At 70.2% G+C, this 57488-nt stretch carries 49 protein-coding genes, 4 tRNA genes and 4 pseudogenes (1 of these 57 only partly in view); 24 read left to right on the top strand and 33 right to left on the bottom strand.

Going from position 1 to position 57488, the window contains the following annotated elements:
• Together aspS and VTA80_RS20110 are read right to left on the bottom strand one after the other, a co-directional pair.
• Nucleotides 1–780: the start of an aspartate--tRNA ligase gene (gene aspS, locus VTA80_RS20115; RefSeq protein WP_407342838.1), read on the bottom strand. 1020 nt of this gene lie to the left of the window's left edge; the window shows 780 of its 1800 coding nt (coding positions 1–780); it begins with the start codon at nucleotides 778–780; the stop codon falls past the left edge of the window.
• 136 nt (nucleotides 781–916) lie between these two features.
• On the bottom strand, nucleotides 917–2755 hold the full coding sequence (locus tag VTA80_RS20110; RefSeq protein ID WP_407342837.1) for an FAD-dependent oxidoreductase: 1839 nt from the start codon (nucleotides 2753–2755) through the stop codon (nucleotides 917–919).
• Between the two features lie 50 nt (nucleotides 2756–2805).
• Here VTA80_RS20110 and VTA80_RS20105 point away from each other — a divergent pair, with 50 nt between their 5' ends.
• Nucleotides 2806–3363: a GNAT family N-acetyltransferase gene (locus tag VTA80_RS20105; RefSeq protein WP_407342836.1), complete on the top strand. Its 558-nt coding sequence runs from the start codon at nucleotides 2806–2808 to the stop codon at nucleotides 3361–3363.
• A 31-nt stretch (nucleotides 3364–3394) separates the two neighbouring features.
• On the opposite strand, the gene hisS is transcribed toward VTA80_RS20105, so the two are convergent.
• Together hisS and VTA80_RS20095 are read right to left on the bottom strand one after the other, a co-directional pair.
• Complete coding sequence (hisS, locus tag VTA80_RS20100; protein WP_407342835.1) at nucleotides 3395–4789, bottom strand: histidine--tRNA ligase; 1395 nt, start codon at nucleotides 4787–4789, stop codon at nucleotides 3395–3397.
• Between the two features lie 6 nt (nucleotides 4790–4795).
• Complete coding sequence (locus VTA80_RS20095) at nucleotides 4796–5605, bottom strand: MBL fold metallo-hydrolase (protein WP_407342834.1); 810 nt, start codon at nucleotides 5603–5605, stop codon at nucleotides 4796–4798.
• A 162-nt stretch (nucleotides 5606–5767) separates the two neighbouring features.
• Between VTA80_RS20095 and VTA80_RS20090 the strand changes: the two genes are divergently transcribed.
• From VTA80_RS20090 to VTA80_RS20080, 3 genes are all read left to right on the top strand, one after another.
• Nucleotides 5768–6505: a peptidylprolyl isomerase gene (locus VTA80_RS20090; protein ID WP_407342833.1), complete on the top strand. Its 738-nt coding sequence runs from the start codon at nucleotides 5768–5770 to the stop codon at nucleotides 6503–6505.
• Complete coding sequence (locus VTA80_RS20085) at nucleotides 6502–8277, top strand: DUF349 domain-containing protein (protein ID WP_407342832.1); 1776 nt, start codon at nucleotides 6502–6504, stop codon at nucleotides 8275–8277. The genes VTA80_RS20090 and VTA80_RS20085 overlap by 4 nt, the downstream gene beginning before the upstream one ends.
• Before the next feature lie 184 nt (nucleotides 8278–8461).
• On the top strand, nucleotides 8462–9097 hold the full coding sequence (locus tag VTA80_RS20080; RefSeq protein ID WP_407342831.1) for a hypothetical protein: 636 nt from the start codon (nucleotides 8462–8464) through the stop codon (nucleotides 9095–9097).
• Here the strand turns inward: VTA80_RS20080 and VTA80_RS20075 are convergent.
• From VTA80_RS20075 to VTA80_RS19980, 20 genes and pseudogenes are all read right to left on the bottom strand, one after another.
• Complete coding sequence (locus VTA80_RS20075) at nucleotides 9034–11382, bottom strand: RelA/SpoT family protein (RefSeq protein WP_407342830.1); 2349 nt, start codon at nucleotides 11380–11382, stop codon at nucleotides 9034–9036. The two genes, VTA80_RS20080 and VTA80_RS20075, sit on opposite strands and share 64 nt — an antisense overlap.
• 109 nt (nucleotides 11383–11491) lie before the next feature.
• Nucleotides 11492–12073, bottom strand: coding sequence for an adenine phosphoribosyltransferase (locus VTA80_RS20070; RefSeq protein WP_407345826.1), 582 nt, complete (start codon nucleotides 12071–12073; stop codon nucleotides 11492–11494).
• Between the two features lie 2 nt (nucleotides 12074–12075).
• Complete coding sequence (secF, locus tag VTA80_RS20065) at nucleotides 12076–12954, bottom strand: protein translocase subunit SecF (RefSeq protein ID WP_407342829.1); 879 nt, start codon at nucleotides 12952–12954, stop codon at nucleotides 12076–12078.
• The gene (locus tag VTA80_RS20060; protein ID WP_407342828.1) at nucleotides 12873–13181 is read right to left on the bottom strand and encodes a hypothetical protein; all 309 of its coding nucleotides are present in this window, start codon (nucleotides 13179–13181) and stop codon (nucleotides 12873–12875) included. Before VTA80_RS20060 ends, secF begins: the two co-directional genes overlap by 82 nt.
• The gene (secD, locus tag VTA80_RS20055) at nucleotides 13181–15040 is read right to left on the bottom strand and encodes a protein translocase subunit SecD (RefSeq protein ID WP_407342827.1); all 1860 of its coding nucleotides are present in this window, start codon (nucleotides 15038–15040) and stop codon (nucleotides 13181–13183) included. Before secD ends, VTA80_RS20060 begins: the two co-directional genes overlap by 1 nt.
• A 102-nt stretch (nucleotides 15041–15142) precedes the next feature.
• Nucleotides 15143–15667, bottom strand: coding sequence for a preprotein translocase subunit YajC (gene yajC / locus VTA80_RS20050; protein WP_407342826.1), 525 nt, complete (start codon nucleotides 15665–15667; stop codon nucleotides 15143–15145).
• Nucleotides 15668–15847: 180 nt separating this feature from the next.
• Nucleotides 15848–16870, bottom strand: a complete 1023-nt coding sequence (ruvB, locus tag VTA80_RS20045; protein ID WP_407345824.1) for a Holliday junction branch migration DNA helicase RuvB — start codon at nucleotides 16868–16870, stop codon at nucleotides 15848–15850.
• A 58-nt stretch (nucleotides 16871–16928) separates the two neighbouring features.
• On the bottom strand, nucleotides 16929–17558 hold the full coding sequence (ruvA, locus tag VTA80_RS20040) for a Holliday junction branch migration protein RuvA (protein WP_407342825.1): 630 nt from the start codon (nucleotides 17556–17558) through the stop codon (nucleotides 16929–16931).
• A 139-nt stretch (nucleotides 17559–17697) separates the two neighbouring features.
• Complete coding sequence (gene ruvC, locus VTA80_RS20035; protein ID WP_407345823.1) at nucleotides 17698–18270, bottom strand: crossover junction endodeoxyribonuclease RuvC; 573 nt, start codon at nucleotides 18268–18270, stop codon at nucleotides 17698–17700.
• Between the two features lie 27 nt (nucleotides 18271–18297).
• Entirely contained in the window at nucleotides 18298–19053 is a 756-nt protein-coding gene (locus VTA80_RS20030) for a YebC/PmpR family DNA-binding transcriptional regulator (RefSeq protein ID WP_407342824.1), read from the bottom strand.
• Between the two features lie 51 nt (nucleotides 19054–19104).
• Nucleotides 19105–19727, bottom strand: a pseudogene (gene pdxT, locus VTA80_RS20025) (pyridoxal 5'-phosphate synthase glutaminase subunit PdxT).
• 23 nt (nucleotides 19728–19750) lie between these two features.
• Nucleotides 19751–20332 (bottom strand): NUDIX hydrolase, encoded by a 582-nt coding sequence (locus VTA80_RS20020; protein ID WP_407342823.1) that lies wholly within the window; start codon nucleotides 20330–20332, stop codon nucleotides 19751–19753.
• Nucleotides 20329–21261: a pyridoxal 5'-phosphate synthase lyase subunit PdxS gene (gene pdxS / locus VTA80_RS20015; protein ID WP_407342822.1), complete on the bottom strand. Its 933-nt coding sequence runs from the start codon at nucleotides 21259–21261 to the stop codon at nucleotides 20329–20331. The genes VTA80_RS20020 and pdxS overlap by 4 nt, the downstream gene beginning before the upstream one ends.
• A 78-nt stretch (nucleotides 21262–21339) precedes the next feature.
• Nucleotides 21340–22053, bottom strand: a complete 714-nt coding sequence (locus tag VTA80_RS20010; protein ID WP_407342821.1) for a hypothetical protein — start codon at nucleotides 22051–22053, stop codon at nucleotides 21340–21342.
• Nucleotides 22050–23315, bottom strand: a complete 1266-nt coding sequence (locus VTA80_RS20005) for a glycosyltransferase family 4 protein (protein WP_407342820.1) — start codon at nucleotides 23313–23315, stop codon at nucleotides 22050–22052. Before VTA80_RS20005 ends, VTA80_RS20010 begins: the two co-directional genes overlap by 4 nt.
• Nucleotides 23315–24286 carry a phosphatidylinositol mannoside acyltransferase gene (locus VTA80_RS20000; RefSeq protein WP_407342819.1) on the bottom strand — a complete coding sequence of 324 codons (972 nt, stop codon included), beginning with the start codon at nucleotides 24284–24286 and terminating at the stop codon, nucleotides 23315–23317. The genes VTA80_RS20005 and VTA80_RS20000 overlap by 1 nt, the downstream gene beginning before the upstream one ends.
• On the bottom strand, nucleotides 24283–24891 hold the full coding sequence (gene pgsA / locus VTA80_RS19995) for a phosphatidylinositol phosphate synthase (RefSeq protein ID WP_407342818.1): 609 nt from the start codon (nucleotides 24889–24891) through the stop codon (nucleotides 24283–24285). The genes VTA80_RS20000 and pgsA overlap by 4 nt, the downstream gene beginning before the upstream one ends.
• Nucleotides 24892–24893: 2 nt before the next feature.
• Complete coding sequence (locus VTA80_RS19990) at nucleotides 24894–25502, bottom strand: HIT family protein (protein ID WP_407342817.1); 609 nt, start codon at nucleotides 25500–25502, stop codon at nucleotides 24894–24896.
• A gap of 8 nt (nucleotides 25503–25510) precedes the next feature.
• A pseudogene (gene thrS / locus VTA80_RS19985) lies at nucleotides 25511–27525 on the bottom strand (threonine--tRNA ligase).
• A gap of 230 nt (nucleotides 27526–27755) precedes the next feature.
• Nucleotides 27756–27830: transfer RNA gene (locus tag VTA80_RS19980), tRNA-Val, on the bottom strand.
• A 182-nt stretch (nucleotides 27831–28012) separates the two neighbouring features.
• Between VTA80_RS19980 and VTA80_RS19975 the strand changes: the two genes are divergently transcribed.
• Nucleotides 28013–28441 (top strand): SsgA family sporulation/cell division regulator, encoded by a 429-nt coding sequence (locus tag VTA80_RS19975; RefSeq protein WP_407342816.1) that lies wholly within the window; start codon nucleotides 28013–28015, stop codon nucleotides 28439–28441.
• A gap of 38 nt (nucleotides 28442–28479) precedes the next feature.
• Here VTA80_RS19975 and VTA80_RS19970 read toward each other — a convergent pair whose 3' ends face one another.
• Nucleotides 28480–29349: an aminotransferase class IV gene (locus tag VTA80_RS19970; RefSeq protein WP_407342815.1), complete on the bottom strand. Its 870-nt coding sequence runs from the start codon at nucleotides 29347–29349 to the stop codon at nucleotides 28480–28482.
• 5 nt (nucleotides 29350–29354) lie between these two features.
• Nucleotides 29355–30554: a chorismate-binding protein gene (locus tag VTA80_RS19965; protein ID WP_407342814.1), complete on the bottom strand. Its 1200-nt coding sequence runs from the start codon at nucleotides 30552–30554 to the stop codon at nucleotides 29355–29357.
• Nucleotides 30555–30703: 149 nt separating this feature from the next.
• Between VTA80_RS19965 and VTA80_RS19960 the strand changes: the two genes are divergently transcribed.
• The 3 genes from VTA80_RS19960 to VTA80_RS19950 all read left to right on the top strand — a co-directional run bounded on the left by VTA80_RS19960 (nucleotide 30704) and on the right by VTA80_RS19950 (nucleotide 31005).
• A tRNA-Gly gene (locus VTA80_RS19960) sits at nucleotides 30704–30775 on the top strand.
• 56 nt (nucleotides 30776–30831) lie between these two features.
• Nucleotides 30832–30902, top strand: a tRNA-Cys gene (locus VTA80_RS19955).
• 28 nt (nucleotides 30903–30930) lie between these two features.
• A tRNA-Val gene (locus VTA80_RS19950) sits at nucleotides 30931–31005 on the top strand.
• A gap of 14 nt (nucleotides 31006–31019) precedes the next feature.
• On the opposite strand, the gene VTA80_RS19945 is transcribed toward VTA80_RS19950, so the two are convergent.
• On the bottom strand, nucleotides 31020–31310 hold the full coding sequence (locus VTA80_RS19945; protein ID WP_407342813.1) for a hypothetical protein: 291 nt from the start codon (nucleotides 31308–31310) through the stop codon (nucleotides 31020–31022).
• Between VTA80_RS19945 and VTA80_RS19940 the strand changes: the two genes are divergently transcribed.
• Nucleotides 31309–31629 (top strand): hypothetical protein, encoded by a 321-nt coding sequence (locus tag VTA80_RS19940; RefSeq protein WP_407342812.1) that lies wholly within the window; start codon nucleotides 31309–31311, stop codon nucleotides 31627–31629. The genes VTA80_RS19945 and VTA80_RS19940 overlap by 2 nt on opposite strands.
• A gap of 176 nt (nucleotides 31630–31805) precedes the next feature.
• Here VTA80_RS19940 and VTA80_RS19935 read toward each other — a convergent pair whose 3' ends face one another.
• Nucleotides 31806–34013, bottom strand: a complete 2208-nt coding sequence (locus VTA80_RS19935; RefSeq protein ID WP_407342811.1) for a putative bifunctional diguanylate cyclase/phosphodiesterase — start codon at nucleotides 34011–34013, stop codon at nucleotides 31806–31808.
• Between the two features lie 466 nt (nucleotides 34014–34479).
• Nucleotides 34480–35817, bottom strand: a complete 1338-nt coding sequence (locus VTA80_RS19930; RefSeq protein ID WP_407342810.1) for a S8 family serine peptidase — start codon at nucleotides 35815–35817, stop codon at nucleotides 34480–34482.
• 261 nt (nucleotides 35818–36078) lie between these two features.
• Between VTA80_RS19930 and VTA80_RS19925 the strand changes: the two genes are divergently transcribed.
• Nucleotides 36079–37197 (top strand): diguanylate cyclase domain-containing protein, encoded by a 1119-nt coding sequence (locus VTA80_RS19925; RefSeq protein WP_407342809.1) that lies wholly within the window; start codon nucleotides 36079–36081, stop codon nucleotides 37195–37197.
• Between the two features lie 147 nt (nucleotides 37198–37344).
• On the opposite strand, the pseudogene VTA80_RS19920 reads toward VTA80_RS19925, so the two are convergent.
• Nucleotides 37345–38595: pseudogene (locus VTA80_RS19920) on the bottom strand (EAL domain-containing protein); the annotation flags it as partial.
• Nucleotides 38596–38898: 303 nt separating this feature from the next.
• On the opposite strand from VTA80_RS19920, the gene kaiC reads away from it, so the two are divergent.
• The 8 genes and pseudogenes from kaiC to VTA80_RS19880 all read left to right on the top strand — a co-directional run.
• Nucleotides 38899–40647 carry a circadian clock protein KaiC gene (gene kaiC / locus VTA80_RS19915; RefSeq protein ID WP_407342808.1) on the top strand — a complete coding sequence of 583 codons (1749 nt, stop codon included), beginning with the start codon at nucleotides 38899–38901 and terminating at the stop codon, nucleotides 40645–40647.
• 2 nt (nucleotides 40648–40649) lie between these two features.
• Nucleotides 40650–40961 (top strand): circadian clock KaiB family protein, encoded by a 312-nt coding sequence (locus VTA80_RS19910; RefSeq protein WP_407342807.1) that lies wholly within the window; start codon nucleotides 40650–40652, stop codon nucleotides 40959–40961.
• Nucleotides 40958–42451, top strand: a complete 1494-nt coding sequence (locus VTA80_RS19905) for a PAS domain S-box protein (RefSeq protein WP_407342806.1) — start codon at nucleotides 40958–40960, stop codon at nucleotides 42449–42451. Before VTA80_RS19910 ends, VTA80_RS19905 begins: the two co-directional genes overlap by 4 nt.
• Before the next feature lie 405 nt (nucleotides 42452–42856).
• Entirely contained in the window at nucleotides 42857–43225 is a 369-nt protein-coding gene (locus VTA80_RS19900) for a hypothetical protein (RefSeq protein ID WP_407342805.1), read from the top strand.
• Between the two features lie 92 nt (nucleotides 43226–43317).
• Nucleotides 43318–44922, top strand: coding sequence for a DDE-type integrase/transposase/recombinase (locus VTA80_RS19895; RefSeq protein ID WP_407342804.1), 1605 nt, complete (start codon nucleotides 43318–43320; stop codon nucleotides 44920–44922).
• Complete coding sequence (locus VTA80_RS19890) at nucleotides 44919–45734, top strand: ExeA family protein (RefSeq protein ID WP_407342803.1); 816 nt, start codon at nucleotides 44919–44921, stop codon at nucleotides 45732–45734. Before VTA80_RS19895 ends, VTA80_RS19890 begins: the two co-directional genes overlap by 4 nt.
• A gap of 141 nt (nucleotides 45735–45875) precedes the next feature.
• Complete coding sequence (locus VTA80_RS19885) at nucleotides 45876–47264, top strand: diguanylate cyclase domain-containing protein (RefSeq protein ID WP_407342802.1); 1389 nt, start codon at nucleotides 45876–45878, stop codon at nucleotides 47262–47264.
• Between the two features lie 467 nt (nucleotides 47265–47731).
• A pseudogene (locus tag VTA80_RS19880) lies at nucleotides 47732–47956 on the top strand (amino acid permease); the annotation flags it as partial.
• 46 nt (nucleotides 47957–48002) lie between these two features.
• Here VTA80_RS19880 and VTA80_RS19875 read toward each other — a convergent pair.
• Nucleotides 48003–48218, bottom strand: a complete 216-nt coding sequence (locus tag VTA80_RS19875) for a lipopolysaccharide assembly protein LapA domain-containing protein (RefSeq protein WP_407342801.1) — start codon at nucleotides 48216–48218, stop codon at nucleotides 48003–48005.
• Between the two features lie 529 nt (nucleotides 48219–48747).
• On the opposite strand from VTA80_RS19875, the gene VTA80_RS19870 reads away from it, so the two are divergent.
• Both VTA80_RS19870 and VTA80_RS19865 read left to right on the top strand, forming a co-directional pair.
• On the top strand, nucleotides 48748–49797 hold the full coding sequence (locus tag VTA80_RS19870; RefSeq protein ID WP_407342800.1) for a histidine kinase N-terminal 7TM domain-containing protein: 1050 nt from the start codon (nucleotides 48748–48750) through the stop codon (nucleotides 49795–49797).
• A gap of 3 nt (nucleotides 49798–49800) precedes the next feature.
• Entirely contained in the window at nucleotides 49801–51456 is a 1656-nt protein-coding gene (locus VTA80_RS19865; protein ID WP_407345822.1) for a putative bifunctional diguanylate cyclase/phosphodiesterase, read from the top strand.
• Between the two features lie 877 nt (nucleotides 51457–52333).
• Here VTA80_RS19865 and VTA80_RS19860 read toward each other — a convergent pair.
• Entirely contained in the window at nucleotides 52334–53380 is a 1047-nt protein-coding gene (locus VTA80_RS19860) for an RNA polymerase subunit sigma-70 (RefSeq protein ID WP_407342799.1), read from the bottom strand.
• Between the two features lie 85 nt (nucleotides 53381–53465).
• On the opposite strand from VTA80_RS19860, the gene VTA80_RS19855 reads away from it, so the two are divergent.
• From VTA80_RS19855 to VTA80_RS19840, 4 genes are all read left to right on the top strand, one after another.
• Nucleotides 53466–53837 carry a nuclear transport factor 2 family protein gene (locus tag VTA80_RS19855; protein ID WP_407342798.1) on the top strand — a complete coding sequence of 124 codons (372 nt, stop codon included), beginning with the start codon at nucleotides 53466–53468 and terminating at the stop codon, nucleotides 53835–53837.
• Nucleotides 53838–54012: 175 nt separating this feature from the next.
• The gene (locus VTA80_RS19850) at nucleotides 54013–54534 is read left to right on the top strand and encodes a helix-turn-helix domain-containing protein (protein ID WP_407342797.1); all 522 of its coding nucleotides are present in this window, start codon (nucleotides 54013–54015) and stop codon (nucleotides 54532–54534) included.
• Nucleotides 54531–55184: a nucleotidyl transferase AbiEii/AbiGii toxin family protein gene (locus VTA80_RS19845; RefSeq protein ID WP_407342796.1), complete on the top strand. Its 654-nt coding sequence runs from the start codon at nucleotides 54531–54533 to the stop codon at nucleotides 55182–55184. Before VTA80_RS19850 ends, VTA80_RS19845 begins: the two co-directional genes overlap by 4 nt.
• 878 nt (nucleotides 55185–56062) lie before the next feature.
• Entirely contained in the window at nucleotides 56063–56986 is a 924-nt protein-coding gene (locus VTA80_RS19840) for a pseudouridine synthase (RefSeq protein ID WP_407342795.1), read from the top strand.
• A 334-nt stretch (nucleotides 56987–57320) separates the two neighbouring features.
• Here the strand turns inward: VTA80_RS19840 and VTA80_RS19835 are convergent, their stop codons facing one another.
• Nucleotides 57321–57464: a hypothetical protein gene (locus VTA80_RS19835; protein ID WP_407342794.1), complete on the bottom strand. Its 144-nt coding sequence runs from the start codon at nucleotides 57462–57464 to the stop codon at nucleotides 57321–57323.
• Nucleotides 57465–57488 lie beyond the last annotated feature (24 nt).

Genomic DNA, 57488 nt, shown 5'->3' with positions numbered 1-57488 from the left:
CCCGATCAGGTCCCACAGCGCCACGAGCACGTCCTCGCCGACGGCGATCACGTCGTCCTGCTCGACGAAGCTCATCTCGACGTCGAGCTGGGTGAACTCAGGCTGGCGGTCAGCGCGGAAGTCCTCGTCGCGGTAGCAGCGCGCGATCTGGTAGTACCGCTCCATCCCGGCGACCATGAGCAGCTGCTTGAACAGCTGCGGCGACTGGGGCAGCGCGTACCAGGACCCGGGCGACAGCCGGGCCGGCACGACGAAGTCGCGCGCACCCTCGGGCGTCGAGCGGGTCAGGGTCGGCGTCTCGATCTCGACGAAGTCGAGCGCATCCAGCACGCGGTGCGCGGCTGCGTTCGCCTTGGCGCGCAGGCGGAGCGCGGCGGCCGGGGCAGGGCGGCGCAGGTCGAGGTAGCGGTACTTCAGGCGGACCTCTTCGCCGACGACCTCGTCGGAGGACGCGGACACCTGGAACGGCAGCGGGGCGGCCTCGTTGAGCACGACGACGTCGTGCGCCACGAGCTCGACGGCGCCCGTCGCGAGGTTCGGGTTCTCGTTACCCTCGGGGCGAAGCCCGACGACGCCGGTCACCTGCAGCACGTACTCGTTGCGCAGACCGTGCGCGACGGCCTCGTCCCGGATGACCACCTGGGCGATCCCGGAGGCGTCACGCAGGTCGATGAACGCCACCCCACCGTGATCGCGCCGCCGGTCGACCCAGCCCGCGAGCGTGATGGTCTGACCGATGTGCTCGGCTCGCAGCGAGCCGGCAATGTGGGTGCGAAGCACGAAAGAAGTCCTTCCGGGGGTGGTGAGCGCGGTTCCAGCGCCCACGTGATCGTAGTCGCTGGCGCCTGGCGGTCCCATCTCGGCCCCGGGCGGCCGCCAGCCACCCCGCCAGGTGGTGGCCCCGACGCCGCCCGCCTCAGCGCAGCTCGCCCGACGCACCGCGCGGCACGACCGGCCGGTGCGGGCGCACGGGCGCCAGGCGCTGGTATCCGGCGCCGGGCGCGGGCCGCGGGTCGCTCTCGCCCACGTTCGGCCACAGCGAGACGGCTCGCTCGGCCTGCGCGGTGATGGTGAGCGACGGGTTCACCCCGAGGTTCGCGGTGATCGCGGCGCCGTCGAGCACGTGCAGCGTCGGGTAGCCGTGCACGCGCTGGTACGGGTCGAGCACCCCGTCGTCAGAGGTCACCCCGATCGGGCAGCCGCCGATGAAGTGCGCGGTCATCGGCATGTTGAGCAGGTCCCCCCAGCTGCCACCGGGGACCCCGTCGATCTCGTCCGCCATGAGGCGAGCGGCGCGGTGCCCGTCCGGGATCCAGGTCGGGTTCGGGTCGCCGCGACCCTGTCGGCTGGTCAGACGTCCCCCGACCGCCCGCGACCGTCGCCGCAGCCGGGCGGGCAGGACCCGCGCCCACTTCGGAGCCACCCCGGCGAGCGAGGTCGTGAGCGAGTTGTCGAGCGACTGCATCACGAGCGCGATGGTGGTGCGCTCGCTCCACCGGTACGGTGCGAGCGCCCGCACGGTCGCCAGTGGCCGACGACGAAGCTCACGCCCGTACTCGGCCGCGATCGATCGCCACCGCACCGACAGCGGCGCGCCGACCGTGAGGACCGTCTGCAGCAGCGCCATCGCGTTGGAGCCCTTGCCGTACCGCACGGGCTCGATGTGCGTGGTGGGGTTCGGGTAGAACGACGAGCTGATCGCCACGCCCCGGCTCAGGTCGCGCGCCGGGTCGAACCGGGGAGCGCTCGCCCCCAGCAGAGCCTCCGAGTTGGTCCGAGTGAGCTCGCCGAGCCGGGGCGAGATCCGCGGCAGCCGCCCCGAGGCACGCATCCGGTGCAGCAGCGTCTGGGTGCCGTAGGTGCCCGCGGCGACGACGACCTGGTCCGCGCCCCACACGGTCCGGCTCCGGCGACCGCCGGGCCCGGTCCCGCGCGACACCACGGTCCACCCGCCCCCGGCCCGCGGCACCAGCTCCGTCACGGTCGTCAACGGCACCACGCGCGCGCCGGCACGCTCGGCGAGGTGCAGGTAGTTCTTGGTCATCGTGTTCTTGGCCCCGACGCGGCAGCCCGTCATGCACTCACCGCACTCGGTGCACCCCGTGCGGGCCGGCCCCACGCCGCCGAAGAAGGGATCGGGCACGTCGACGCCCGGTGCACCGAACAGCACCCCGACGTCGGCCAGCTTGAACGTGTCGGCGCACCCCATCCGGTTCGCGACCGTCAGCATCAGCCGGTCGGCCGGCGTGACCGTCGGGTTGGGCGCGACCCCGAGCATGCGCGCGGCCTGGTCGTAGTGCGGGGCGAGCTCGGACGCCCAGTCGGTGATGTGGGACCACTGCGGGTCGGCGAAGAACGGCTCCAGCGGACGGTAGAGGGTGTTGGCGTACACGAGCGAACCACCCCCCACCCCGGCCCCGGCCAGGATGAGCGAGTCCTTGAGCAGGTGGATGCGTTGGATGCCGTAGCAGCCGAGCGCGGGCGCCCACAGGAACGTGCGCAGGTGCCACGACGAGGCGAACTCGTGGTCGGCGAACCGCCGCCCGGCCTCGAGCACCACGACGCGGTACCCCTTCTCGGTCAGCCGCAGCGCCGCGACCGACCCGCCGAACCCGGAGCCGACGATCACGACGTCGTAGTCGCGCAGGTCGTCGGCGGTGCCGGTCGTCCCGGGCGCGGGCGGGACATCAGCGGGCGGGACATCAGCGGGCGTGGCAGCGGGCGGGGCGTCGTCGACCATCCGGCATGTTGGCACACCAACCCCGCTCCTGGTGGCCCAACGCGGCACACCGGCATGATGGCGCGATGACCCTCCCCAGCCCGCCGCCCACGATCGAGCTCCGGGTGCTGTCGGCCGAGGCGCTCCGCGCGCTCTACCGGCTCGATCTGGCCGGGGCAGGTCGCCTGGTCGGGGCTGAGATGCCCGAGTTCTTCGCGACGCAGGGCTGGCTGTGGCGTTGGCGGCTGCACCAGATCGACGCAGACCCGAGCTCGGCCCACTGGTTCGTGCGTGCGGCGGTCGCCGTCCTGCCAGCCGGCACGGGCCCTGAAGCCAGCACCCCGATCGTCGTCGGGCACGCCGGCTTTCATGGCCCGCCCGACGACGACGGCCGCATCGAGATCGGCTACACCGTCGTCCCCGACCTGCGCGGGCGCGGTTTCGGGCACGCGATCGTGACCGCCCTGCTCGCGGAGGCCGCGCGCGAGAGCGCCGTGCGGACCGTGCGGGCGAGCGTCGCCCCGACCAACGCCGCGTCGCTCGCGCTGGTGCGCCGGGCCGGATTCGTCCAGGTGGGCGAGCAGTGGGACGACGAGGACGGGCTCGAGCTCGTCTTCGAGCGACCCGTCCTCGCGACAGACTAGTCGACTAGTCCCCCATCAATGCCTCTGTGCTCTAGACGGCCTGCACCCGCGGCCACAGGTCCTCGGCCGGCGGCGCCCAGGTCGCCGGGTCGGCCTCGACCTGCTCGCCGGACCGGATGTCCTTGACCTGGTCGGGTTTCGCCGCCACCACCGTGCCGTCCGCCGCGACGGACGCGTCCGAGCTCGGGAACCACACGAACGGGACCCCACGCCGGTCGGCGTACTTGATCTGCTTGCCGAACTTGGCAGCGGTCGGCGCGACCTCGACGGGGATCCCCCGCGCGCGCAGGGCGGCCGCGATGCGGTCGGAGACCGCGCGGGTGTCCTCGGTCGTGACCGCCACGACGACGGCGCTGGGCACCGACCGGGAGACCGTAACGAGCTCGGCGCCGAGCAGGCGCGACACGAGCCGCGACACCCCGATCGACAGCCCGACGCCCGGGTAGGTCTTCGCCCCGTCCGAGGCGAGCGTGTCGTAGCGCCCGCCCGAGCAGATCGAGCCGAGCTGCTCGTGCCCGACCAGCACGGTCTCGTACACCGAACCCGTGTAGTAGTCGAGCCCGCGGGCGATCTTCAGATCGGCCACGACGACGCCGGGCGCACGCTCGGCGGCCGCGGTGATCAGCGCGTCGAGCTCGTCGAGCCCGGTCTCGAGCAGCTCGGAGGTGATGGCGTGCTGCGCCGCGAGGGCGCGCACCCGGTCCACCACCGTCGAGTCCGACCCCGAGATGGCCGCGAGCTCGAGGCACGCTGCGGCCTGGTCGGCCGACGCGCCGGCGTCGGCGACGAGGGCCGCCGCGACCGCCACGGGCCCGATCTTGTCGAGCTTGTCGATGCCGCGCAGCACCCCGTCGATGTCGTCGAGCCCGAGGCCGCGGTAGAACCCCTCGGCGACCTTGCGGTTGTTGACCAGGATTCGCACGGGCGGCACGCCGATCGCGGCGAGCGACCCGAGCGCCTCGGCGATCACGAGCGGCAGCTCGACCTCGTAGTGGTAGGGCAGCTCACCGGCGCCGACGACGTCGATGTCCGCCTGCACGAACTCGCGGAACCGCCCGTCCTGCGGCCGCTCCCCGCGCCACACCTTCTGGATCTGGTAACGCTTGAACGGGAACGCCAGGTGCCCGGCGTTCTCGAGCACGTACCGCGCGAACGGGACCGTGAGGTCGAAGTGCAGCCCGAGCGACGAGTCGGACGTCTCAGCCGTCGCGGACGCCTCCTCCTGCAGTCGGCGCAGGACGTAGACCTCCTTGGAGGTCTCCCCCTTGCGCAGCAGCTGGTCGAGCGGCTCGACCGCACGCGTCTCGATCCCGGCGAAGCCGTGCAGCTCGAACGTGCGCCGCAGCGCATCGAGGATGTGCTGCTCAACGGTGCGTCCGCTGGGCAGCCACTCGGGAAATCCTGACAGGGGGGTAGGGCGGGCCATGGGGCCTCATCCTGCCAGGTAGGGATTCCGCCTCAGTTCGAGATCCATCCGCGTGGCCGGCCCGTGCCCCGGCAGCAGCAGCGTGGCGGGGTCGATCGCGGCCACGAGCTCGCGCAGCGTGTGGCCCATCGCGGCGTTGTCGCCGCCCGGCAGGTCGGTGCGCCCGATCGAGCCCGCGAACAGCACGTCGCCAGTGAGGGCGGTCCGGGTGGCACCGCCGACCAGCGACTCCTCCCCCGGCACGAACGACAGACCCGAGACCGACGTCGGGACGCCGTCGACCAGGAACAGCGACGCGCCGGCCGTGTGGCCCGGCGCGTACAGCACGGCGAGCGGCGCCCCCGAGAACTCCAGCCCGTCCAGCTCGAGCGTGGTCCCCTCCAGCGAGGTGCCCGACGACGTGCCCGGCGCGCGCGTCGCGGACCCGAACGTCTCGACCCGGGCCGGGGTCTGGTACCCGCCGGGCGGCAGCCCGACCGCGGTCAGCGCCTGCGCGAGCGGACCCGCGGAGTCGTGCCCCGCGCCGCCGAGGCCGAGCGTACCGAACGGGTCCGCGAGCCGGTAGGCGTCGGCCGCGTGCAGGTACAGCGGGACCGCGAACGCCTCGGACACCTCCGCCGCGCCCCAGGTGTGGTCGACGTGGCCGTGGGTCGCCAGGACGGCGACCGGCCGGAGCCCGCGTTCGGCCACGATGGCGCGCACGCGGGGTGCGATGCCGGCGCCGACATCGACCACGACGCACGAGACGCCGTCGTCCGCCACGACGAGGTAGCAGTTGGTGCCGAAAACGGGTGCGACAGCTGTCAGGACGTCCATCGCGCCAGGCTACCGAGCCGCGCGCGTACGCCCGGCGAACCGCCGCCGATACCGGACTGTGACCCCAGGCAGCGTGTTCACCTCCAGCGTTGCCTAGACTGTCTCCGGTCCCAGGCATCGCCACCGGCGATATCGTCCGTCCGAGAGGCACGAGGAGGTCAGTTGTCCCCGAACAAGCGCGAACGCGAGAACGCCCGACGCCGCTACGAGCACTACCAGGCGAACCTGGCCCTGAAGGCCAAGCGGCGCCGGCAGCGCACGATCGCCGGCGCGATCCTCGGGGTCGCCGTCCTCGTGCTCGGGATCTCGCTCGCGGTGTCCCTCAGCAACAACGACACCGCCGCTCCCGCAGCGCTCCCGACGACACAAGCCACCTTCACGCTCCCGGATCCGTCGACCGCGCAAGCGCGGACGTGGACCGGGACCATCTCGACCAGCGTCGGCGACATCGCTGTCGAGCTGGACGGCGCTGCGGCGCCGCAGGCCGTGGCCTCGTTCGTGAGCCTGGCGAAGCAAGGGTACTTCGACAACACGCCGTGCCACCGTTTGGCCACCGGGATCAAGGTGCTGCAGTGCGGCGACCCGACCGGCAAGGGCGACGGCGGTCCGGGCTACAGCTTCGGCCCGATCGAGAATGCCCCGGCAGACTCCGTCTACCCGGCGGGCACGATCGCCATGGCCCGCGTCGGCAACGACGCCAGCTCGATGGGCAGCCAGTTCTTCCTCGTCTACGAGGACACCACCATTCCCGCTGACTCAGCGGGTGGCTACACCGTATTTGGCCGAGTGACGTCCGGCCTGGACGTCGTCAAGGCAGTCGCGGACGCTGGGGTACAGGGCGGTGGGGCCGACGGCCCCCCGGTCACCAGTGTCACCATCCAGGGAGTTGAGACCCAGTGACCGAGAACAACACCGCCACCGGACCGGACGACGATCTCGTCCCGGCGCCGATCGACGCGACCGAGCCGATCCAGGCCCCGGTGACAGAGGTCGCCGAGCCAGAGGCCGACGTGCCCGCCGAGCCAGCCGCTGCCGAGCCCGTTGCGGCCGAGCCCGCCGTCGCCGAACAGGTCACACCGGAGCCGGTCACACCCGAGCCGGTAGTCGCTGAGCCGGTTGTCGCCGAGCCGGTTGTCGCTGAGCCGGTTGTCGCTGAGCCGGTTGTCGGCGAGCCCGTCGTCGTCGAGCCCGTCGTCGCCGAGCCCGTCGTTGTTGAGCCCGTCCCTGCCACAGAGACCGCGACTCCCGGCGCGACCACGCCGTCCACGGCGCCGACCCCGCGTCCGGTTCCCCGCCCGATGCCGCGCCCGATGCCGCGAGCCCCCCAGGCTCCCGCGCCGCACAGCCCGACGCCCGACGGGACCACCCCGGCGGTCGTCGCAGCCCCGGTCGCGCCGCCGCTCGACGCCGCGGAGGCCGCTGCCGCAGCCGCGTTCGGCCGCGTCGACGAGGACGGCACGGTGCACGTCCGCGAGACCGCGGGTGAGCGCATCGTCGGCCAGTACCCGGGTGCGAGCGCCGAGGAGGCCCTCGCGTTCTACGTCCGCCGGTACGTCGACCTCAAGGCGAAGGTCGTGCTGTTCGAGGCGCGCCTCGGCGCCACCGACATGCCCGTCAAGGAGATCGACCAGACGCTCGCCAAGCTCACCGAGGAGACGGCCGAACCGGCCGCCGTCGGCGACCTGGACGACCTGCGCACCCGGCTCGATGCGATCCGCGTGATCGCGGTCGAGCGCCGCGCCGTCGTCGAGGCCGAGCGTGCCGCGGCCAAGGAACAGGCTGTGGCGCTGCGCACCGACATCGTGGAGCAGGCCGAGAAGATCACCGCGACCGATCCCGAGCGCATCCAGTGGCGTCCGGCCGGCGAACAGCTGCGCATCCTGCTCGACCAGTGGAAGGAAGCGCAGCGCTCCGGACCACGCATCGATCGCCCGACGGAGGAAGCGCTCTGGAAGCGGTTCAGCCACGCGCGCACGAGCTTCGACCGGGAACGGCGTCACTTCTTCGCCGAGCTCGAGACCAAGAACGCCGATGCTCGCGCCACCAAGGAGGCGCTCGTCGCCGAGGCGGAGGCACTGTCGACGAGCGGCGAGTTCGGCGCCACTGCGGCGGCGTACCGCGAGCTGATGGCCCGCTGGAAGGCCGCCGGCCGCGCGAGCCGCAAGGACGACGACGCGCTCTGGGCCCGGTTCCGGGGCGCGCAGGACAGCTTCTTCGCTGCGCGTGACGCCGCCACCGCGGCCACGGACACCGAGTTCGCCGCCAACCTCGAGGTCAAGGAAAAGCTCCTGACCCAGGCGGAGAAGCTCTTGCCGGTGACCGACCTGGGAGCTGCCAAGACGGCGCTGCGCGACATCCAGGAACGCTGGGAGTCCGCCGGCAAGGTGCCCCGCGGCGACGTGCAGCGGGTCGAGGCGCGGCTTCGCGCCGTCGAGACCGCCATCCGCGACGCCGACCAGGCCGTCTGGACCCGCGGCAACCCCGAGACCCGGGCACGGGCCGAGGGTGCAGCGGCCCAGCTCGAGACGGCGATCGCCGGGCTCGAGTCCGACCTGGCAGCGGCGAAGGCCGCCGGCAACGACCGCAAGGTCGCGGAGGCGCAGACCGCCCTCGATGCGCGCCGCGCCTGGCTCACCCAGGTCCAGCGCGCGGCGGACGACCACCGCGCCTGATTGAGCATCACCTCAGGCCTGCGCCTGAGACCACGCCCTGGGGGCCGCCGCATGGCGAACCCCAGGGCGTCGTGGTTTCCCCCCGAGAAGTCGTGTCAACCCCCGGGCACTCACGACGACGCGTCGTCCACAGCGGCCGTCCCCACCGGGCGGCACCGGCCCGGCTCCGGCGATGCTGGGCGCCATGGAGCGGACGGCGCTGGCCTGGATGTCGCAGCCCCCGTTCGTCGTGCCCGAATGGTTCGACCTGCGGGAGACCGGCCCCGTCCTGTGGCAGGCGCTGCTGCGCGACGGCATCACCACGCACGTGTGGGGGCATGTCGCCATCCCCGCCGACCGGCTCGAGACGCCGAGTATCCGGGCCGGGGCGCTGGAGCTGCTGGTCCCCCGGCGAGGCGTCGTGGGGCGGGCAACGGCCGCGTGGGTGCACACCGGCGGCCCCCGGCCGGCCCGGATCGACGTCCTCGTCGCGCCCCACGCGCGCCGACCGGACCCGCACCCCCAGCGGGTCCCGCACGAGTGCGTGCTGCCGGCCGACGACGTCGTCGTGGAGGGCGCCCTGCGCGTGACGACCGTCGAGCGCACCGCTGTCGACGTCGCGCGCTGGGTGGATCACATCGAGGCCCACCGGATCCTGGACCGCCTCGTCCGGATCGCCGGCCTGGACCCCGCGCGTGCGCTGACTCGACTGGACGCGCTAGCCGGCCACCGCGGTGTGCACGAGGCGCACACGGCCCTCGCACGCCTGCTGGAGGCTCAGTCCGACGACGTCACACTCGCGACGTGCTCGACGTCGGCCCGCGAGCCCGTGAGCCGGTAGACGTCGAAGACGCCCTCCACCTTGCGCACGGCCGCGAGCACCGAGGCGAGGTGCCCGGGCTCCGCCATCTCGAAGATGAACTTCGACATCGCGACCCGGTCGCGCGACGTGGAGACGCTCGCGGACAGGATGTTGACGTGCGAGTCGGACAGCACCCGCGTCACGTCCGACAGCAGCCGGCTCCGGTCGAGCGCCTCGACCTGGATTTGCACGAGGAACATCGACGTGCCGCCCTGGGTCCATTCGACCTCGACGAGCCGCTCCGGCTGCGCACGCAGGCCCTCGACGTTGACGCAGTCGGTCCGGTGCACGCTCACCCCGGAGCCACGTGTCACGAAGCCCATGATCTCGTCGCCGGGCACCGGGGTGCAGCAACGCGCGAGCTTGACCCAGATGTCGTCGACACCCTTGACCACGACGCCGGGATCACCCGTGCGCACGCGGCGGTTCGCCCGACCCGGACCGTCGGGCTGGGCCAGGTCTTCCTCGTCGCCGGGCTCGACGCCCATCGACTGCACCAGCCGCTGCACGACGACGGCGGCTGAGACCTGCCCCTCGCCGATCGCGGCGTACAACGACGACACGTCCGGGCGTCGCATCTCGTGCGCGAGCGCGACGAGCGAATCGTGCGACAGGAGCCGCTGGATCGGCAGGTTCTGCTTGCGCAGCGCCTTGGTGAGCGCGTCCTTGCCGTGCTCGACGGCCTCCTCGCGGCGCTCCTTCGAGAACCACTGCCGGATCTTGTTGCGCGCGCGGGGACTCTTGACGAACACGAGCCAGTCCCGGCTCGGGCTCGCGGTCTCCGACTTCGAGGTCAGGACCTCGATGACGTCGCCGTTGTCGAGCGTCGAGTCGAGCGGGACGAGGCGACCGTTGACGCGCGCACCCATGGTGCGGTGACCGACCTCGGTGTGCACCGCGTACGCGAAGTCGACAGGCGTGGAGCCAGCCGGCAGCGCCATCACGTCACCCTTGGGCGTGAACACGTAGACCTCGGCGCCGGCGATCTCGAACCGCAGCGAGTCGAGGAACTCGCCGGGGTCGGCGGTCTCCTTCTGCCAGTCGACCAGCTGGCGCAGCCAGGCCATGTCGTTGCCCGCGGCGTCGGTCGTGGCCCCGGCGTGCTTCGAGGACTCCTTGTACTTCCAGTGCGCCGCGACCCCGTACTCCGCGCGCCGGTGCATGTCGTGCGTGCGGATCTGGATCTCGACCGGCTTGCCGCCGGGCCCGATCACCGTCGTGTGCAACGACTGGTAGAGGTTGAACTTCGGCATCGCGATGTAGTCCTTGAACCGGCCCGGGACCGGGTTCCAGCGCGCGTGCAGCGCGCCGAGCGCCGCGTAGCAGTCACGGACCGAGTCGACCAGGACACGCACCCCGACCAGATCGTAGATGTCGGCGAAGTCTCGGCCGCGCACGATCATCTTCTGGTAGATCGAGTAGTAGTGCTTCGGCCGCCCGGTCACGACCGCCTTGATCTTGGCCGTGCGCAGGTCGGCACCGACCTGGTCGCGGACGATCGCCAGGTACTCCTCGCGGGCCGGTGCGCGCTCGGTCACGAGGTGCACGATCTCGTCGTAGACCTTGGGGTACAGCGTCATGAAGGAGAGATCTTCGAGCTCCCACTTGATCGTGTTCATCCCGAGGCGGTGGGCGAGCGGCGCGTAGATCTCGAGCGTCTCGCGCGCCTTGCGCTCGGCCGACTCCGGGGCGACGAACTTCCACGTACGCGCATTGTGCAGGCGGTCGGCGAGCTTGATCACCAGGACGCGGATGTCCCGCGACATCGCCACGACCATCTTGCGCACGGTCTCGGCTTGTGCCGCGTCGCCGTAGGTGACCTTGTCGAGCTTCGTGACGCCGTCGACCAGCATCGCGACCTCGGGACCGAAGTCCTTACGCAGCTGCTCCAGCGAGTAGTCGGTGTCTTCGACGGTGTCGTGCAGCAGCGCCGCGACGAGCGTCGGCGTCGTCATGCCGAGCTCGGCCAGGATGGTGGCGACGGCGACCGGGTGGGTGATGTACGGGTCGCCGCTCTTGCGCAGCTGTCCGCGGTGCGCGCGCTCGGCGACCGTGTAGGCCTGCTCGATCGCGGCGAAGTCGGCCTTCGGATAGTTCGCCCGGATCGCCTGCATGAGCGGCTCGAGCGCCGGCGTCGTACCGCTGTTCCGCGTGCCGAACCGGACCAGGCGTGACCTGACCCGGCTCGCCGTGGGAGTGCCGTCGGCGGGCGCGACGGACGTCTGCTCGGCGTCTTGCGCCGCCGTCCGCGTGTTGTCGCTCATTCGACCTCCCCCGGCCCGTCAGGTACCAAGTGCCAAGTTTAGGGCCGTCAGGTGCGAGAACAGGAAACCAGACACGACGTGAGGTCGAACGCGGTGCGCAACCGCGCGGTCAGTCGACCGTAAGGATGACGTCCACGGGCCGGCCGCCAAGCCGAGATCGACCCGACAGGAACGTCAGCTCGAGCAGGAAGGCGAGCCCGACGACGACCCCGCCGGCCTGCTCGATCAGCGAGACCGTCGCTGCCGCGGTACCGCCGGTCGCCAGCACGTCGTCGACGACCAGGACCCGTGATCCGGGGGCGATGGTGTCCGGCAACAGCTCGACCGTCGCGGAGCCGTACTCGAGGTCGTAGGACGCCTCCATGGTCACCCCGGGAAGCTTGCCGGCCTTGCGGACCGGCACGAAGCCGACGCCGAGGGCGGTCGCCACGGGAGCGCCCATGATGAACCCGCGCGCCTCCATCCCGGCGACCAGGTCGACCCCGCCCGCGTCGCGGGCGACGTCGGCCAGGTGCTTGATGACGGCAGCGAACGCCGGGCCGTTGACCAGCAACGGGGTGATGTCCTTGAACACGACCCCGGGCTCCGGGTAGTCCGGCACGTCGCGGATGAGCCGCCCGCACAGGTCGGCCAGGACGCTCCGCTCGGTGAGAACCGGGCTTGCCGTGGACAGGTTCTCGTCAGCCACGATGCTCACTTCTTGGCAGTCTTGCGGCGCTTGGGCTGGGCCGCCGTGCCGAGGTGCTGACCCGGCAGGAGGTGCGCTCCGTAGGCCGCGACACCGGCCAGCGCCGCCGCCTCGGTCCCGGTGCCCGCGACAGCTGCCTGCTCGCGCAGAGCGTGGACCTTCTTGGAGTGGGCCTGCATCCGCGGCTCGCGCTCACGGAACGTGACCTCGAGCGGCGTGGCCAGGAAGATCGAGGAGAACGTCCCGACCAGCATGCCGACGAACAGCGCGAGCGAGATGTCGCGCAGCGTGCCGGCGCCGAGGATGAAGGTCCCGACGAACAGGATCGCGCTCACGGGGAGCAGCGCGACGACGGAGGTGTTGATCGATCGCACCAGCGTCTGGTTGACCGCGAGGTTGGCCATCTCCGCGTAGGTCGACCGCGACTGGTCGAGCACGCCGGCCGTGTTCTCGCGCACCTTGTCGAACACCACGACCGTGTCGTAGATCGAGTACCCGAGGATCGTCAGGAAGCCGATCGCCGTCGCGGGCGTGACCTCCCAGCCGATCAGCGCGTACACGCCGACGGTGAGGATGAGGTCGTTGCCGAGCGCGATGAGCGCCGCGGCCGCCATGCGCCAGGCGCGGAAGTAGATCGTCATGACGACCGACACGAGCACGAGGAAGACGATCAGGCCGGTGATCGCCTTGTTGGACACGTCCGCGCCCCACGTCGGGCCGACGAACGAGCTGGCGACGTCGGTGACCGGGACGTCGTAGGCGACCGCCAGGGCGTCACGAACGGCCTCGACCTCGAGGTTGGTCAGCTGTGCGGTCTGGACACGCACCGCCGCGCTGCCGATGGAGGACACGCGGGGCTCCTCGGCCGGGGAGACCGAGGCCACGGCGTCGAGCGCGGGCTGCTGTGCGACGGAGGAGGCGCCGGAGACCGTGAACTGCGACCCCCGCGGAACTCGATCCCGGGGTTGAGCCCCTTGATGCTGAGCAGGAGCACGGACGCGAGCACCGCCGTGATCGCGATGGCGAACCACGTGCGTCGACGTCCGACGATGTTGTACGACTTGCGGCCCGTGTGCAGGTCGTTGCCCCACTGGGCGAATCCGGAGGCCATCAGGACTCGTTCCTCTCGGTGCTCGGATCGGTGGCGGGGGTCGGGTCGTCAGACACCGGGGTGTCCTTCGACGCGCCGGGCTCCACCACCCCGGGCCCGGCCAGCTCCGAGGCACGCTTGGCTGCCCGGCGCTCGGCGATGGTCTGCTGCGGTGCGTCCTGGCCGTAGCCGCGGCCAGCACCTGCACCGACGGGCACGGGGGCCTCGAACGTGAGGTCGTCCTGCGGTGCCTCGGCCGTGTCGGTCACGCCCTCGTCCGCCGGCACAGAACCGGCGGGCTTGGGCGTGCGGATCCGGCCGCGGCCCGCGTACCGCGGGGCGGTGACGCCCAGGCGTCGGGGGTCGAGCCCGGAGAACTTGTGGCCCTCGCCGAAGAACTTCGTGCGGGCGAGGATCAGCATCATCGGGTGCGTGAACAGGAACACGACCAGCAGGTCGATGATCGTGGTCAGCCCGAGGGTGAACGCGAAGCCACGCACCCCGCCGACGGCGAGGAAGTACAGCACGATGGCCGCGAGGAAGTTGACGGCGTCGGACGCGAGGATGGTGCGTCGAGCCCGCTCCCAGCCCTTGTCGACCGCGCCGACCAGGCTCCGGCCGTCACGCAGCTCGTCCCTGATGCGTTCGAAGTAGACGATGAACGAGTCGGCGGTGATACCGATGGCCACGATCAGCGCCGCGACCCCGGGCAGGCTCAGGCGGTACCCCTGGAGCCACGACAGCAGCGTGATGACGCCGTAGGTGATGACCGCGGCGATCACCAGGGAGGCCACCGTGACGAACCCGAGGGCCCGGTACTGGAAGAGCGAGTAGATGACGACCAGCAGCAGGCCGATGAGGCCCGCGAGGATGCCCTTCTGCAGCTGCTCGGAACCGAGCGTGGCCGAGATCTGCTCTTCGCTCTGGACCTGGAAGGTCAGCGGCAGGGCACCGAAGTTGAGCTGGTTGGCGAGCGACGCGGCGCTCTCGCGGGTGAACGTCCCCGAGATCTCCGCCTTGCCGTCCGAGATGATGACGCCGGGCGCGAGCGACGGGGCCGAGATGACGAGCCCGTCGAGCACCATGGCGAACTGGTTCTGCGGCGAGGTGAGGCCCTGCAGGCGCGTGGTGACGTCGCGGAACACCGGGCGGCCGGCCTTGGTGAAGGAGATGTTGACGATCCACTCACCGGTGATCGCACCGGTGGAGGTCGTCCGCTGCCCCGAGTTCGCCTTCGCGATCTCGTTGCCCTGGATCTCCACCGGGCCGAGGATGTACTTCGCGCTGCCATCCTTCTCGCAGGTCACGAGGGGCTTGTCGTCGGCACCGCTGTCGCCGCCGGTGAGGTTCTTCGGGTCGGTGCAGTCGAGCGCGTTGAACTCGGCCAGCACGGCGTCCGTGATGTAGTACGCCGCGTCGCTCGGAGAGTCGGGGGCGGCCTTCGGCGTGAGCGGGGCCGCGTCCGCGGCGGGCGTCACAGGTGCCGGCCCACCGATGGTGAGCACCGGCCGGAAGCGCATCTGCGCCGACGTGCGCACCAGGTCCAGGGTCGCCTTGTCGGGCGTGCCCGGGAGGGCGACGACGATGTTGGTCCCACCCTGGCTGGTGATCTCCGCCTCGGACACGCCGGAGGAGTCCACCCGCTGGCGGATGATCCGGATCGCCTCGTTGATCGTGTCGCTGGTGATCTTGTCCTTGCCCGTCGCGACGGGCTTGAGGATCAGCTGCGTGCCGCCCTCGAGGTCGAGGGCGAGCTTCGGCGTCAGCGAGGCATCCGACCAGGTCGCCCCCGCCAAGAGCGAACCGAACAGTGCGGCGATGATGACGCCGAGCGTCACCAACGTCCGGATGGGCCTGGAGCGGCGGGGTGTAGCAGCCAACGGAGTGTCTCTTCTCATGCGCGCACGACCCGCGGACCGCGGGCGGTGAGGGGGTGTGGGCGGTGGCCGCCGTCGTCGCGGGGACGACGGCGGCCGATCAGCTCACTTCTTGTCGGTGTCGTCGTCCTTGCGGGGGTCGGAGAGGGACGACAGGTCGTCCGGGACGACGATCTCGTCGTCCAAGGTCGGTTCGATGGCGTCGGTCTCAGGGTCACTGTCGGTCTCAGAGTCACTGTCGGTCTCAGCGTCACCGAGCTCGTCGTCGTCCTCGTCGTCGTCGACGTCGTCACCGTACTCATCGGTGTCGGCGTCCTCGTCGTCGAGGTAGTCCTCGTCCTCGTCGTCTTCGTCGGCGTCAGCCTCGTCGACCTCGGGCGGCAGGACGATCTTGGCGATCGCCGCGCGGATCCAGCGGCTCTCGTTCCCGGGAGTCGACTCGAGGGTGATGGTGTCACCGTCGATGTCGACGATCGTGCCGAACAACCCCGAGCCGGTCATGACCTCGTTACCCACCTCGAGGTTGGCACGGAAGTCACCCGCCGCCCGCTGCTGCTTGCGGGTCCGGCTCGACATGAGCCACATCGCGCCAAACGCCAGCACGATGATGATGATGAAGGATGGGTCCATGGGGTGGCACGTCTTTCGGGTCTGTGTCGATGTCGGGCGCAGTCTAGGCGCCATGTCTCGGGAAGCCCAACGTCTCGCGACGGCGGACCGTTCCCTGGTCAGTGGCCCTGTGCTCGAAACCGACGAGCCCGAAGGCGGACCGCTACCTCCAGTACACCAGGGAACGCAGGCGTACTGGCTCTAGAACACCAGCGTCCCACTCATCGGCGGTGGAGTGAGACCCAGATGCTCCCATGCCGACGGCATCGCCACGCGGCCCCGCGCCGTGCGCCCGACGAGCCCTTCGCGGACCAGGAACGGCTCGGCGACCGTCTCGACGGTCTCCGGCTCCTCCCCCACCGCGACCGCCAGGGTCGTCAGCCCCACCGGTCCCCCGCCGAACCGCACGCACAATGCCGTCAGGACCGACCGGTCGAGCCGGTCGAGGCCGAGCGCGTCCACCTCGTAGACCGTGAGCGCGGCGTTGGCGGCCGCGAGGTCGAGCCGGCCGTCACCACGCACCTGGGCCCAGTCGCGCACGCGCCGCAGCAGCCGGTTGGCGATCCGGGGGGTGCCGCGCGATCGCGAGGCGATCTCGTAGCCGGCGTCGGCCCGCAGCTCGACGCCCAGCAGACCGGCCGACCGCACCAGCACCCGCTCGAGCTCGTCGATCGCATAGAAGTCGAGGTGGCCGGTGAACCCGAACCGGTCCCGCAGCGGCGCGGGCAGCAGCCCGGCGCGCGTCGTGGCGCCGACGACGGTGAACGGTGGGAGCGCCAGCGGGATGGCGCTGGCCCCCGCGCCCTTGCCCACCACGACGTCGACCCGGAAGTCCTCCATCGCGACGTACAACAGCTCGGCGGCCGGACGAGCCAGCCGGTGGATCTCGTCGAGGAACAGCACCTCGCCCTCCTCGAGCGAGGACAGCACCGCGGCGAGGTCGCCCGCGTGCTGGATCGCCGGACCCGAGGTCACCCGCAGCGGCGCGCCGAGCTCGGCAGCGATGATCATCGCGAGGGTCGTCTTGCCCAGCCCGGGTGGCCCGGAGAGCAGCACGTGGTCGGGTGCCCGGCCGCGCCGCAGCGCGGCCTCGAGCACGAGCGAAAGCTGGTCGCGCACGACCCGCTGGCCGACGAACTCGTCGAACCGTCGCGGCCGCAGGGCCGCCTCGGCCGCGCGCTCGACGTCGTCGGCCGCGGGCCGCACGAGCCGTTCGGTCGTCACGTCGTCGTGCGCCCGGTCGTTGAGGTCGTCCAGGTCCTCGGTTCCGAGGTCGCGGTACTCAGCCACGGCCGGATCCCAACGACCGCAGCGCCGCGCGCAGGACGCCGGCCACCTCGAGGTCGCTCACCGGGCTGGCGAGGTCGGTGTTGGCCGCGACGACGCCGGCCACGGCGTCCTCGGCCGCCTTCGCGTTCCAGCCGAGCCCGACGAGCGCGTCGACGACCTCCGACCGGCGATCCGCGGCGACCGCGAGGTACGGGCTCGACCCGTCCCCGCCGGCGCCGGTCGCGATCCCGAGCCGATCACCGAGCTCGAGCACGATGCGCTGCGCCCCCTTGTGCCCGATCCCCGGCACCCGCTTGAGCGCCACCAGGTCCTCGGTCGCCACCGCCCGGCGCAGGCCGTCGGGGCTGTGCACGGCGAGCATCGCGAGCGCGAGCCGCGGACCGACCCCCGAGACCGTCTGCACGATCTCGAAGACCGCGCGCTCGTCGGGGTCACCGAAGCCGAACAACGTCAGCGAGTCCTCGCGCACCACCAGGGACGTGGACAGGACGGTGGTGGCACCGACCCGGAGCCCGGCGAGCGTCGCGGGGGTCGCCTGGATCAGCATGCCGACCCCTCCGACCTCGACGATCACCGAGTCGAGCCGCACTGCTTGCACCGTGCCGCGGACCGAGGCGATCACGTCACTGTTCCTCTCGCTGAGCTGGGGATCTCGGCGCACGCCGACCACCGGCCACCTGGGCCAGGCAGGCGAACACCTGTACGAACGGCCTCTACCGTAACAAGCGCCGCGCGACCGGGTGGACCCGACGCGCCGCTGATCACCCGCGGGTCGGACGACGCGCCGCGTGCTCGGCCGCGGCCCACGCCCGCTGGGCGCTGGTCATGGCCTGCAGCGAGCGTTGCGGCGCGGCGAGCGCACCCGCCGGGCGCCAGAGGTGACAGATCGCGAGGGCGAGCGCATCGGCGGCGTCGGCCGGGCGCGGCACCTCGGCCAGGCCGAGGATCCGCGCCACCATCGTCTGGACCTGCGCCTTGTCGGCGCGCCCGGAACCCGTCACCGCGGCTTTGACCTCGCTCGGGGTGTGCAGGGCGACGGGGATCCGCCGTCGGGCAGCCGCGAGCATCGCGATCCCGGCGACCTGGGCGGTGCCCATGACGGTGCTCACGTTGTGCTGGGCGAACACCCGCTCGATCGCGACGACGTCCGGCGCCTCGCGGTCGATCCACTCGTCGAGCTGCAGGGCGATCGCCAGCAGCCGTCGGTCGATGTCCTCCTCGGTCGAGGACCGCGCGACCCCCACGGCCACGAGCACGGCCCGCCGCCCGGGCAAGGAGTCGACCACCCCCAACCCGCACCGCGTGAGCCCAGGATCAACCCCCAGAACCCGCACACCCACCCCCACAGAAGAAGCCCGGTGTTACTCGGCTTGGAGCTCTGCCATGACCTCGTCGCTGGCGTCGAAGTTCGCGAAGACGTTCTGGACGTCGTCGCTGTCTTCCAGGGTGTCGATCAGGCGCAGGATGCGGCGGGCGCCGTCGGCGTCGACCTCGATGTGGATCGCGGCGACGAACTGGCTGTCGGCCGAGTCGTAGTCGATCTTGTTGGCCTGGAGCGCGGTGCGGACCGGCACCAGGTCCTTCGCCTCGGAGATGACCTCGAAGACCTCGCCGAGGTCCTTGACCTCGTCGGCACCGGCGTCGAGCACCGCGTCGAGCACGGCGTCCTCGGTCAGGCCGTTCTCCTTGGGGACGATGACGACGCCCTTGCGGCTGAACAGGTAGGACACCGAACCGGGATCGGCGAGCGACCCGCCGTTGCGCGTGAACGCCACTCGCACGTCGGACGCGGCGCGGTTGCGGTTGTCCGTGAGGCACTCGACCAGCACCGCGATCCCGCCGGGGCCGTAGCCCTCGTACATGATCGACTGGTAGTCAGCCCCGGTCTCGGCACCGGATCCGCGCTTGAGCGCGCGATCGATGTTCTCGTTGGGGACCGACTGCTTCTTGGCCTTCTGCACCGCGTCGACGAGCGTCGGGTTGCCGGCCATGTCGGGGCCGCCCGAGCGCACCGCGACCTCGATGTTCTTGACCAGCTTCGCGAAGAGCTTGCTCCGCTTGGCGTCGACAACGGCCTTCTGGTGCTTGGTGGTAGCCCACTTAGAGTGACCCGACATCGATTAACGACCCTTCGTTTTCACACTGACGACACCGATGGCGTCCGACCCTCACAGGCCGGGCGCTCGCACCGAGAGTGCGTCACGGACGATCTGTACGAACAGTTTGTGCACGCGCGTGTCGCCGGTGACCTCAGGGTGGAACGAGGTCGCGAGCAGTCCGCCCTGCCGCACAGCGACGATCCTACCGGCGGCAGGACCGCCGGAGACCGCGGAAAGGACCTCGGCGCGCGGGCCGACCTGCTCGACCCAGGGTGCACGGATGAAAACCGCGTGCACCGGCTCGCCCGGGATCCCGTCGATCGTCAGGTCCGTCTCGAAGGAGTCGACCTGTCGGCCGAAGGCGTTGCGCCGCACCGTGATGTCCAGCCCGCCCAACGTCCGTTGACCGTCGATCCCCCCGAGGACCCGGTCCGCGAGCAGGATCATCCCGGCGCACGAACCGTAGGCGGGCAGCCCGCCCCGCAGGCGCTCCTGCAGCGGCTCGAACAGGTCGAAGGCGCGCAAAAGCTTGTCGATCGTCGTGGACTCCCCCCGGGGATGACCAGACCGTCGATGTCGTCGAGCTCGCGGGCGCGGCGCACGGGAACGGCCGACGCGCCGGACGCTTCGAGGGCGAGCGCGTGCTCGCGGACGTCGCCCTGCAGGGCGAGTACTCCGATCGTGGGGTTCACGACCGTGCACTCTACGGCCGCGGTCACGCGGTCAGGTCCCGGGTGACGCCGTCCCAACCGCCGAGCAGAGCCCGCACGAGCTCGGGCAGCCCCGCCGGGAAGACCTCCTCGTCGAGCGCCGCCAGCGCGTCCAGCTCCCACCAGCGCAGCTCGTCGATCGTGTCGACCTCAAGCTCGGTCCAGCCGTCGCGGCTGAAGTCGTCGTCGGCCACGCGAGGTCCACCGATGGACCCGGCGTACCGACCGAGGAAGAAGACCTCCTCCTGCCGACAGGTCTCGCGAAAGAAGTCGAACATCGCGACGCGCGAGTAGACCGGCCCGACGAGCTCCGCCGGTGCCAGAGTGATCCCGGCCTCCTCGAACAGCTCGCGCGCCGCCGCCTCGCGCTGGGTCTCCCCCGCGTCGATCCCGCCACCCACGGTGAACCACCAGGACCGTTCGCGCTGGTCGACGTCGCTGCCGTGCAGCAGCAGGACACGGTCGTCGGCGTCCAGCAGGATCACGCGGGCGGCACGCCGAAAGCGCACGCCGTCCGAGCCCATGACCCATTCGGGTCCGAGCTGGTGGATCGGGCCGTGCACAGGGCCGTCCGAGACGACCGTCACCAACCGCGCTCGGCGAGACGGTGCGGCTCGGGGATGTCGGCGACGTTGATGCCGACCATGGCCTCGCCGAGACCGCGCGACACCTTCGCGATGACGCTCGGGTCGTCGAAGAACGTGGTCGCCTTGACGATCGCGACGGCCCGCTCCTCCGGGTTGCCCGACTTGAAGATGCCGGAGCCCACGAAGACGCCCTCGGCGCCGAGCTGCATCATCATCGCGGCGTCCGACGGCGTGGCGATCCCGCCGGCCGTGAACAGCACCACCGGGAGCTTGCCCGCGCGGGCGACCTCCTTGACGAGCTCGTACGGCGCGCCGAGGTCCTTGGCGGCCAGGTACAGCTCGTCCTCGGGGAGCGAGGTGAGGTGGCGGATCTGGTCGCGCAGGGTGCGCATGTGGGTCGTCGCGTTCGAGACGTCGCCGGTGCCGGCCTCACCCTTCGACCGGATCATGGCCGCGCCCTCGGTGATGCGGCGCAGCGCCTCACCCAGGTTGGTCGCCCCGCACACGAACGGCACGGTGAACTTCCACTTGTCGATGTGGTGCGCGTAGTCGGCCGGGGTCAGGACCTCGGACTCGTCGATGTAGTCGACCCCGAGGCTCTGCAGCACCTGCGCCTCGACGAAGTGCCCGATGCGGGCCTTGGCCATCACCGGGATGGAGACCTCGGCGATGATCCCGTCGATCAGGTCGGGATCGCTCATGCGCGCGACGCCACCCTGGGCGCGGATGTCGGCCGGGACGCGCTCCAGCGCCATGACGGCCACCGCTCCGGCGTCCTCGGCGATCCTGGCCTGCGCGGCGTTGACGACGTCCATGATCACGCCGCCCTTGAGCATCTCCGCCATGCCCCGCTTGACCTTCGCTGTGCCGACGGCCCCCGATGCGGCGGCGGATGTGGCGGCGGAGTTCTGGCTGTTCTCGCTGGTCACTGCAGGCCTCACAGAAGTCGATCGGGAAGATATCGGGCAAGCGCCGACCGCGAAAGCAACTTTCGCGGGCTCCTCATCCTAGACCGAGGGTGTCTGCGACGAGGCGCCGGGACGGCCCAGCCCCTCGGGCCAGGCATCGTCGAACTCGAGCGGCTCGGGCACCGGGGCTCGCCCCGCCAGCCGCAGGTACCGCACGACGCGCTGCCGTCGGGCGCGCTGCGTCTGCGCCACCGCCTCGTTGTGGAACCGGCGCGAGAGCTGCACCCGGTACCAGGCCGCGGCGAGGGCGTCGACGAGGTCGGAGCCACCCGGCTCCTCGCGCAGCGTCGCCACCTCGGCGGGGTCCTCGAGCGCCGCGCGCAGCGTCGACGACAGCTCGCTCTCGACCAGCCCGCGATCGACGACGAGCGCGGTCCCCGGGAGCACCCCGTTCCCGTCCGCGCTCACCAGTACGCCCCCCATGCCCAGGTACGACGACGCCGCCGCCGACTCGCGCAGCAGCTCGGCCAGATCCGGCACCGGCAGGCTCAACGTGTCCGTGCCACGCCCGCTCAGCTCGAGCGCCGCGAGGGCCGCCTCACCGACGAGCAGCGAGCTCACCGGGTCCATCAGCCCCGCCGACGCGAGCTCGACGGCGACGGTCGCCCGCCGCACGAGCTGGCGGTCGAGCACCGCCTGGGAGGCTGCGACCTTTCGGTGCAGCCTGTCGACGCGCGATGCCTCGACCCAGGCGGCCCACCCGACGAGCAGCACCAGTGCCGCGACGAGCAGCACCCACAGGTCCCAGGTCACGACGCCGTCCCTTCGTCAGACTTCTCGGCGCGCTCGCCCCGGTCGCCGCGCACGAGCCGGCCCAGCGCCCCCCGCAGCGAGGACGGGTCCTCCCCCACCCGCCGCGGGGCCCTGCCCTCCCGCAGCCCGGAGTCGAGCACCATCTCGTACACGGTGAGGATCTCGCTCGTCACGGACGCCCAGTCGTAGCGGCGCACCACGTCCGAGCCGCGTGCGACCGTGGCCGCACGCAGGTCGTCGTCGGCCAGGACCCGGATGAGCGTGCGGGCCAGGTCGACCGTGTCGCCCTGGTGGAACAGCGTGCCGGCCGCGCCCTCGTCGAGCACCCGCCGGAACGCGCCCAGGTCGCTCGCCACGACCGCCGCGCCGGCGCTCATGGCCTCGACCAGCACGATCCCGAAGCTCTCCCCGCTGGTCTGCGGGGCGCAGTACACGTCCACGGACCGCAGCAGGCTGGCCTTCTCGGCGTCCGTGATCGCGCCGAGGAACTCCACCGCGTCCGCGTCGTCGCCGAGCAGCGCGCGCGCCTCGTCCGGACCGGTCTCGCCCGTGCCCGCGATGAGGAAGCGCGTGCCGGGACGGCTGCGCAGCACCTCGGCGACCGCACCGAGCAGCACGGGCAAGCCCTTGCGGGGCTCGTCCAGCCGCCCGAGGAACGCGATCGTCGGCGCCTGGGACGTGCCGGTCCAGCGCGGATCGGGCTCGGCGCTCACGAACTCGTCGACGTAGACCCCGTTGGGGATCACGACGGCGTCGCCACCGAGGTGCTCCACCAGCGTGCGGCGCGCGTCCTCGGACACCGCGATCCGGGCCGAGATCTTCTCCATGCTCTGCCGCACCAGCGGGTAGACCATCTGCAGCGGCCGAGAGCGGATCAGCGCGGTGTGGAACGTCGCCACGATCGGGCCGTCCGCGATCCACAGCGCGAGCATCCCGAGGCTCGGCGTCACGGGCTCGTGCAGGTGCAGGATGTCGAACTCCCCCGCCGCGAGCCAGCGCCGCACGCGGGCGGCGGTCACCGGGCCGAAGGTCATGCGCGCGACGGCACCGTTGTACCGCACCGGGATCGAACGTCCCGCCGAGGTCATGTAGTCCGGGATCGGGGTGTCGTCGTCCGCGGGGGCCAGGACCGACACGGTGTGGCCGCGGGCGATGAGCGCCTCGGCCAGGTCGCGCACGTGGAACTGCACGCCACCCGGCACGTCGAACGAGTACGGGCACACGATGCCGATCCGCAGGGGCCGGAGCTCGGCCGCGGCCATCACGACGCGCCGCCGTCGGTGTCGGTGGCGGTATCGACCAGCGACGCCGCGTAGCGGGCGGGGTCCAGGTCGGCGATGAAGACCTTCTGCAGCATGTGCCAGTCCTGTGGGTGGGCCGCGATGCCGGCGCCGACGACGTCGACCCAGGCCTGCGTCACGGCGATCACCTGCTCGTGGCGCGGCAGCTCGGTCGGCACGACCAACGGTGCGCCGAAGTCCAGCACGATTCCCCAGGGCGAGCCGGCAGCGCGCCGTCGGGCACCGGAGAGCCGCTCGTAGTACACGGTCGTGGGGATCAGCATCGCGCCGGTCGCGACTGCGAGCGCGGCGGGCCCCGCCGCGACGCGGGCCCGCTCGCCGAACAGGTCGACCTCGATGCCGTGCTTGGTCAGGTCCCGGTCGGCGAGGAGCGGGAGCACGGTCGGCCCGCCACGCGCGACGCGCACGAGCTGACGGAACACGTCCCCGCCCTCGTCGAGCGCGATGATCGTCATCCCGAGCCCCTGGCGGAACGCGAGGAACTCCTGGAACAGCGCCTCCGGCTCGAGCCGCTCGGCGACGGTCGTGACCGGACCGAGGTGAACGGTGGCGAAGGCCCCGGCGAGGTCCCAGTTCCCGAGGTGCCCGAGAGCCATGAGCACGGTGCGCCCCGCCGCGAGCTCAGCGACGAGCGGCGCGGCCCCGACCATGCGCGCCCGCGCGGCGATCTGGGCCGGCGTGTACGCGTTCAGCGCGAAGGACTCCCGGTAGTAGCGCAGGTAGGAGCGCATGCCCTGCCGGGCCAGCGCGCGCACCTGTCGGCGCGAGGCACCGGGCCGGACCCGCGCGAGGTTCCGCTCGAGCTGGCGCACCCCCGAGCCCCGACGCAGCCAGGCGACATCGGCCCCGACGTCGGCCACGGCGCGCAGGATCGGCTCGGGCACGTGGCCCGACACGCGCCACGCGAGCGCGAAGGCCCGCTCGGCCTTCATGCGGCGGCCGCGGCCTGGCGCCGGACGGTCGCCATCCGCTGCACGATCGTGACGAAGCTCGCCACCGCAAGGAGCGCCAGCGTGACCGTGAGGACGACCGGTGACAGGCCGGAACCGACCAGGAGCGTGGCGAGCAGGACGGCGAGCAGACGGTCGGCGCGCTCGGCGATCCCGATCGCGGCCGTCATCCCCAGCCCCTCGGCGCGGGCCCGGGCGTACGGCACGATCGACCCGAGCACCAGGCACGCCAGCGCGAGCGCCCCCGCGAGCCGGTCGTCACCGGTCCCGAAGAACCACAGCACGAGCCCGGCGAAGATCGCCGAGTCGGCGAACCGGTCAAGCGTCGAGTCCAGGAAGGCCCCCCAGCTGCTCGACCGGCCCGACCGGCGCGCCATCGTGCCGTCGAGCGAGTCGGTCATCACGAAGAACATGATGACGATCGTGCCCGCGAGCAGGTGTCCCGTCGGGTAGAGCCAGAGCGCCGCCGTCACGACGGCGACCGTTCCAGTGATGGTGACGGCGTCGGGCGAGATCCCCCGGCGCAGCAGCAGATCGGCGATCGGCGTCATGACCTTGGTCATCAGGCCGCGAAAGCGGTTCAGCACGACTAGCTCATCCCTTCGTTCCCGGCCACGGATGCGGGCCAGGCCGCCGCGAGGCGGTCGCGCGTGTCGCCGAGCAGCTCGGGCATCGCCTTGGTGCGACCCACGATCGGCAGGAAGTTGGCATCGCCGGACCATCGCGGCACGACGTGCTGGTGCAGGTGCGCCGCGATCCCGGCCCCCGCGGCCGAGCCCTGGTTCATGCCCAGGTTGAAGCCGTGCGGCGCGGAGACGGCACGCTCGACGCGCATCGCGGTCTGCGTGAGCTCCGCGACGTCGGCCGTCTCCTGGGCCGTCAGGTCGGTGTAGTCGGCGACGTGCCGGTACGGGACCACGAGCAGGTGGCCGGGGTTGTACGGGTACAGGTTGAGCACGACGTAGGCGCTGCGCCCGCGCGCCACGATCAGCCCCGCGACGTCGTCGAGCCCCGGCGCGCGACAGAACGGGCACGCGTCCGCCGCGGCCTGGTCCCCGATCGGCCGGTCCTGCCCACCGATGTAGACCATCCGGTGCGGCGTCCACAGCCGTTCGAACCCGTCCGGCCTCCCCGGGTGGCCGGCGCTGGCCTCGAGCTCGAGGCCAGCGTCCTGCTCGGTCCCGTCCGACCCGCTCACCTGCGCGCTCAGACCTGGACGCGGGCGCGCACGGCGCTCACGATCCGCTCGATCGCGTCCGCGACCGGTACGCCGTTGTCCTGACGTCCGTCGCGGTAGCGGAACGAGACCGCGCCGGCCTCGACGTCCTCGCCACCGGCGATCAGCACGAACGGGATCTTCTGCGTGCTCGCGGTCCGGATCTTCTTGCCGAACCGGTCCTCGCTCACGTCGAGGTCGGCCCGGATGCCCTGGGCCCGCAGCTGCGCGACGACGTCGGCCAGGTACTCGTTGAACGGCTCCGCGACGGGGACGGCCACGACCTGGACCGGCGCGAGCCAGGCAGGGAAGGCGCCCGCGTAGTGCTCGGTGAGCACCGCGAAGAAGCGCTCGACCGAACCGAACAGCGCGCGGTGGATCATCACCGGACGCTGGCGCGAGCCGTCACTGGCGGTGTACTCGAGCTCGAACCGCTCGGGCAGGTTGAAGTCGAGCTGGATGGTCGACATCTGCCAGGTGCGCCCGATCGCGTCGCGCGCCTGCACCGAGATCTTCGGGCCGTAGAACGCCGCACCCTCGGGGTCCGGCACGAGCTCCAGGCCCGACGCCGTCGCGACCTCCTCGAGCGTCCGGGTCGCCTCCTCCCAGATCTCCTCGCTGCCGACGGACTTCGCGGGATCGCGGGTGGACAGCTCGAGGTAGAAGTCGTCCAGCCCGTAGTCCTTGAGCAGGTCCAGGACGAACTGGAGGGTCTTGGTGAGCTCGTCCTTCATCTGGTCGCGCGTGCAGTAGATGTGCGCGTCGTCCTGGGTCATGCCGCGCACGCGGGTCAGCCCGTGGATCACGCCGGACTTCTCGTAGCGGTAGACCGTGCCGAACTCGAACAGCCGCAGCGGCAGCTCGCGGTACGACCGGCCGCGCGAGGCGAAGATCAAGTTGTGCATCGGGCAGTTCATGGGCTTGAGGTAGTACTCCTGGCCCGCCTTGCGCACGGTGCCGTCCTCGTTGCGCTCCTCGTCGACGACCATCGGGGGAACATGCCGTCGCGGTACCAGTCCAGGTGCCCGGAGATCTCGTACAGGTGGCCCTTGGTGATGTGCGGGGTGTTGACGAACGAGTACCCGGCCTCGAGGTGCTTGGCGCGGGAGTAGTCCTCCATCTCCTTGCGGATGATCCCGCCCTTGGGGTGGAACACGGGCAACCCGGAGCCGAGCTCCTCCGGGAACGAGAACAGGTCGAGCTCGAGCCCGATCTTGCGGTGGTCCCGGCGCTCGGCCTCGGCGATCCGCTCCAGGTGGGCGCGCAGCTCGTCCTTGGTTGGCCAGGCGGTGCCGTAGACGCGTTGCAGCTGGGGGTTCTTCTCCGACCCGCGCCAGTAGGCGGCCGCCGTGCGGGTGAGCTGGAAGCCGTTCGCGATGAGCTTGGTGCTGGGCAGGTGCGGCCCGCGGCACAGGTCCTGCCAGACGACGGCGCCGTCGCGCTTGAGGTTCTGGTAGATGCTCAGGCCGCCGAGGCCGACCTCGACGCTGGACGCCTCGTCCTCCGCGGTCGTGGACGCGCCGGTGCCCTTGAGCCCGATCAGCTCCAGCTTGTACGGCTCCGCGGCGAGGGCGGCGTGCGCCTCCGCCTCGGTGACGTCCCACCGGTGGAAGGTCTGGCCGTCCTTGACGATCCGCTGCATGACCTTCTCGAGGGCCTTGAGGTCCTCGGGGGTGAACGGGGTCTCGACGTCGAAGTCGTAGTAGAAGCCGTCGGTGATCGGCGGGCCGATGCCGAGCTTGGCGCTCGGGTGCAGCTGCTGGACCGCCTGCGCAAGCACGTGCGCGGTCGAGTGGCGCAGCACGGCCAGCCCGTCCGGCGAGTCGATCGTGACGGCCTCGACGGTTGTACCGGCCACGACGGGCAGGTGCAGGTCGCGGAGCTCGCCATCCACCCGGACGACGACGACGTCGCGGCGCCCGGTGTACAGGTCCGCGCCCGTGGTGCCCGCGTCCACCGTGACCGGGGCGCCGTCGACGGTGAGGGACAGTGGTTCTGCGGACAGGGCAGACACGGTGGGGCTCTCCTTGCGGTCGTCGCACGCCCGCTCCGGGCGCACAGGCGATGCTACCGACGCTGGGGCCAGGGCCGTTCGGGTGGTGCGGATCTCGCTGCCCGCCCCGGGCCGAGGGGCTTTCGACCTGCGGACGGTCGAAGGGTGACCTGCACAGACGCGGCCGACGGAATCCGTCGGCCGCGACCACCCCCCGATCGGGTGATGACCGGGGGTGGGGATGGTGGGCGATACTGGGATCGAACCAGTGACCTCCTCGGTGTGAACGAGGCGCTCTACCGCTGAGCCAATCGCCCGTCAGGCTCAGCGAGAAAAACTCGCTTTCGCAGGACTTCTTGCGCCGATGCTACCCAACAGATCCGGATAACTCGAACACCCCGCCTGGCCGCCACGAGCGACCGGGTGAATCTCTCCATCACCAGGACGCTGCGGGACCGCAGAGACTTATCCTGCGATTACGCGAAAAAGGAGGCGGCGCATGGCCCCACGGCCGTTCGATGTCGTCGAAGTCGTCACGATGCAGCTCGTCCTGTCCGATGCGACTGTGCTGGGTGTCACAGCCGAGCTCGGGTTTCGCGCGTCCGACCCGTACACGGTCCGCGCCGCCTTCACCGGCCCCCACTCCATGTCCACCTGGCTCATCGGCCGGGAGCTGCTCGCGCAGGGCCTCGAGGCGACGCAGGAGTCCCCCGCGGGAACCGGCGACGTGCGCGTGTGGCGCGACGACGACCCGACCTACGTGCTCGTCTCGCTGAGCGGGGTCGAGGGCGACGCCCTGCTCGCCTCCCCGGCCGAGCCGGTCGAGCGGTTCGTCGCGACCACCCAGCAGCTCGTGCCGTTCGGCACGGAGAGCACCCGGATGGACCCCGAGATCAGCCGCCTGATCGCGGCGCTGCTCACGGCCTGACGTTCGAGTCGCCTCCCCGGCCCACCGCGGGCCGCCTGCTACGGGTCGACGTCCTCGCTCAGCTTCGCCTCGAAGAGCCGCTGCGCGTCGAGGCTGATCGGGCCTGCGGGGAGGTCGATCCCGTCCAGGTTGACCACCGGGACCAGGTCACGGATGGTCGAGCTCAGCGCCAGCCCGGTGCCCCGGGCGCCGCCGAGGACGTCGTCGAGCACGGTGAAGGGAAGCTCGCCGGGCCGCGCCTCGCGCACCGGCAGGCCGGCCGCGAGGCCCCACTCGAGCACCAGCTCGCGCGTGATCCCGGCCAGGCACCCGCTCGCCAGCGCGGGCGTGACCAGCTCGCCCCCGCGCTCGACGAACACGTTGGACCCCGTGCCCTCGCACAGGTCGCCGACCGTGTTGGCGAACAGCGCCTCGTCCGCCCCACGCTCGACCGCATAGGCGAGCGCGACGACGTTCTCCGCGTACGACGTCGTCTTGAGGCCCGCCACGGCGGAGCGTTCGTTGCGGACCCACGGCACGCGTGCGACCCGGACCGTGAGCGGCCGCACGGCCGGGCCGGCGAGCACGATCACCGTCTGTCGGGAGGTGCCGGGCGCCGACCGGTTCGACCCGAGGGGCCCCGGACCGGCCGTCACCGTGACGCGTACGCGGCCCAGGTCGGGCCCGCCCGCGGCCAGCACCGCGGTGATCCCGGCGCGGATCTCGTCCTCGTCCGGCGCCGCGAGACCGAGCCCCGTCGCCGACCGGGCGAGCCGGCGCAGGTGGCGGGTCAGCGCGAACGCCCGACCGTCCGCCACCGAGCACGTCTCGAACACGCCGTCGCCCACGGTCAGACCGTGATCGACAGCGGTCGCGACCGCGTCCTGCTCATCCCGAAGCTTTCCGTCTGTCCAGATCACGACACCCATGCAGGTCAGTCTGGCGCAGATCCATCGGGCGTCGAGGCGAGTGCGATCAGCATCCGCGCCTTGAGCTCGGTCTCCGCCCACTCGGCGGCGGGATCGCTCCCCCACGTGATGCCTGCGCCCGTCCCGAAGCGCAGAGTCCCCGAGCGGGCGGCGCCGGGCGGGGCGTCGTCGGGCGGGGCGTCGTCGTCGGCCTCCCACCAGAAGGTCCGGATGCCGACGGCGAGCTCGGCCCGGCCCACATCCGCGTCGATCCACCCCACGACACCGCAGTACGGGCCGCGCGGCGCTGTCTCGAGCGCGGCGATCACCCGCAATGCCGAGCTCTTCGGCGCGCCGGAGACCGAACCGGGCGGGAAGGTGGCGCCCAGGATGCGCGCCCAGCGGTCGGGCGCCGCGGCCACCTCGGGCGTGAGCCGGCCCTGGACGGTCGAGACGAGGTGGACCAGGCCCGGGTGCTGCTCGACCGCGAGCAGCGAGGTGACCTCGACCGTCCCCGCCGCGCACACCCGCTGCAGGTCGTTGCGGACCAGATCGGTGATCATCACGTTCTCGGCACGGTCCTTGGCCTGCAGGTCCGAGGCCACGAGCCCGGTCCCCTTGATCGGCGCCGACGTCACCACGTCACCGTCCACGCGCAGGTACAGCTCGGGGGATGCCGTGACCACCCAGACGGGAGCGAAGCCGCTCGCTGCCGGCACGTGCACCGCGCCCGCAAAGGGAGCGGGGTTCCCGGTCCGCAGGACGCGCGCCAGGGCGCCCGCATCCGGTTCGGCGCCCGGATCGCCACCCCGGGCAGCGGGGGCCGTCAGCGGGGCGGCCAGCACTCGGCAGATGTTGGCCTGGTACACCCGACCGGCGCGGATCTCGGCCCGAACCCGCTCGACCGCAGCCAGGTACTGCACCCGGTCGAGCGACGTCGACCAGGACGACGACGACGGCCCGCGCCAGTCGACGGGGTCCGTGTCGGTCGCGCTCGGGTGGCTCGCGCTGCCCACCGGATCGGTCTCTCGGACGACCTCGGCGAACCGCCAGGCGCGCACCGGTCCCTCGAAGTCGCCGACGACGGCCCACAGCCCGCCGGCCGCGACCCGCTCCGGCTCGGCCACGAGATCGACGCACTCGACCACTCCACGAGCCCGCAGGCCCGCGAACCACGCCTCGCCGCCGTCGGGCAGGCGATTCGCCGGGGCGCGCGTCGGTGACATCGGGCAACCGTACCGAGGGTCGCTTCGACCGACTTGCCTGCCTGATGGGAGCCTGCGAACCGGCCGGGTTGGACTCTCGGCGAACGTCGGCTAAAGTCTGCAAGGCGCCTTGAGGAGCGGTTCGGAAACGAGCTGCTGATGAAGGTCGTGCGGATGTGGCTCAGTGGTAGAGCATCACCTTGCCAAGGTGAGGGTCGCGGGTTCGAATCCCGTCATCCGCTCGGTGGTCCGATTTCTTGGTCGGCTTCCCCGAGCTCGAAAGAGTGTTGGGCCGCACGGTGGAGTGGCCGAGAGGCGAGGCAGCGGCCTGCAAAGCCGTGCACACGGGTTCGAATCCCGTCTCCACCTCGCAGTTTGCTTTTTTTCGGTATTGCATGGGCGATTGGCGCAGCGGTAGCGCGCTTCCCTGACACGGAAGAGGTCACTGGTTCGATCCCAGTATCGCCCACCACGAATTGCCGCAGGTCAGAGGCCATCTCGGAGCGGTCCGAGGTGGCTTCTTTCGTCGTCCTCGGACGATATGTAGCCCGAAAATGTAGCAACGGGTCGCGATGATCGTCGTTGTCGGCCTCCGGCCAGCGTCGTGCGGCTCGTCCGAAGCGAATCCCGGAGTTGTTCGGCGTGCAGACCGGCCAACGCGGTTTGCACGGCGCGGGTCCGGTGCAGACGCTCCAGGCCCTCCTCGAGGCTGGCAAAGTCGGCGCTCTCGTCGTGGGCCTCTCGCAGCAGCCGCTGCAGTTCCAGATCATCAGTCATGTCCATCACCTCACAACCGAAGGCCGCCCGAACCTCCGGGGTGCTCACCGACTCACGCCGACATCTGTCGCAAGTAGGCCTCGGCCAGGGGCCGCACACTGCGCCGGCCCGACGACGCACCATCGCCTCCGAGATCCCGTGCTGCGCCACGACGACACTCGACCCGGCCCGGGAGCACACCACCGCCACGCCCTTGTCTGCTGCTGAACACCTCCATCCGGCAAGCAGCCTCGGCGAGGCCAACAAGCAGCCGCCGATCTTCCTCGTCGATCACGCAGCGGGCCGTCGCGAAAGGAGCTCTGCCAGTTTCTGCCTCTGACTCAACCGCGAGGTGGTCAACCTGGACGTCGAGGACCCGCCACAGGTCAACCTCGGGGCTCCAACGCACCGACGGCACCAGCGCGTTCCGGCGGTCTCCGCGATCGTCGCCGCGATCCAAGCCCCCTCCCCCACGTCACATAAGTGGCAACAAGTGCTGGGCGGGCAACCGCTCGCTCAGGCCCGCCAGCATGCGAGCTCGGCCTGCTCAATCGCACCGAAGAGCTGGGAGTAGGGCACTGGCCGGGAGAGATAGAAGCCCTGAGCGAGATCGCAGTCGAGATCTCTTAGTTGCTCGAGCAGCCGGGCTGAGTCCACTCCCTCCGCGACGACTCGCAGGTCCAGGCTGTGGCCGAGCCCGACGATGTCGCGGACAAGAACCTCGCTCCCTTGGGGGTTCAACTTCTGCGCCATTCCCTGCACGAACCCGAGGTCGATCTTCAGCTCATGGACGGGCAGCCGTTGCAGATAGGACAGGCTCGAGTAGCCGGTGCCGAAGTCATCGATCGAGAGTGCAACTCCGAGGGTGGCAAGCCTCGTGAGTGTCGGCAGGGTGCGCACCGGGTCGCCCATGATGCTGCTCTCGGTGATCTCGAGGATCAGGGCGCGAGCCGGCACGCCCGCTGTCTCCAATGCAGCCGCGACCATGTCTGGCAGGCAGGCGTCGTTGACGTTGCGGGCGGAGACGTTCACTGCGACGGCGATCTCGTGTCCCGCGTCACGCCACAGGCGACAGTCCTGCAGTGCCTTGGTCAGCACCGTCCGAGTCAGCAGGTCGATGAGTCCAGTGGACTCTGCGAGGGGGATGAACTCGGCCGGCCCGACCGGCCCGAGGGTGGGATGAGTCCAGCGGACCAGTGCTTCGACGCTCGTGACGACGTTTCGCGCGAGATCGGCCTTGGGTTGGTAGTAGACCTCGATTTCTTGCCGGTCGAGCGCTGCGCGCAGATCGGTGAGGAGCGAGAGGCGCTCTGCGCCACCGCGCTCCAGTTCGGCGGTGTAGATGACGACTTGCACGCCCGAGTCTTTGGCCGCGTACATCGCGGTGTCCGACTGACGCATCAGGTCGGTCTGAGTTTGACCGGCTGTGGCGATCGCCACCCCGATAGTGCCTTCGGTGCTGATCGTGACGTCCGGCAGTTGGACCGGTGTTCGGAGCGCGTTGGCGATGGTTGTGGCTACGGCGAACGCGGCCACTTGCGCGTCTGCCGCGGGCGGCAGCAGGACAGCGAACTCGTCGCCGCCCAGCCGTCCGACGGTGGCTCCCGCGGGTACCAGTTCGCTCAGGCGCCGGGCGACTACTTGGAGGAGCTGGTCACCGATGTCATGGCCCAAGGCGTCGTTGACGTCTCTGAACCGGTCGAGATCGAGCAGGAGGACGGCGGCAGCCCGTTCGTCGTCGGCGTCGCTGAGCATGGTGCGCAAAGTCGATGCCAGCAGCGACCGGTTGGGGAGATCTGTCAGCACGTCGTGGGTCGCCTCGTGGAGCAGTTGCTCGAAGAGCTGGACGCTGTGCAGGGCGACCGCCAGGTGTCCGGCCAGAGTCTGGAGCAGCGCGAGATCGTCAGCGGTGAAATGGGTCGAGTCGCCGAGCCGCTCAAGCACGACGAGGGTGCCCTCGAGTTCGGAACGCACCAAAGGTGCGATCAGTGCCTCACTCGCACCGTGCACCTGCAGCCAGCGCCGTGCAGCGGGATCCTGGGTTCGCCCGCTCAGACGGAGGGCACGGCCGCTCTGGATCGAGGATGCCCACACCTCATCCGGATCGAGGTGTGCGACCTGGCTGGTGCGCATCGATCCCGTCTCATCGACGCTCCGGATAGTGGCACCTGTGCCGCAGACGTCCCGAAGGGTGAGCTCGACGTGCGCCGCGCGCAGAAGTTCGCGGACGGGCGGGAGCATGCGCTCGGCAAGTCCCTCGACACTGTGTGTCCCTTCTCCGGTGCCGATGTACTCCTGGACCTCCACCAACGATCGATGCCGGCGCCGCAGGACGAGGTAGGCCCGGAACGAGGCCGCGGTTACCGCGACGAACCCGGCAAGCAGGGCGATCCCCAAGGGGCCAGCCTCGAGCAAAACTGCGCAGACAAAGCCAGCGGCCGTGTTGAGGGCGACGACGATGCCCGCCGAGACGAACACCTCGACCACCGAATCGCCGGTCACGGGTCCGTGATTGATCCGGATCACAGCGAGCACCAGTGCGCTAGTCAGGACGTCGATGGCAGCGAGACTGACGTAGCAGAGCGCTGCCGTGGTCAGGTTGAGATCCGCCGGGGTCGAGATGAGGAGGTGAGCCAAGGCGATGACAGCAGTGACATCGAGCAGGTAGGAGGCGGTGTTGAAGCCGACCTTGACCTGCGACGCGCGCTGGACGATGAACGCCACCAGCGCGCCAAGGACCCGGGCGGCGATGAGCGCGCTCGGGGGCAGTAGAGCAGCCCGAGCACGAGCGGCACTCCCGAGAGCGAGAACGAGTAGGCCTGCCGGCCGACCTCGATCAGGGCCTGGCCCAGTTCTGTGAGGAAGAACGCCAAGGCAAGGGCCAGTGGCAGCGCGATCGCCCACGCACCGGGGTGGAAATCCAGCAGCGGCCCCGGAGGTGCGCGGACCGCGAGCGTGGTCCCCACGGCAGCGAGCGTCACGGTGAGCGCGACCGTCTGAACCATCGCGTCCGCCCACCATCGCGACCGGACACCAGTGCGCACAGGTTGACCCCGCGCTGCCCGGTCGTCGGGTGGGACAGTCATCGCTCACTCCGCTAATCGCTGGCTCTGCGCCTCGCGCCGCACGCCTCGATTCCAGCGTAGGCCTCGCGCGCGCGATCGGGCTGGACCAGCGTTCTGAAGCCGGGTCAGCGATCGCCCCAGCCGTCAGTCGACCAGCGCCCCGTCGACCAGCGCCCCGTCGACCAGCGCCCCGTCGACCAGCGCCCCGTCGACCAACTGTCTCCGGGGACCGCTGCCAGGACACCCAGCGTGCGCGCGGACGTCCAGACCCGCTCGGGCGAGCCCAGTGCCCCCCCGTCCAGGTCGATCGCGCGGGCCGCTTCAACAGCGGCGGCCACGTCTACCTGTCCCGAGCCGGCGTCGATCGCCGAAGCGTTGCCGATTGGGCTGGCTGTGCTTATCAGGATGCTCTTGACCTGGTCCGGGGACAGGTCGGGGTTCGCCTGGAGCAACAGGGCTACGGCGCCGCTCACGACCGCTGCCGCCTGGGAGGTGCCACTGCCTCGCATCAGCCGCGCGGCGTCGTCGTCGGCCACCCGGCCCTCGGGGTGACTGCGATCGACGAACGAGCCCGGCGCCCTGAGCGCCACGACGGAACGTCCGGGTGCGACGAGATCGACGTGTCTGTCGGCTGTTCCTCGACTGCTGAACTCGGCGACCGACGGTGAGCGCCCGCTGGCAATCCCCGTGGTGTCCGATGCCCCGACGGCGATCAGGCATGGGTCGGTTGCGGGGCTGGTGAGGGTGCCGGCCCTGCGACCGTCGTTGCCTCCGGATGCCACGACGACGATCCCGCTGCGCCAGGCGCGTTCTGCGGCGGCAGCCAGCGGGTCCACCTGGTACGGCTCCACGGCCGTCGTCCCAAACGAGAGGTTGACGACGCGCACGTTGTTCTCGGCGCGATGCTGCGTGACCCAGTCGAGCGCCGCGATGACCTGGCTGACGTCGGTCGTTCCATTCGTGGGTGCGAGCTTCAGCGCCAGGACCCGGGCGTCGGGTGCGATCCCGAGCTCCGCAGTGTCGTCGCCCGGGTTGGGTGCCCCCGTGTGCGGGTCGAGCTCCACTGGGTCCTTCGCGGCGATGATGCCGGCCAGGTGCGTCCCGTGACCGAAGGTGTCGAAGCTGGGGGCGTCCCCGCGATTCGCCTCCATCGACAGGTCCGGCCCGCGCAGGATCTTCCCAGGCGAGTCCAGCCCCGGCACGGCAGCGACGCCAGAGTCCAGGACCGCGACGGTGACGCCCTGGCCCGTGATCGCCCGCCCGGCTTCGTCGATTTGCCCCCACACCGATCGGGCGCCGATGGCGCCGGTAACAGCAGCCAGTGAGCCTGCGTCTGTGGGGTCCGACGCTGCGGCTCCGGCAGCGGATGTGCCAGGGACCACGATGATCGCGGCGATCACCGCCAGCCCGGCGGTGATCGCGTTGCGACGGAGCGTGCCTTTGCGTGACCGATCGGTTCCCATCAGAGCCCTCCCGAGCGTGGTACGTCGGATGGTTCACCCGATTGCCGCCGCTTTGGCAGGAATCGCACCAACCCCCACATCGGCGCACGTCTCCCCCCGTTGAGGACTCGTTCCGCCGTTCGGAGTACGGGCGCGTCGTTGCACGGGCTGGCCTTGCTGCGGTGGCAGTCCTACCGTGGAGGCAGGGATTCTCGGCGATTGGGCGCCATGGCCGGGCGGAGCGACTGACGTTTGTGTCCCCGCGTCGAGGGAGGTCGGCTGATGGCTCTGTGGATCTCGGCCCACCGCGTGCGGTTCGCCGTGGTCCTGGTAGTGCTCCTTGTCGGTGCAGTGGTCGGCAGCCTGCTCGACGCCGTTGCAGCGCGTCTTGTGACGATTCTGCTTGCGCTCGGGATCGCCCTCGCGGTCGGCACCGGTTTCGGGTCGCCGAGGTCTACCGGTGAGCAACGGACCGCGGGCGACGAGCGGGACCTGGCTGCGCAGCGTCGGGATCTGGCTGCCCACGAGCGCGACGTGACGGCGGATCATCGCGACCACGTTGCGGGTCATCGGGACGTGGCGGCCGATCATCGTGACGTAGACGCTGCCCAGCGTGACCACGACGCGGATGAGCGCGACCGCGTGGCGGACGAGCGCGGTCACCGGCAGGACTCTCCCCTCCCGGAAGCTGAGGGGGCCAACTCCAAGCCCGGGACGAAGCAGCCCGACGACGTCAGCGACGCTGCGGCCGGACGAGTTCGGGCCCTGCACGACCGCAGCGCCGGATCGATCGGGCGCAGCGCGGCTGAGCTCGATCGGGACGCCTCTTTGGCTGACCGTGGCGCGTCGGCCGGAGAGCGCACGAGCGCCGAGCACGACCGGGACGCGGCGATGGCCGATCGCGGTGCCTCGGCCAAAGAGCGCGAGCTCGCGTCGGTCGACACCCTGACCGGGGCCCTGCTGCGCGGAGCGGGCTCGGTAGAGCTCGAGCACGAGCTGGCGCGGGCGCGTCGGACCGACCAGTCGCTGGCGCTCGCTTTCGTCGATGTCGATCATCTGAAGGTGATCAACGATTCGCGCGGCCACGCGGCCGGTGACCTGATGCTCCGCCAGGTCGCCACTACCCTGCGGGCCTCCCTGCGTCCTTATGACGTGGTCATCCGGTACGGCGGCGACGAGTTCGTGTGCGCCCTACCGGGCTTGGATCTCGCGGCCGCGAAGGCGCGGCTCGAGACCGTCAACCACGCTCTGGCCGACGCCGTCGAGCCCTGTTCGGTCACGATCGGGCTGGCTGAGCTGAGGCCGGGCGAATCGGTCAACCACCTCGTCGCCCGAGCGGATGCTGCGCTCCTGCGGGAACGCCACCTGCGGCGGGGAACGCCTGATCGCACCGTGGAGTAAGTCAGGCCCCACCGGCAGTGGCCAGGTCATCGTCTGGTTCTGTCGCCAAAGCGGGTCGAGGTCGGGCCGGCCGAGCAGGTAGCCCTGGCCGCCGACGAAGCGCGCCGCGCCGCTGGTGGTCTTCGCGGCCCGGACGAGGTGGTGAAGGATCTCGGCGGTCTCGATCCCCTCGGCGATCACCAGGGCGCCGCTCTCGGCGGCGTAGGAGACGATGGCTGCGAGGATCGCGCGGCCGGGTCCGCCGGTGTGCGCGCTGGAGACCACGTCGCGGTCGATCTTGACGTAGTCGGGCCGGATCCGGGAGAGCAGCCCGAGAGGGCTCTCGCCGGAGCCGAAGTCGTCGAGCGCAAGTTGGAAGCCGTGGTCGCGAAGCTCTTGCACGGGGCCGTGGACCAGGGCGATCCGTTCGTGGATCTTCTCGGGAAGCTCGATGACAACCCGGGCTGGGTGCAGGCCGGCAGATTCGACCTCGCGCCGAATGCGGCGGCTGGTCTCGCCGTCGTGGGCGAAGACCTCCGGGGCGATGTTGAGGAAGAGCAGCACCCCGTCGGGAAGGTCGCGGACCTGGGCGAGCACCGATTCCCGGCACAGGGCGTCGAGCTCGTCCACACGTCCCAGCCGGGCGGCGCCTTCGAACGCGTCGGACGGACCCGTGAGGCCGTATTCGTCGGCTGGGCGGGCCAGTGCTTCGAACCCGAGGACCTGATGCGTGGTGAGGTTCCAGATCGGTTGGAAGGCGGCTCCCAGGTGCCGACCGGAGAGCAGGCGCCGCACGGCCCCGATCGTGGCGGCGGACGTGTGCTGCGGGGCCGATGCCGCCATCTGTGTGTAGGTCGCGATCTGGTTGCGCCCCCGGCGTTTGGCCTCGGCCAGGGCGACGTCGGCCCGGGCCCGCAGTGCCGCCGCGTCCGTCGTGGCGTCGATGTCGAGCTGATTGGGGTCGAACTCGGCGAGCCCGATGCTGATCGTGATCCCCGCCATGTGCGGCCAGGTCGACCGGCGGAGCCGTTCCACTGCGGGGAGCGCGTGCTTCAGGGTGGTGTGCGTCATGATCACAGCGAAGTCGTCCTCCCCGAGCCGGAAGGCGCGGTCTACTGAACGTCCGGCGCGCAAGGCTGCCGCGAGCCCGATCAGGATCTTGTCGCCCTCGGCTCGACCCAGGCTGTCGTTGACGAACGTGAAGTCGTCCACGTCGATCAGCATCACGACGAACGGTTCGCGGAATCGTCGAGAGAGGGCCACCTCGCGCAGGAGCGCCTCCTGAAATGCCCAGCGGTCGCTCAACCCGGTGAGGGTGTCAGTGGAGTGCTCGGTGTCCGGGCCGGCTCGACCGACGACCGTGCGGGTGGTCAACCGCCGCAAGGGGACGGACCGGGCCCCCAGTGCCGGACGGTTCATGCAGATCGCCATCGAACTCGTCCCGTCGGGTCGAAGCGGGCACCTGGAGCCACCCGTCTACCGTCGTCGTCCTGTGCGCGCCACCCGTGAACTCGCCGCTGGTGGGGATTGTGACTGTCTTTCCAGACTAGAAGAGGTCGCCACCGTGTCAACCCGGGCCTCGCGAGGACGCGGCCTGCGGCTCTTGTCACAGACCCCCGCAAGGGGCAGGCTGGTAGGTGGTAGGCAGGTTGTGATCTGCGGATCGAGGGCCTCCTAGTTGGCGCGAGGCGGCAGTGCAGAGGTCCGCCGAGGGGAGGGCGGATGACCGCGCCGACACGGACCCGCAGCCGCCCACGGATCGACAGCGAGCTGACGAAAGCGCCGTCGGGCATCCGCGGATTCGACCAACTCACTGCCGGTGGACTACCGCGCGGTCGCCCGACGCTGGTGACCGGGGCATCCGGTTCGGGCAAGACGCTGTTCGCGCTGGAGTTCCTGGTGCGGGGCGCACGCGATTTCGGTGAACCGGGCGTTCTGCTCACGTTCGAGGAGTCGGCGAGCGACGTGATCCAGAACGTGGCCTCGCTCGGGTTCGACCTGGCCCAGCTCGAGCACGACGGGCTCCTGGTGATCGACGCGATGCACGTCGATCCGGCAGAGATCGTCACGACGGGCGCGTTCAACCTCGAAGGGCTTTTCATCCGGTTGGCCGCGGCGGTCGACGAGGTCGGCGCGAAGCGGGTGGTGCTGGACACGATCGAGGCGCTGTTCGGCGCGCTGGGCAACGAGGCCATCGTGCGCGGCGAGCTGAGCCGCCTGTTCCGGTGGTGCAAGGCCCGGGACCTGACGACGATCGTCACCGGTGAGCGTGGCCGAGGTGGTGAGCTGACGCGGTTCGGCATCGAGGAGTACGTCTCGGACTGCGTGGTCATCCTGGACCACCGCGTGTCGGAGGACATCTCGACGCGCCGGCTCCGCGTGGCGAAGTACCGCGGGTCGGCGCACGGCACCAACGAGTACCCGTTCCTGATCACCGACAGCGGGCTGACGGTGCTGCCGATCACGGCGGCGCGACTCGACTACGGTGCCCCGGTCGAGCGAGTCTCGACCGGCCTGGATGCGCTGGACGAGCTCCTCGGGGGAGGGGTGTACCGCGGCTCGATGTCGATGATCAGCGGCAGCGCGGGGACGGGCAAGACCACCCTGGCGGCGCAGATCGTCGATGCGGCGTGCGCTCGTGGGGAGCGGGCCCTGTTCGTCTCGTTCGAGGAGTCCCCCGACCAGCTGATCCGTGACCTGCGCTCGGTCGGCATCGACCTGGGCCGGTGGGTCGAGGTGGGACTGCTGCGGATGTGGTCCGAACGGGCCACCGCGTACGGGCTTGAGTCCCATCTCGGTCGCCTGGAACGCCTGCTGGACGAGACGACGCCGATGGTCGTCGCGCTCGATGCGATCGGGAGCCTCGGTCACGTCGGTTCTGCGAGCGGGGTGACCTCGGCGGTGACCCGCGAGGTCGACCTGATCAAGGCGCGCGGCCTTACGGGCGTGATCACCACGCTCACCCACGAGCGGGACGTCGAGTCGAGCGCGGTGGCGGTGTCGTCACTGATCGACACGTGGCTGCTGCTGCGCAACGTCGAGAGTGACGGCGAGCGCAACCGGCTGCTGTTCGTGATCAAGAGCCGGGGGACGGCCCACTCCAACCAGGTGCGGGAGTTCATGCTGACCGACCACGGTCCCGAACTTGCCGAGGTCGTCGTCGGGCCCCAGGGCGTTGCGACCGGTTCAGCCCGCGAGGCGCTGCTCGCCGCGGAGCGCGCGTCGGCGGTCGGGCGCCGCGAGGAGGTCGAGGGGCGTCGCGTCGCGCTGGCCCAGCGGTCCGCGGAGGTCGACGCCCAGATCGCCGTCATGAGGGTCCAGCTCGCCGCAGAGAGCGCCGAGCTGGACCGGCTCGCCGCGCAGGTGGTGCACCGCGACGAGGTCCGGCAGACCGACCGGGACGCGGTGGCTGCCGCACGCGGGGGCGGGGCAGCCCGCAGCCGCACGGCACGACCGGCCCAGGAGGCGTGACGATGACCGACCAAGCGACCAGCCACGAGACCATCGAGTTGCGCCTGTACGTGGCCGGGCAGAGCCCGAGCTCGGTCCAGGCGATCGAGAACTTGCGCCGGGTGTGCGAGGAGTACCTCCCCGGGCGGTACACGATCGAGCTGATCGACCTCGTCGAGCACCCCAAGCTCGCACGTGGCGACGAGATCATCGCGGTACCGACCCTGGTGCGCCGGCTGCCGGAGCCGATTCGCAAGATCATCGGCGACCTGTCAGACACCGAACAGGTGCTGGTCGGGCTGCAGCTGCGCCCCGACACCCGGGGGACCTCATGACCGCGACGCGACCTGAGCGGCGGTCGCCAGCGACGACCGAGCGGGAGAGGTCTCTCCTGCGCGAGATCGCCGACCTGTCGGCCGCGCTCAACAAGATCCGCACGGGCGGCGTCGACGCCGTCATGATCCCGTCCCCGGGGGGCGAGAATCTCTACGCGTTGACCAGCCTGGACCGGCCGTACCGGGCGCTCGTGGAGGAGATGGGCGAGGGTGCCGCGACGATCACCTCGGGTGGGCTCGTGCTGTACGCCAACCGGCGTTTTGCTGACCTCGTGGGCCGGGACCGGGATGCTGTGGTCGGCATGGACCTCGCCCAGCTGGTGAACGCGAGCCCCGCGGTGATGACGTCCATCGTCACCACATCGCCCGGCTCGACTGACTTCGTCGAGCTGCGCCTCGTCCGCCCGGACGACACGTCGGTCCCGGCCCTGGCCTCCGTCACGGCGCTCGACCTCGATGGCGCCATCGTCCACTGCCTGGTCGTCACCGATCTGAGCAGTCGGGTCGAGGCCGAAGAGAAGTTCCGGGTCATGATGGATCACGGCGTCACGGGGATGGCAGTCCTGTCCCCCCAGGGGCGCTTCATCCTGGTGAATCCGGCGCTGTGCCAGATCCTCGGCCGCGATGCGGAGCGCCTGGAATCGCTGGCCTGGACAGAGGTGACCCACCCCGACGACGTGGACCGGGACCGCCACCTGGTGGAACAGCTGGTGACCGGCCAGGTCCCATCGTTCCGCGTCCGCAAACGCTACCTGCGACCCGACGCGACGGTCGTCTGGAGCGATGTCTCCGCGTCATGCGTACGCAACGACGACCAGTCGGTGAAGTTCTTCATCGCCCAGGTCCTGGACGTGACCGAGGGCGTGCTGGCCGAACGCGAGCTGATCCAGCGCGGGGCCGAGCTGCAGGTGATCGCGGCGGGCTCGGCGGACATCCTGGTCCGCACCTCCCCCGAGGGCCGGATCGAGTACGTCTCACCTGCGGTGACGCGCATCCTGGGCTGGACCCCCGAAGAGATCCTGGGGACCGACGGGTCCCAGGTGGTCCACCCGGACGACTGGGTGGGTGAGGCTGAGTTCAGCGATTTCGGTGGGGCGCTGCCGCGACGCGCGCGCATCCGCTGCAGGGACGGCAGCTACCGGTGGATGGGCACGACGGCCACCCCGTTGGGCGATCTCGGTAATCCCGCCGGCGTCGTCGCGGTCGTGCGGGACATTGAGGAGCTCGTGGAGGCGGAGGAGGCTCTGGCCGAGTCGGAGCGGCACTTCCGGTCGCTGGTCGAGGGCGCCGCTGAGGTGGTGTTCGAGTCTGGGCCAGATCGCCGCGTCATGTGGGTCTCCCCGGCCATCACGACCTTGCTCGGCTGGGCACCTGGCGAGATCGTCGGGACGCGGATGGCCGACCTCCTCGAGCCCGCGGACCGTGATCGGGTCAACGGGGAGCACGAGCTGGTCTCCTCCGGGCAGGTGACCGCGGAGCGCCACTGTTGAGCGACGCCGTGGCTGACGACGTGGGGATGGGTTGGCGTCGCTGACGGTGATGACGCGTTTTGGGCAGCCCTGCGGGGTTGCCTTTTTTCGTTGGCGACGAGAGCGTGACGACGTCCATGGAAGCGCAACGGCCCTCCCCTAATCCTTGGCCGGATGGGAGGGCCGTCGCTTGGTGCTTGGAGGCACCCGTTGCTGATCGTAGGTACGGACCCGCTCGAGGTCGACCGACTCCTGCGTCGTGGCGTGCTGCGTTGTCCGGGGTGCGCCGGTGAGCTCAGGCCCTGGGGCCATGCCCGGACCCGTCACATCCGCGGTGACAACGGGGGCGCGGCGGTGCTCGTGGTGCGTCCGCGTCGTTCGTCGTGTCCGGGGTGCGGGGTAACGCATGTGCTGATCAGCGCCTCGATGCTGGTGCGTCGTGCTGATAGCGCGGTCGTGATCGGCGCGGCACTGGTGGCCAAGGCCGGCGGGGCGGGGCATCGGCCGATCGCGACGGCGTTGGGTCGGCCGGTGAGCACGGTGCGGGGCTGGTTGCGCCGGTTCACGGCCCGGGCCCACGGGTGGTGGGTGTCGTTCACCGGTCTGCTGCATGCCCTGGATCCGCTGACCGGTCCGGTCGCCGTGCGCACGTGCGTGCTTGGCGATGCGGTGGAGGTGCTGGGCCTGGCTGCGGCCGCTGCGGCCAGAAGGTTCGGGCCGCGCCCGCCGTGGCAGTTCGCGTCCGCGGCCAGCGGCGGACTGCTGCTCGGTCCGTTGCCGGTGGGTGGGCGGTGACCAACACGAGTTGACCCTGGGCGGGGCTTGGTGGGTCCGGGAGTCTGCGCCTTGTTGATCACGCCGTGGTCACCGAGCAGCTGGAGGCACCGATGACACAGCACGACCAGGCGCAAGACGCTCGCGCTGAAAGGGCCCGTGACATCGGGCTGTTCCGTTACGCGCTGATCCGGGAGCCGGCGGATCCGGCGTTGAGCACCCGCCAGCGCGGCATCCTCGTGCGCGAGCTCGCCGCGACCGAGCACACGGGCCCGTTCGGGGCACGGGTGGTGGTCTCCCGGGTCACCCTGGACCGGTGGATCCGGGCCTGGCGCGCGGGCGGCTTCGATGCGTTGGTGCCGGCTGCTCGTTACGCCGAGCCCCGCACCCCGGGCGGGGTCCTCGCGCTGGCCGCAGCGTTGAAGCGGGAGGTCCCGGCCCGCACGGCCGCGCAGGTCGGTGCGATCTTGGCCGCCCACGCCGGCACGGCGCCCTCGGAGCGGACGTTGCAGCGCCACTTCGTGCGGTTAGAGCTCAATACCCGCCCCGACGGGATGGCCCCGAAGTCGTTCGGCAGGTTCGAGGCCGCGGCACCCAATGACCGGTGGACCGGTGACGCTCTGCACGGCCCGGTCGTCGGTGGGCGCAAGACGTACCTGTTCGCGTTCATCGACGACCACTCCCGGGCCATCGTGGGCTACCGGTGGGGCCACAGCGAAGACACCGTGCGCCTGGAGGCGGCGCTGCGCGCGGGCCTGGCCGCCCGCGGCGTCCCGGGCGTCGTATACGTCGACAACGGCTCCGCGTTCGTGGCCGCGCCGCTGATGCGAGCGTTGGCGTGTCTGGGGATCCGCCTCACGCACTCCAAACCCGGCCAGCCCGCCGGGCGCGGAAAGATCGAACGATTCTTCAGGACCGTCCGCGAGCAGTTCCTCGTCGAGCTCACCGCACCCGGCGCCCTGGCCGGCGTCGGGGACCTGACCCGGATGAATGAACTGTTCGCCGGGTGGGTCGAGACCGTCTACCACCCGCGAGTTCACAGCGAGACGGGTCAAGCGCCCATGGAACGGTTCCTCGCGCCCGGCCCACCAGCCCTGCCGAGCCCGGCCGCGTTGCGCGAGGCGTTCTTGTGGTCGGCACGGCGCACGGTGACCAAGACCGCGACGTTCTCCCTGCACGGCAACACCTACGAGGTCGACGCTGCCCTGGTCGGACGCCGCATCGAGGTCGTCTTCGACCCGTTCGACCTGACCACCTTGGACGTCCGCTTCCAGGGCCGCCCGATGGGCACCGCGATCCCGCACAAGATCTCCCGCCACATCCACCCCGCCGCGCACCCCGAGATCGCCCCGGCCCCGCCAACCGCCACCGGCATCGACTACCTCGCCCTGGTCGCCGACCGCCACGCCCAGGTCCTGGCCACCCGCATCAACTACACCGACCTGCCCACCGCCAACCAGGGCCGTGACCTCGCCGAAAGCATCGCCAGCGACGCGACCCTCGTCGGAGACAGGCCGTTCGGAGACGGGCCGTTCAGCGCCGCTACCGAACGCAACACCGCCTACGTGCGCGCCGTCGAGGCCGACCTGGCATCCATGCGCGCCGAACTGCACGCCAACCTGCCGACCGGCGTGCTGCCCGGACAGCTCGACCTCGCCGACCTGACGGGCTTCACCGGCTTCACCCCCGACCACGACAGCGATGAGGACCCGCGATGACGATCGAGAACCTGCAAGCCCACTACGGCTTCACCCGGATGCCATTCGGGCGAGGTCTCGCACCCCAGATGCTGCACCGCCACACCGCCCACGCCGAGGCCGTCGCGCGGATCGGATGGTGCGTATCGGAACGGGCCCTGGGGGTGATCACCGGAGAGGTCGGCGCCGGCAAGACCGTCGCGATCCGCGCCGCCCTGGCCGGTCTCGACGCCAGCCGGACCACCGTGATCTACCTCGCGAACCCCGCCGTCGGGGCCCGCGGCCTCTACGCCGGGATCGTCACCGCACTGGGCGGCACCCCCAGGTTCCACAAAGCATCCCTGATCCCACAGACGTGCGACCTGCTCGCCGCCGAGGAACACGAACGCGGCCGGGGCGTGGTCCTCGTCCTGGACGAAGCCCACCTCCTGGGCGCCGACCAGCTCGAGGAACTGAGGCTCCTGACGAACGCGGACATGGATAGTCACAGCCCGTTCGCCTGCCTGCTCGTCGGGCAGCCCACCCTGCGCCGGCGGATCAAGCTCGGCACATTCGCCGCGCTGGACCAGAGAATCGCGCTGCGCTACGCCATGACCGGCATGGACGCGGGCGAGACCAAGACGTACCTGATCCACCACCTCAAGCTCGCCGGGCGGTCCGACACCCTGTTCAGCGACGACGCGACCGCCCTGATCCACCAAGTCAGCCGCGGCCTGCCCCGCGCGGTGAACAACCTCGCCGTCCAAGCCCTCGTCGCAGCGTTCGCGACCAACAAGACCATCGTCGATGAGTCCTCCGCCCGCGCGGCAGTCACCGAGGTCACGACAGACTGACCACCAACGCGACACCACGACCACGAACCCCGCCGGCACACCAACCGGCGGGGTTCAGCCTTGCCCCCAAAACGTCCTCACCGACGATGACGCCGCCATCCTCACCTGACGCGGCGGTCAACACGCCACCACATCGTGCAGATGCGGGCAAAGAGTGGCAAGTACCGCTGGGTGTCGATCTGGGGGGAGCCCGTGGTCGACGAGTCCGGGGTGCTCACCCGCACGGTGGGCGGGATCCAGGACATCCACGACCTGGTCACCGCCCGGGCCCGGCTGCGAGCCACGTTGGACACGGAGTTCGACCCGCACGTGGTGTTCGAGGCGGTACGCGACGAGACCGGCCAGATCGTGGACTTCACCTATGTCGACGCGAACCGGGCGGCGTGCGCCTACAACGCTATGCCCTACGACGAGTTGGTCGGAAGCCAGCTGCTCGAGCTCCTTCCAGGTCACCGGGACAGCGCGCTCCTAGACATGTACCGAACGGTCGTCGAGACCGGCGAACCGATGCGGGTCGACGGCGTCGAGTACGAGAACGAGTTCATGCGAGGCGAGGTCCGGCACTACGACATCCAGGCAGAAAAGCTCGACGACGGCCTGTCGTACACCTGGCGCGACGTGACCGACCGTATTGCCACGGCGCAGGCCCTCGCGCGGTCCGAGGAGATCCATCGGCTGCTCACCCAGAACCTCTCCGATGTCGTGGTGCACCTGCGAGACGGGATCGTCGCGTGGGTCAGCCCGTCGTTGACAGCCACGCTCGGCTGGGATCCCGAGGACTGGCTGAGCCATCGAGTCATCGACTACGTCGACCCGGACGGGCTCGGCGATGTGGAGGAGTCCCGCGCCGCTCTCTACCGCGGCGAGATTGAGCTGTTCCGTGTGCGGGTCCGGGCTAAGGACGGTCGTTTCCACTGGGTCCAGGTGCATTCCAAGCCGTACATCAAAGACGGTGCGCCGGACGGGATCGTCGCCTCGTTCCGAAACATCGACGCTGAGGTTGCCGCCGAGGACGACCTCGAGGTGCGGGCCCGATCCGACGAGCTCACCGGCTTGTTGAATCGTCGCGAGGTGCTCGAGCGTGTGGCTGCACTGACCAGGCACCCACGCCGCTCCGGCGAGGAGGCCGCAGTGCTGTTCGGGGACATCGACGGATTCAAGACGATCAACGACGAGTTCGGGCACTCCGCCGGCGACGACGTGCTCCAGGCCGTCGCCACCCGGATCAACTCGTGTCTGCGCACCGGAGACGTCGCCGCCCGGATCGGCGGGGACGAGATCCTCATCCTGCTCGACGGCGTCCACGAGCTCGCCAACGCGGTGGACGTCGCCGACAACATCCGCCGCGCCGTCGCGCAGCCCATCCAGACCGACGACCAGACCGTCAGCGCCACCCTGAGTATCGGGGTGACCCTCGCTGTTCCGGGTGAAGACGTCGACGAGATGATCGCCCGCGCCGACCGAGCCATGTATGAGGCAAAACAGGCTGGCGGCGACCGCGTGGTCCCGAGGATGCCGACGCCGGCGTGAGCGCCGGGCGATGCTTTTTCGCCGACCCGTGCCCGGCGTCGGTTTCTCGGCCCGCTCCGCAGGTCGTCGGGCACGCCACCGGGGATCGTGCTTCGGAAGGGAGAGATTCGGGCAGCGTTCTCACCGACAGCACCCTCTGGACGCGTCACGCCTGGAGCGCGCCACTTGAATGGCGCGAAGTGCTGACCCGTAGGGGGTCGCCAGCGAGCTGGGTGGCCTTATGCGGCGGTTGTAGTCTCTCCGCGGTAGGTAGGGATGTGGGTCAAGACGCACTCATGCGCCTACTGCAGGCCGGACGGATCGGGATGAGAGGCTGGCGCCGGCGTTCAGTGGGCGACTGCCCCAACCTCAGCCACGAGTAGTGCGCCCTTGATGAGTGCGATGCCCGCGGTCGTGGTCCAGGTGAAGAGCTTCCTGATGATGGCCGTGATGGCCACGCCGACGGCGGCCCAGATGCCGTGCAGGTGGTGAGCGCCGAGGGCGAGCTCGCCCGTCGTCTGGGTACGGGTGACGCGGTGGTCATCGGCCTGGGGTCGATGATCGGCGCCGGGGTCTTCGCCGCGTTCGCGCCCGCCGCGCAGGCCGCTGGTGCGGGGCTGCTCCTCGGGCTGGCGGTGGCGGCGGTCGTGGCGTATGCGAACGCGACGGCGTCGGCTCAACTGGCCGCCCAGTACCCGACCTCGGGCGGGACCTAAGCCTCGGGATGCAACCCCGCGGGGTGTGACCCGGGAACTACAATCAGGGATTCGTCTCACGCCGGGCTTTCACGCGCCTGGCTCGCTGTCCTTTCACGCGCAATTGCGTGAGTCGAATGACTCCGACGATCGCGACAACAGCAGCGCCCCCAACGGCCGCGATCAGCAGCGCTGTTCCGAGCGGGACCGATCCGGTGAGGCCGAAGTACTGCACCTCAACAACGGTTTGGTTCTGCAGAATCAACACGATAAGCAGCACCAGCAAAACGAGCGCGACCGCGGTCGCGAACCACGCAGCGGCCGCGCGAGTAGTTGACGGTCGACTCGGTGGGGCATCCGTGTCATCCGGATCTGGTGGCGACGGAATCAAAGGACCACTCGGTCGGGATTTCGACGGGTCTGAAGTCATGGACTGCCTCCGACCCCTGGACTCGTGAACCCTTCAACGGTACTGCTCAACCTGCAAAGTGGCATGAATGTCGGCGGCGCCTCCGTAGCGCATGCCCTGGGAAGCAGCGTCGCAGGGTTCAGGGCTGCGGGCATACGACTCGGGAACCCACGACCGGGGCAGCACGCCGTGATGACGGTGCGCGGCCGACACCCTCGACTGCTCGCCAATCCCCCATCTCGCAGGTCCGTCTGCGGGTCGCGCGGCGGCCAGCGGGTGGGTGTTTCCCAACCATCTCGCGCGGAAGGGAGCAGACTGCGAAGAGGGGTCAGACTGCCCCCTCGGAGCAGGGACCAAGGGGCGTGGACCGGTCTCAGAAGGGCAGGGGGGTGAGTGCGACATGACCTGGCAGTGGTCCTCGGGCGGCCTGCTCACGCTGGTCGCGGCGGGCGTGTTCGCTGTGCTGGCGACTCTGGTCTGGCGGCGACGTGTGGGCACCGCCACCCTTTGGCTCGCGCTCGTCCTGCTCGCCACCGGGTTCTGGAGCCTGGCTTACACCCTGGAGCTGGTCTCTCCGACGGCACCGGTTCGGCACCTGTGGGGAGACCTGAAGTACGTCGGCATCTGCGCGCTGCCCCCCGCCTGGGTCGCCTTCGTGGTGGTGTACACCGGTGCCGACACCTGGCTGCGGCGCCGTATCCTGCCGTTGCTCGCGGTGGAGCCGCTGCTCGTGCTCGCTCTGCTCTCCAACGCTCGCACCCATGACCTGATCCGGTACTACCCCGGCGGCCCGACTTCCGACCTCTCGGCCGGCGGAGCTCTGTTCTGGCCGCACAGCATCTACACCTACCTCCTCCTGTGGGGTGCGACAGCTTTTCTCGTGTACCGCCTGGTCCGGATCTCGCCGATGTACCGCCGGGTGTCCCTCGCGCTCGTCCTCAGCTTCGCCCTGCCCTTCGTTCTCAACGTGCTCTTCAACGCAGGGATCGCACCCTTCGACATGGTCGATCTGACCCCGTTCGCATTCCTGCTATCGGGCCTCGTCCTGGTTTGGGGCGTGCTCCGGTACGGGCTCGTCCGGCTACAGCCCGTCGGGCGCAGCGGGGTGTTCATGGCGATCCGTGATCTTGTCATCACGCTCGACCCCTTGGATCACGTCATCGATGCGAACCCGGCGGCAGCAACTGCCTTCGGTGTGCCGGCCGAGAAGCTGATCGGGCGCAGGCTCGATTCGCTGATCCCTGGCGCGGGGCGACCGGCGACCTCAGACGCGGCCGGTGCAGGTGATCGATCGCCGCGGCAGCAGGTGCTGATCGACGACCGTCGGTACGAACTCGAGACCTTCCCGCTGCTAGACCGCCACCTCCGGTCTCTCGGCGCGCTGGTCATGGCCCATGACATCACCAGCAGGCTGCTGGCGGAAGAGGCTCTGGCGCGGTCCACAGCCTAGTTCATCGCGGCGTTCGACTACTCCCCGGCGGGGATGGCGCTGATCGGCCCGGACCGGAGGATCCTCAATGCCAACCGGGCATTGAGCGAGATCAGCGGGCACCCCGTCGGCGACATGGTGGACATGACTTTCGAGGATCTCCTCGATGTCCGGGACGCGCCAGGTGAGGCCAAACGGATGACCGAGACTCTTGCGGGCCGTCTGGACGAGTACCAGTGCGAGCTGAGGATCGTGCGGGCTGACGGCGCGCGGCGGTGGGTCTCGGTCGGCGCGGCGCGGATCGGCGCTATGGGCAGCTCCAACCAGGCCGTCCTGCACGTGGAAGACATCACCGACCGCAAGGGTTACGAGACTAGGTTGGTGTACCTCGCCAACCACGATCCTCTGACCGGGCTCGCGAACCGTCGACGGTTCCGCGAGGACCTCGAGCGCTACCTCACTTTGGCCAACCGCGCCCGGGTGGGCGGGGCCCTCATCCTGCTCGATCTAGACGGATTCAAGGACATCAACGACAGCCTTGGGCACCCCGTCGGGGACGCGCTCCTGTCCGCCACTGCCGATGCACTCCGCGGCCGTGTCCGCGAGGCCGACTTGATCGCACGGGTCGGTGGGGACGAGTTCGCGGTTCTGCTCTGGGCCGTCGACCTCACCAGCGCGACCCTCCTGGCCCAGCAAGTCCTCGAGACCGTGCGGAACGCGGAAGTCGACCACGACGGCCGGCTGGTCAGCACCACGGCGAGCGCTGGCCTGGTCATGCTCGACGGCGTCGGTACCGTCACGGCCGACGAGGTCATCTCCAACGCCGACCTCGCAATGTACGAGGCGAAGGAGAACGGTCGCGATCGACTGGTGGTGTACGAGCCCGCCGGCCCGGCCGCGGCGCGATCGCGCGCGCGGTTCCACTGGACCGAGCAGATCCGTCGCGCGCTCGACGAGGACCAGTTCACCCTTCTCACCCAGCCCATCCTCGACCTGGCCTCGGGGCAGGTCACGGGCTGCGAGCTGTTGCTGCGGATGCGCCAGGGCGACGCTCTGATCGAGCCTGAGGAGTTCTTGGAGGTCGCTGACCGCCACGGCCTCGCGGTAGCGATCGACCGGCACGTCGTGCGGATCGGCACCGACCTCGCCGCCCGCTATCGGCAGCCACCGGGGTTCCGCTGGGAGATCAATATCTCGGCGGCGTCCCTGGGAGACCCGACGCTGCTCGAGGTCATAAAGGCTGAACTCGCGGCGAAGGACCTCCCGCCCCGGTCGCTCGTCTTCGAGATCACGGAGACGGCGGCCATCACAAACGTGACCCGTGCACGGGAGTTCGCGAGGCGAATCTCGGAGCTCGGGTGCGGGTTCGCCCTGGACGACTTCGGTGCCGGATATGGCTCGTTCTTCTACCTCAAGCACCTCCCCTGCGACTACCTCAAGATCGACAGCGAGTTCATTCGCGACCTGAAGACCAACCAGACCAACCAGACCATCGTCCAGGCGATAGTCTCCGCGGCCCGTGGACTGCGGAAGCAGACAATTGCGGAGTACGTCACGGACCTGAGCACTTTGAACCTGGTGCGGGCATACGGCGTCGACCATGCCCAGGGGTACTACATAGGACGCCCGACCGATCCCGACACGAGTTTCCCGATGCAGTTCACGCGCAGCGAGCGTTGACGCCGTCAGCATCGCTGACCACCCGCCCTGCACGACTTCCGGCGAAGCCGATCTGGTCCCCGGTTTCGTGGTAAACGATGTGGTCGCGTATCCGGGCCTGGTGGCCTCGCGAAGGTGAATACGCCACGGGTGATCGCGCCGGTTGTTTCGAAGATGTCCGCGCGCGGCGCGCATCGTCTCGGCTCGTTGGGGGAACACCAAGCCGAACATGCCCGCCGGCGCGATCCGCTCGCGAGGCGTTCCTAGGCAACGGTGCATTCCTGCGGCCGCAACAAGCGCACCTGGACGCCTCCGCCTCAGCCCACCCGTGCGCAGCGTGGTCGCCATCGAACGGCTCGGCGCGGCGCCATCCACACCGACACCCTGTTCAACACCGTCGGGCCAGGCCTAGGGATCGTGCACTGCCCCTCATTCACCCCAGCGAGCCTGCGCTAACTGGACGCGCACCACGACCTCGTCGACATCGACGAAACACAGCCACGCCACCTGCGAACGAGCACTTCGTCGTCAGTCACCTTGACGGACGACCGAGCCGCGCGCAGTGCGGCCAGCAAGGGGACGAGCGTCCAGGCGATCCCACCGAGCGACCACACTCCACCCTCAGGCGCTACACCGAACAAGACGCTGGAGAACGCGACAACGACGATCCAGCAGAGCGCGAGGTAACCCGGTTCCGCACCCGGCGCCTTCGACTACTCATGGCTGCATTCTCCTGGCAGATGCGGCAACGACACAGGGAACCGCGCCAGCCAGATAGCTGTCGCTCTGCGGTGTTTAGCAGGCGTTGATCACGACGCGTCGACTGCTTCGGTGGCGCAACTGGGGTGTTCTCGACCGATGCGGGCGAGGTCGTCCTGGCCGGACGCCGGTGATGTCGTCACCACGTCTTGGTTGGTTCGGCTGAGCTCGGTTGAACCTGCTGCCGAGGGCCTTTTAGAGCGACCACCTCGCGTGCGCGCGGCGGCAGGTGCGTCGGGAGGTCGAACCAGGTGTGCACGTCGTCGTCAAGCAACCGCACCAGCGATGTGATCTGGTTTCCGTCGGGGTGTGCGGTAACGACGAGCAGGCCGCGTGCTCTGCCAGCCAGATAGCAGCCAAATGCGGCGTGGCCGCCCGCGCAGACCGGCACCAGCTCATACGGGACCTGCCCGCGGCCCGCAGCGCTAGCGCTCAGGAACGCTCCGATCGCGGCGTGCCCGTCGTAGCGGTGGGGTGCGGGCGGCATCGCGAGCCACGCGGTGTCGGTGAGCAGCGTGAGGATGGCCGCGACGTCATCCCGGCAGAACGCATCAGCGAGTTGTCGGGCCACGACGAGTTCCTTCTGCGCAGATGCGCTTGGCGGGCCGGCAGGCATACCGGCGCGCGCCCGCTGGAGCAAGCCCTTGACCGCGGTTGGGTTCACGTCGAGCATCGACGCGACCTCGCCAACGCCGAAGCCCAGGACGTCGCACAGCACCAGTGCGGCGGTCGGGCGGGGAGGCAGAGTCTGCAACGCGGTGACGAATGCCAGCTCGATCCCGTCCCGGGCGACCGCCAACGCTGCCGGGTCGTCGCCGGGCAGGAGGTGCTCGGCGTACGGCTGGATCCAGGTGACCCGCTCTCGAGTGGTCGGGCTCGGCGGATCGAACGGCGCGACCGGGGCAAGGGGAGGTCGACGGGCCCCGTCACGAATGGCGTTGAGGCAACGCGAGGTGGCAATTCGGTAGAGCCAGGTACGCACCGACGACCTGCCCTCGAACTTCGGCAGCGCGCCCCACGCCGCGATCAGAGTCTCCTGTAGGGCGTCGTCGGCGGCGTGCATGGATCCCAGGATCCGGTAGCAGTGCACACGCAGCTCACGCTCGTACGGCACGACGAGCTCGGCGAACGCTCTGTCCTTGCCGTCGCTGGCCGCCTGCAGTGGGGTCGGTTCTGGTTCACTCACGCGCGCCATGATCGCAGCGTTCCGATCCGACGGCCTGTGGTGTCTGTTCTATCGACCCCCCAACGATCGAGAGGACACAACGATCATGACCGCCGCACTGGAGACCGCTCTCGCTTACCACCGCGCCTGGACCTCGGGAGACCCCGAGCTCGCATGGCGGCTGCTCGCCGACGGCGTCGAGTGTCTTGCTCCGACGGGACGACTGGTCGGGGTCGAGGCGGTGAAGGGTTTCATGGGACCGTTCGCCACAAACGTGACCACCTCCGAGCTCCTCTCCGCTTACGGCGACGAGCACGAAGCGCTGCTGATGTACGACACCGGAAATCCCGCCGTCGCCAGCGCTCCGGCCGCCGAGCTGTACACAGTGCGCGACGGGCGAATCGTCGCTATCCGGATCATTTTCGACCGCCTGCCATTCGCACTCGCCCGGGGCGAGGTGCAAACGGTGAACCGCTGACTTGTACGACACAGCGAGACGCCGGAACTCGCCGTCGCTGCTATGCGGCGAGCTGATCACGACTTACTTGGCGCTATCCCCTGTTGGTGAACGAGTGCGCCACGGAGGAGTCGGGGCACTGGACCGATCTCGCCCACTGCCGTAAAGTATCCGAGTAGATACGTAGGGAGTGATCATGAGCACGGGAGAGCTGCTAGCGCGAGCGCGCCGCGATGCTGGTCTTTCGCAAGACGAGCTCGCCCACCGCGCCAGCACGTCACGCCCGACCGTCTCGGCCTACGAGCACGACCGAAAGTCCCCGACCCTGGACACCGCCGTCCGGCTCCTGGCCGCCACCGGCCACGTCCTCGAGGCGACGCGTCAGATCGAGTTCACCGAGCACCCCCTCCCCCGCGGCCGCACCGCCTGTGTGCCGGACCGGCTCCCGCGACTCACCGTGTCGCAAGCCATGTGCACCGTGCACCTGCCCCTGCACCTCAACTGGTCGGACCCCGGTCGGGCCTTCAACCTGGCTGACCGCGCCGACCGGGCGCGCGTCTACGAGATCGTGCTGCGCGAGGGCAAAGCCGCGGACATCAGCACCTATGTCGACGGGGCCCTGCTCGTCGATCTCTGGGACGAGCTCGTCCTACCGCGCGCCCTTCGAGCAGCGTGGGAGTCTGTGATCGCAGCGGCACTATCGGAGACTCGCTCGTGAACCGCCCGACACCACCCGACGGCGACAGCGACAGCGCGCTGACTGCGTTTCAGATTCAGGTGGCACGGTTGTTCTTCGCCCTACCGGCCTCGCACGGGTTCCTCCTCGCCGGCGGCGCCGCGCTGCTCGCACAGCACCTGACCACGCGCCCCACCCAGGACCTGGACTTCTTCACCCGAAGCGGAGCCGGCAACGTGCCCGCAGCCGCAGACGCCCTCGAGGACGCCGCCACCGAGCGGGGCTGGACGGTCGAGCGCCACACCGGCACTGACACCTTCTGCCGCCTCGTCATCCACGGTCCAGAAGACCTCCTGGTCGACCTCGCCGTCGACGCAGCACCCGGACGCCCGCCGACCGCCAGCTTCATCGGACCCACGTTCGCCCCCGACGAGCTCGCCGGCCGCAAACTCATCGCTCTCTTCGACCGGGCAGCAGCACGCGACTTCGCCGACGTCTACGTCCTGGCACTGCGCTACACCAAACAGCAGTTGCTCGACGAGGCCGCTGCGCTCGACGCGGGCTTCGACCCGCATGTCCTGGCCCAGATGATGGCCGCGCTCGACCGCTTCCGCGACAGCGACATCGCCGTCGCGCCCGACCAGATCGCGCCCCTGCGCCAGTTCTTCCACGACTGGCGCCACGAACTCTAGTGGTCACTCTTGGCCGGTTTGAGACCATCGAATCGACGATCGCGGCTGGCTGTACCCGACCGCTCACGTTCAGAATCTGCTTCGAATGGATCGTCATGCACCGCTCATGCATGAATGGTGCGTTCCGATTCCCTCAAGCACTTGGCCGTCGTGTAGCAACGGGTGTAGCAACCCGGCCGAATCCGCCGACAATCGGCACCGGTCGCGGGTGGTCGAGCAGCGGCCTGGACTGCACAAAATGGTCGCTGACGGTTCCTGGCGGACCCCTTGCTGAATCCTGACACGGAAGAGGTCACTGGTTCGATCCCAGTATCGCCCACCACGTTTTCGCAGGTCAGAGGCCATTTCGGAGAGATCCGGGGTGGCCCTTCTTGTGTCCGTACCCCAACGCCGTCGGTCACCGGCCGGCGGCGAACGCGGGCGAACAGCCAATCTGGCCGACAGGGGCTCGCGTCGTTCGCGATGCCGAGTATTCGCGCGGACGGCAGCGAACGTCTGCGGACTGCTGCGGACGCGGGACTGCCGAACTGTTCCAGGTCGCTGACCTCTTCCGAGCAAAACGACACGGAAGAGATCATGAACACGCTCGACTCCGTCGCGTGTGTCGGGGTTGAGAACAGATCCGAAGACGACTGCCCAGGAGGATGAGGCGCTACGCCGCGCCCTCCCCCAACACTCGGTCCAAGATGCGAAGGGACCCGAGGTTGAAACCGTCCCGGATGCGCGATGGGATGCCTCGTAGAACCGCAGACCGAACTCGCCCGCGACTAACGACCGTGCACGCACGTCGACTGCGGCGTCTTCGATGATCCATGGCGCCCGGCGCCAGAGAGGACACCACCGGTCTGGGCGACGGGTCGGCCTCGTACGATTGTCCGGTGCCTCCTCGCTCACCGCTCCCGGCACGCCACGGCCTCGCCGCCGCCTGGCTCCGCACCCCCGACCGCGATCGACTGAGCCCGACCGTGTGGCCGACGATGGGCGCGTGGCTGCGGCACCGCCTGCCGGAGCACGTCGATGTGCCGGGGATGCTGGCGCAGGAGCGCTTCGTCGAGGAGAGCGGGCGCGCCGTGCGCGACGCGGACCCCTATGGGCCGTACCGGTTCGTGTGGTTCCATCGCGACCTGCGCGACGAGCCGGAGGTGCCGGGTCGGATTCACGTGGTGTACCGGGACGAGCGCCTCGTCGTCGTCGACAAGCCGCCGTTCCTCGCAACGATCCCGCGCGGCGGGCACGTGATGCAGAGCGTCGTCGTCCGGCTGCGCGCGGAGCTCGACCTGCCGGAGCTGTCGCCGCTGCACCGCCTCGACCGGATCACGTCCGGCCTGCTGATGCTGGCCACCGAGAGCCGCTGGAGGGGCCCCTACCAGACGGCGTTCGAGCGCCGCGCAGTCGAGAAGACCTACCGGGCGGTCGCGCCGCTGCGCGCCGACCTGGTACTGCCCGCCGTCGTCCGCAACCACATCCGCAAGGTGCCCGGCACGTGGCGCGCCCAGGTCGTGCCCGGGGCGCTCGTCAACGCCGAGACGCGCGTCGAGCTGGAGCGTCAGGTGGACGGCGCCGGGGTCTACCGCCTGACACCCCGCACGGGCCGGACCCACCAGCTGCGCCTCCACCTGCTGGGGCTCGGCATCCCCATCGTCGACGACCCGTTGTACCCCGTCCTGCAGGACGTCCCGGTCGACGACTTCCGCCGACCCCTCCAGCTCCTCGCGGCCGAGGTCGCGTTCACGGACCCCGTCGACGGGCAGCCCCGACGGTTCCGCAGCGTCCGCTCGTTGCCGCTCACCGCGGAGGGATGAGCCGGGAGATCCCGGACGAGCGACCGGTGCGGCATCGGTGAGTTGACCGTGCCCGGAGCGGGAGCTGTCAGCGCCTTGCCTCGGACGTGGACAGCACCCGGCCCAGTCCGTCGAGAATGACGTCCATGGCCAGTAGGACCATCCGATGGAGGTGAGGGTCGTCGGCGGCAGGAACCGCGGACAGCGCGCGCCGGCGGGGCCGAGCACCTTCCTGGGTGACGACCCAGGACTCAACACGGGGAGATCTGCCTCGGCGTTGAAGGTGTCGATCGCGTCCAGAACTGAGTCGACGAAAGACCCGCGGCCTGGACCCCGCTTGGTTCCCAACCGGTTCCTAGATGAGCACGTCGCCGTCGGTGATCGGGGCTGTCAGTAGAGTCGCCGCCGCGGCGAGTTGCTCTGCCTGTTCAGCGCCGGCCGTCTGAGCCTCGATTTCCAGGCGCAGTGCCCCGACATCCGGAGCGAGGTCCTCCATCACCTGACAAAGCCGACGGGCTCGGCA

Origin of the sequence: Pengzhenrongella phosphoraccumulans, assembly GCF_045689905.1 — a bacterium.
GTDB classification, from domain to species: domain Bacteria; phylum Actinomycetota; class Actinomycetes; order Actinomycetales; family Cellulomonadaceae; genus Pengzhenrongella; species Pengzhenrongella phosphoraccumulans.
The sequence above is the reverse complement of the archived record's forward strand: the minus strand, read 5'-3'. Positions and strand labels throughout refer to the sequence as shown.

Bases quoted from the DNA above. Each gene is read 5' to 3' on its own strand.
- VTA80_RS20105 (WP_407342836.1), top strand. From the start codon at position 2,806: ATGACCCTCCCCAGCCCGCCGCCCACGATCGAGCTCCGGGTGCTGTCG.
- hisS (WP_407342835.1), bottom strand. From the start codon at position 4,789: ATGGCCCGCCCTACCCCCCTGTCAGGATTTCCCGAGTGGCTGCCCAGC.
- VTA80_RS20095 (WP_407342834.1), bottom strand. From the start codon at position 5,605: ATGGACGTCCTGACAGCTGTCGCACCCGTTTTCGGCACCAACTGCTAC.
- VTA80_RS20080 (WP_407342831.1), top strand. From the start codon at position 8,462: ATGGAGCGGACGGCGCTGGCCTGGATGTCGCAGCCCCCGTTCGTCGTG.
- VTA80_RS20075 (WP_407342830.1), bottom strand. From the start codon at position 11,382: ATGAGCGACAACACGCGGACGGCGGCGCAAGACGCCGAGCAGACGTCC.
- VTA80_RS20060 (WP_407342828.1), bottom strand. From the start codon at position 13,181: ATGGCCTCCGGATTCGCCCAGTGGGGCAACGACCTGCACACGGGCCGC.
- yajC (WP_407342826.1), bottom strand. From the start codon at position 15,667: ATGGACCCATCCTTCATCATCATCATCGTGCTGGCGTTTGGCGCGATG.
- VTA80_RS20030 (WP_407342824.1), bottom strand. From the start codon at position 19,053: ATGTCGGGTCACTCTAAGTGGGCTACCACCAAGCACCAGAAGGCCGTT.
- VTA80_RS20005 (WP_407342820.1), bottom strand. From the start codon at position 23,315: ATGGCCGCGGCCGAGCTCCGGCCCCTGCGGATCGGCATCGTGTGCCCG.
- VTA80_RS20000 (WP_407342819.1), bottom strand. From the start codon at position 24,286: ATGAAGGCCGAGCGGGCCTTCGCGCTCGCGTGGCGCGTGTCGGGCCAC.
- VTA80_RS19975 (WP_407342816.1), top strand. From the start codon at position 28,013: ATGGCCCCACGGCCGTTCGATGTCGTCGAAGTCGTCACGATGCAGCTC.
- VTA80_RS19970 (WP_407342815.1), bottom strand. From the start codon at position 29,349: ATGGGTGTCGTGATCTGGACAGACGGAAAGCTTCGGGATGAGCAGGAC.
- VTA80_RS19965 (WP_407342814.1), bottom strand. From the start codon at position 30,554: ATGTCACCGACGCGCGCCCCGGCGAATCGCCTGCCCGACGGCGGCGAG.
- VTA80_RS19940 (WP_407342812.1), top strand. From the start codon at position 31,309: ATGTCCATCACCTCACAACCGAAGGCCGCCCGAACCTCCGGGGTGCTC.
- VTA80_RS19945 (WP_407342813.1), bottom strand. From the start codon at position 31,310: ATGACTGATGATCTGGAACTGCAGCGGCTGCTGCGAGAGGCCCACGAC.
- VTA80_RS19930 (WP_407342810.1), bottom strand. From the start codon at position 35,817: ATGGGAACCGATCGGTCACGCAAAGGCACGCTCCGTCGCAACGCGATC.
- VTA80_RS19925 (WP_407342809.1), top strand. From the start codon at position 36,079: ATGGCTCTGTGGATCTCGGCCCACCGCGTGCGGTTCGCCGTGGTCCTG.
- kaiC (WP_407342808.1), top strand. From the start codon at position 38,899: ATGACCGCGCCGACACGGACCCGCAGCCGCCCACGGATCGACAGCGAG.
- VTA80_RS19910 (WP_407342807.1), top strand. From the start codon at position 40,650: ATGACCGACCAAGCGACCAGCCACGAGACCATCGAGTTGCGCCTGTAC.
- VTA80_RS19905 (WP_407342806.1), top strand. From the start codon at position 40,958: ATGACCGCGACGCGACCTGAGCGGCGGTCGCCAGCGACGACCGAGCGG.
- VTA80_RS19900 (WP_407342805.1), top strand. From the start codon at position 42,857: ATGCTGGTGCGTCGTGCTGATAGCGCGGTCGTGATCGGCGCGGCACTG.
- VTA80_RS19895 (WP_407342804.1), top strand. From the start codon at position 43,318: ATGACACAGCACGACCAGGCGCAAGACGCTCGCGCTGAAAGGGCCCGT.
- VTA80_RS19890 (WP_407342803.1), top strand. From the start codon at position 44,919: ATGACGATCGAGAACCTGCAAGCCCACTACGGCTTCACCCGGATGCCA.
- VTA80_RS19885 (WP_407342802.1), top strand. From the start codon at position 45,876: ATGCGGGCAAAGAGTGGCAAGTACCGCTGGGTGTCGATCTGGGGGGAG.
- VTA80_RS19870 (WP_407342800.1), top strand. From the start codon at position 48,748: ATGACCTGGCAGTGGTCCTCGGGCGGCCTGCTCACGCTGGTCGCGGCG.
- VTA80_RS19855 (WP_407342798.1), top strand. From the start codon at position 53,466: ATGACCGCCGCACTGGAGACCGCTCTCGCTTACCACCGCGCCTGGACC.
- VTA80_RS19850 (WP_407342797.1), top strand. From the start codon at position 54,013: ATGAGCACGGGAGAGCTGCTAGCGCGAGCGCGCCGCGATGCTGGTCTT.